54 protein-coding genes and 14 pseudogenes (1 of these 68 running past the window's edge) are annotated in these 57,671 nt (G+C 36.3%); 55 read left to right on the top strand and 13 right to left on the bottom strand.

What is annotated here, in order from left to right:
- Positions 1-110 carry the 5' portion of a hypothetical protein gene (locus JCM13188_RS09715; protein ID WP_054753761.1) on the bottom strand. The gene continues 88 nt to the left of window position 1, outside the view, so 110 of the gene's 198 nt are visible here — the first part of the coding sequence; its start codon is at positions 108-110; its stop codon lies off the left edge, out of view.
- Between the two features lie 454 nt (positions 111-564).
- On the opposite strand from JCM13188_RS09715, the gene JCM13188_RS18855 reads away from it, so the two are divergent.
- From JCM13188_RS18855 to JCM13188_RS18845, 13 genes and pseudogenes are all read left to right on the top strand, one after another.
- On the top strand, positions 565-855 hold the full coding sequence (locus JCM13188_RS18855; RefSeq protein ID WP_279401662.1) for a hypothetical protein: 291 nt from the start codon (positions 565-567) through the stop codon (positions 853-855).
- 328 nt (positions 856-1,183) lie between these two features.
- Positions 1,184-1,642, top strand: coding sequence for a DUF6114 domain-containing protein (locus JCM13188_RS09705; RefSeq protein ID WP_054753759.1), 459 nt, complete (start codon positions 1,184-1,186; stop codon positions 1,640-1,642).
- A 32-nt stretch (positions 1,643-1,674) separates the two neighbouring features.
- Positions 1,675-2,442: a hypothetical protein gene (locus JCM13188_RS09700; protein ID WP_054753758.1), complete on the top strand. Its 768-nt coding sequence runs from the start codon at positions 1,675-1,677 to the stop codon at positions 2,440-2,442.
- An 11-nt stretch (positions 2,443-2,453) separates the two neighbouring features.
- Positions 2,454-3,158 carry a hypothetical protein gene (locus tag JCM13188_RS09695; protein ID WP_054753756.1) on the top strand — a complete coding sequence of 235 codons (705 nt, stop codon included), beginning with the start codon at positions 2,454-2,456 and terminating at the stop codon, positions 3,156-3,158.
- A gap of 60 nt (positions 3,159-3,218) precedes the next feature.
- Complete coding sequence (locus tag JCM13188_RS09690; RefSeq protein ID WP_054753754.1) at positions 3,219-3,524, top strand: hypothetical protein; 306 nt, start codon at positions 3,219-3,221, stop codon at positions 3,522-3,524.
- Positions 3,525-3,865: 341 nt separating this feature from the next.
- Complete coding sequence (locus JCM13188_RS09685; RefSeq protein ID WP_054753753.1) at positions 3,866-5,518, top strand: long-chain-fatty-acid--CoA ligase; 1,653 nt, start codon at positions 3,866-3,868, stop codon at positions 5,516-5,518.
- 22 nt (positions 5,519-5,540) lie between these two features.
- Positions 5,541-6,520, top strand: a pseudogene (locus JCM13188_RS09680) (phosphotriesterase family protein).
- A gap of 18 nt (positions 6,521-6,538) precedes the next feature.
- Positions 6,539-8,194 carry an AMP-binding protein gene (locus tag JCM13188_RS09675; protein ID WP_054753752.1) on the top strand — a complete coding sequence of 552 codons (1,656 nt, stop codon included), beginning with the start codon at positions 6,539-6,541 and terminating at the stop codon, positions 8,192-8,194.
- Positions 8,195-8,229: 35 nt separating this feature from the next.
- Positions 8,230-9,764, top strand: a pseudogene (locus tag JCM13188_RS09670) (acyl-CoA carboxylase subunit beta).
- Between the two features lie 151 nt (positions 9,765-9,915).
- Entirely contained in the window at positions 9,916-10,764 is an 849-nt protein-coding gene (locus JCM13188_RS09665) for an NADPH:quinone oxidoreductase family protein (protein ID WP_279401679.1), read from the top strand.
- A 59-nt stretch (positions 10,765-10,823) separates the two neighbouring features.
- Entirely contained in the window at positions 10,824-11,567 is a 744-nt protein-coding gene (locus tag JCM13188_RS09660; protein ID WP_054753751.1) for an SDR family NAD(P)-dependent oxidoreductase, read from the top strand.
- A gap of 147 nt (positions 11,568-11,714) precedes the next feature.
- Positions 11,715-12,482, top strand: coding sequence for a cytochrome P450 family protein (locus JCM13188_RS18850; protein ID WP_279401661.1), 768 nt, complete (start codon positions 11,715-11,717; stop codon positions 12,480-12,482).
- Positions 12,483-12,505: 23 nt separating this feature from the next.
- On the top strand, positions 12,506-12,931 hold the full coding sequence (locus JCM13188_RS18845) for a cytochrome P450 (protein ID WP_279401660.1): 426 nt from the start codon (positions 12,506-12,508) through the stop codon (positions 12,929-12,931).
- A 33-nt stretch (positions 12,932-12,964) separates the two neighbouring features.
- Here the strand turns inward: JCM13188_RS18845 and JCM13188_RS09650 are convergent, their stop codons facing one another.
- Complete coding sequence (locus JCM13188_RS09650) at positions 12,965-13,543, bottom strand: Maf family protein (protein WP_054753750.1); 579 nt, start codon at positions 13,541-13,543, stop codon at positions 12,965-12,967.
- 76 nt (positions 13,544-13,619) lie between these two features.
- Here JCM13188_RS09650 and JCM13188_RS18840 point away from each other — a divergent pair, with 76 nt between their 5' ends.
- The 7 genes and pseudogenes from JCM13188_RS18840 to JCM13188_RS09630 all read left to right on the top strand — a co-directional run bounded on the left by JCM13188_RS18840 (position 13,620) and on the right by JCM13188_RS09630 (position 17,497).
- Positions 13,620-14,090: an alpha/beta fold hydrolase gene (locus JCM13188_RS18840; RefSeq protein ID WP_279401659.1), complete on the top strand. Its 471-nt coding sequence runs from the start codon at positions 13,620-13,622 to the stop codon at positions 14,088-14,090.
- A 53-nt stretch (positions 14,091-14,143) separates the two neighbouring features.
- Complete coding sequence (locus tag JCM13188_RS18835; RefSeq protein WP_279401658.1) at positions 14,144-14,428, top strand: alpha/beta fold hydrolase; 285 nt, start codon at positions 14,144-14,146, stop codon at positions 14,426-14,428.
- Positions 14,429-14,520: 92 nt separating this feature from the next.
- Complete coding sequence (gene wrbA / locus JCM13188_RS09640) at positions 14,521-15,132, top strand: NAD(P)H:quinone oxidoreductase (protein ID WP_054753749.1); 612 nt, start codon at positions 14,521-14,523, stop codon at positions 15,130-15,132.
- A gap of 181 nt (positions 15,133-15,313) precedes the next feature.
- Positions 15,314-15,640 carry a DUF3231 family protein gene (locus tag JCM13188_RS18830; RefSeq protein ID WP_279401657.1) on the top strand — a complete coding sequence of 109 codons (327 nt, stop codon included), beginning with the start codon at positions 15,314-15,316 and terminating at the stop codon, positions 15,638-15,640.
- A complete protein-coding gene (locus tag JCM13188_RS18825) occupies positions 15,588-15,908 on the top strand; it encodes a DUF3231 family protein (RefSeq protein ID WP_279401656.1) in 321 nt (106 codons plus the stop codon). The genes JCM13188_RS18830 and JCM13188_RS18825 overlap by 53 nt, the downstream gene beginning before the upstream one ends.
- Positions 15,909-15,919: 11 nt before the next feature.
- Positions 15,920-16,328, top strand: a pseudogene (locus JCM13188_RS18820) (DUF3231 family protein).
- Positions 16,329-16,540: 212 nt separating this feature from the next.
- On the top strand, positions 16,541-17,497 hold the full coding sequence (locus JCM13188_RS09630; RefSeq protein WP_279401654.1) for an alpha/beta hydrolase: 957 nt from the start codon (positions 16,541-16,543) through the stop codon (positions 17,495-17,497).
- 196 nt (positions 17,498-17,693) lie between these two features.
- On the opposite strand, the gene JCM13188_RS18815 is transcribed toward JCM13188_RS09630, so the two are convergent.
- Both JCM13188_RS18815 and JCM13188_RS09615 read right to left on the bottom strand, forming a co-directional pair.
- Positions 17,694-18,317, bottom strand: coding sequence for a peroxiredoxin (locus JCM13188_RS18815; protein WP_279401653.1), 624 nt, complete (start codon positions 18,315-18,317; stop codon positions 17,694-17,696).
- 54 nt (positions 18,318-18,371) lie between these two features.
- A complete protein-coding gene (locus tag JCM13188_RS09615; RefSeq protein ID WP_279401652.1) occupies positions 18,372-19,247 on the bottom strand; it encodes a DUF4349 domain-containing protein in 876 nt (291 codons plus the stop codon).
- 161 nt (positions 19,248-19,408) lie between these two features.
- Here JCM13188_RS09615 and JCM13188_RS09610 point away from each other — a divergent pair, with 161 nt between their 5' ends.
- From JCM13188_RS09610 to trmL, 5 genes and pseudogenes are all read left to right on the top strand, one after another.
- On the top strand, positions 19,409-20,080 hold the full coding sequence (locus tag JCM13188_RS09610; protein ID WP_054753745.1) for a TVP38/TMEM64 family protein: 672 nt from the start codon (positions 19,409-19,411) through the stop codon (positions 20,078-20,080).
- Positions 20,081-21,777 (top strand): annotated as a pseudogene (locus tag JCM13188_RS09605) (ABC-ATPase domain-containing protein). It begins immediately after the preceding gene.
- Between the two features lie 353 nt (positions 21,778-22,130).
- Positions 22,131-23,231, top strand: coding sequence for a tRNA epoxyqueuosine(34) reductase QueG (gene queG, locus JCM13188_RS09600; protein WP_054753744.1), 1,101 nt, complete (start codon positions 22,131-22,133; stop codon positions 23,229-23,231).
- A gap of 122 nt (positions 23,232-23,353) precedes the next feature.
- Positions 23,354-23,797, top strand: coding sequence for a methylated-DNA--[protein]-cysteine S-methyltransferase (locus JCM13188_RS09595; protein ID WP_054753743.1), 444 nt, complete (start codon positions 23,354-23,356; stop codon positions 23,795-23,797).
- 49 nt (positions 23,798-23,846) lie between these two features.
- Complete coding sequence (gene trmL, locus JCM13188_RS09590; RefSeq protein WP_054753742.1) at positions 23,847-24,320, top strand: tRNA (uridine(34)/cytosine(34)/5-carboxymethylaminomethyluridine(34)-2'-O)-methyltransferase TrmL; 474 nt, start codon at positions 23,847-23,849, stop codon at positions 24,318-24,320.
- 94 nt (positions 24,321-24,414) lie between these two features.
- On the opposite strand, the gene JCM13188_RS18810 is transcribed toward trmL, so the two are convergent.
- Positions 24,415-24,558 (bottom strand): hypothetical protein, encoded by a 144-nt coding sequence (locus JCM13188_RS18810; protein WP_279401683.1) that lies wholly within the window; start codon positions 24,556-24,558, stop codon positions 24,415-24,417.
- A 144-nt stretch (positions 24,559-24,702) separates the two neighbouring features.
- On the opposite strand from JCM13188_RS18810, the gene JCM13188_RS09585 reads away from it, so the two are divergent.
- The 8 genes and pseudogenes from JCM13188_RS09585 (at position 24,703) to JCM13188_RS09550 (ending at position 34,254) form a co-directional block, all read left to right on the top strand.
- Positions 24,703-25,254: a P-loop NTPase family protein gene (locus JCM13188_RS09585; RefSeq protein ID WP_054753740.1), complete on the top strand. Its 552-nt coding sequence runs from the start codon at positions 24,703-24,705 to the stop codon at positions 25,252-25,254.
- Entirely contained in the window at positions 25,208-25,621 is a 414-nt protein-coding gene (locus JCM13188_RS09580) for a hypothetical protein (RefSeq protein WP_054753738.1), read from the top strand. The genes JCM13188_RS09585 and JCM13188_RS09580 overlap by 47 nt, the downstream gene beginning before the upstream one ends.
- Before the next feature lie 189 nt (positions 25,622-25,810).
- Positions 25,811-26,326: a hypothetical protein gene (locus JCM13188_RS09575; protein WP_054753735.1), complete on the top strand. Its 516-nt coding sequence runs from the start codon at positions 25,811-25,813 to the stop codon at positions 26,324-26,326.
- A 276-nt stretch (positions 26,327-26,602) separates the two neighbouring features.
- Positions 26,603-29,415 (top strand): annotated as a pseudogene (locus tag JCM13188_RS09570) (2-oxoglutarate dehydrogenase E1 component).
- On the top strand, positions 29,393-30,664 hold the full coding sequence (gene odhB, locus JCM13188_RS09565; RefSeq protein ID WP_054753733.1) for a 2-oxoglutarate dehydrogenase complex dihydrolipoyllysine-residue succinyltransferase: 1,272 nt from the start codon (positions 29,393-29,395) through the stop codon (positions 30,662-30,664). The pseudogene JCM13188_RS09570 and the gene odhB overlap by 23 nt, the downstream one beginning before the upstream one ends.
- A gap of 94 nt (positions 30,665-30,758) precedes the next feature.
- Positions 30,759-30,977: a hypothetical protein gene (locus JCM13188_RS09560; protein ID WP_054753731.1), complete on the top strand. Its 219-nt coding sequence runs from the start codon at positions 30,759-30,761 to the stop codon at positions 30,975-30,977.
- A 560-nt stretch (positions 30,978-31,537) separates the two neighbouring features.
- Positions 31,538-32,731, top strand: coding sequence for a NupC/NupG family nucleoside CNT transporter (locus JCM13188_RS09555; protein WP_279401678.1), 1,194 nt, complete (start codon positions 31,538-31,540; stop codon positions 32,729-32,731).
- 101 nt (positions 32,732-32,832) lie between these two features.
- A complete protein-coding gene (locus tag JCM13188_RS09550; protein WP_054753729.1) occupies positions 32,833-34,254 on the top strand; it encodes an aldehyde dehydrogenase family protein in 1,422 nt (473 codons plus the stop codon).
- A gap of 297 nt (positions 34,255-34,551) precedes the next feature.
- Here JCM13188_RS09550 and JCM13188_RS09545 read toward each other — a convergent pair.
- A pseudogene (locus tag JCM13188_RS09545) lies at positions 34,552-35,893 on the bottom strand (MATE family efflux transporter).
- A 93-nt stretch (positions 35,894-35,986) separates the two neighbouring features.
- Here JCM13188_RS09545 and murG point away from each other — a divergent pair.
- Positions 35,987-37,050 (top strand): annotated as a pseudogene (gene murG, locus JCM13188_RS21795) (undecaprenyldiphospho-muramoylpentapeptide beta-N-acetylglucosaminyltransferase).
- 44 nt (positions 37,051-37,094) lie between these two features.
- Here the strand turns inward: murG and JCM13188_RS09530 are convergent.
- From JCM13188_RS09530 to JCM13188_RS18800, 5 genes and pseudogenes are all read right to left on the bottom strand, one after another.
- Positions 37,095-38,236: pseudogene (locus JCM13188_RS09530) on the bottom strand (Ger(x)C family spore germination protein).
- On the bottom strand, positions 38,220-38,534 hold the full coding sequence (locus JCM13188_RS09525) for a GerAB/ArcD/ProY family transporter (protein ID WP_054753723.1): 315 nt from the start codon (positions 38,532-38,534) through the stop codon (positions 38,220-38,222). The pseudogene JCM13188_RS09530 and the gene JCM13188_RS09525 overlap by 17 nt, the downstream one beginning before the upstream one ends.
- Positions 38,521-39,263, bottom strand: a pseudogene (locus JCM13188_RS09520) (GerAB/ArcD/ProY family transporter). Before JCM13188_RS09520 ends, JCM13188_RS09525 begins: the two are co-directional and overlap by 14 nt.
- A 46-nt stretch (positions 39,264-39,309) precedes the next feature.
- The gene (locus JCM13188_RS18805) at positions 39,310-40,098 is read right to left on the bottom strand and encodes a spore germination protein (RefSeq protein ID WP_279401651.1); all 789 of its coding nucleotides are present in this window, start codon (positions 40,096-40,098) and stop codon (positions 39,310-39,312) included.
- A gap of 4 nt (positions 40,099-40,102) precedes the next feature.
- A pseudogene (locus JCM13188_RS18800) lies at positions 40,103-40,854 on the bottom strand (spore germination protein).
- Between the two features lie 82 nt (positions 40,855-40,936).
- Here JCM13188_RS18800 and JCM13188_RS09510 point away from each other — a divergent pair.
- The 20 genes and pseudogenes from JCM13188_RS09510 to JCM13188_RS09430 all read left to right on the top strand — a co-directional run bounded on the left by JCM13188_RS09510 (position 40,937) and on the right by JCM13188_RS09430 (position 55,537).
- Positions 40,937-41,980: a TIGR00341 family protein gene (locus tag JCM13188_RS09510; RefSeq protein WP_279401650.1), complete on the top strand. Its 1,044-nt coding sequence runs from the start codon at positions 40,937-40,939 to the stop codon at positions 41,978-41,980.
- A gap of 790 nt (positions 41,981-42,770) precedes the next feature.
- Positions 42,771-44,512, top strand: a pseudogene (locus tag JCM13188_RS09505) (ABC transporter ATP-binding protein).
- A gap of 1 nt (position 44,513) precedes the next feature.
- Positions 44,514-45,638 (top strand): ABC transporter ATP-binding protein, encoded by a 1,125-nt coding sequence (locus tag JCM13188_RS20835; RefSeq protein WP_369404931.1) that lies wholly within the window; start codon positions 44,514-44,516, stop codon positions 45,636-45,638.
- On the top strand, positions 45,608-46,534 hold the full coding sequence (locus tag JCM13188_RS20830; RefSeq protein ID WP_369404930.1) for an ABC transporter ATP-binding protein: 927 nt from the start codon (positions 45,608-45,610) through the stop codon (positions 46,532-46,534). Before JCM13188_RS20835 ends, JCM13188_RS20830 begins: the two co-directional genes overlap by 31 nt.
- A 13-nt stretch (positions 46,535-46,547) precedes the next feature.
- On the top strand, positions 46,548-46,772 hold the full coding sequence (locus JCM13188_RS20825; protein ID WP_369404929.1) for a hypothetical protein: 225 nt from the start codon (positions 46,548-46,550) through the stop codon (positions 46,770-46,772).
- Positions 46,773-46,926: 154 nt separating this feature from the next.
- Positions 46,927-47,348: pseudogene (locus tag JCM13188_RS20820) on the top strand (trypsin-like peptidase domain-containing protein).
- A gap of 61 nt (positions 47,349-47,409) precedes the next feature.
- Positions 47,410-48,030 (top strand): RNA polymerase sigma-I factor, encoded by a 621-nt coding sequence (gene sigI / locus JCM13188_RS09490; RefSeq protein WP_369404928.1) that lies wholly within the window; start codon positions 47,410-47,412, stop codon positions 48,028-48,030.
- 112 nt (positions 48,031-48,142) lie between these two features.
- Positions 48,143-48,895, top strand: a complete 753-nt coding sequence (locus tag JCM13188_RS09485) for an anti-sigma factor domain-containing protein (protein ID WP_054753720.1) — start codon at positions 48,143-48,145, stop codon at positions 48,893-48,895.
- 124 nt (positions 48,896-49,019) lie between these two features.
- Entirely contained in the window at positions 49,020-49,325 is a 306-nt protein-coding gene (locus tag JCM13188_RS09480; RefSeq protein WP_054753717.1) for a hypothetical protein, read from the top strand.
- A 393-nt stretch (positions 49,326-49,718) separates the two neighbouring features.
- Complete coding sequence (locus tag JCM13188_RS09475; RefSeq protein WP_054753715.1) at positions 49,719-50,174, top strand: hypothetical protein; 456 nt, start codon at positions 49,719-49,721, stop codon at positions 50,172-50,174.
- Between the two features lie 29 nt (positions 50,175-50,203).
- Positions 50,204-50,818, top strand: coding sequence for a hypothetical protein (locus tag JCM13188_RS09470; RefSeq protein ID WP_054753713.1), 615 nt, complete (start codon positions 50,204-50,206; stop codon positions 50,816-50,818).
- 92 nt (positions 50,819-50,910) lie between these two features.
- Positions 50,911-51,117 carry a hypothetical protein gene (locus tag JCM13188_RS09465; protein WP_054753712.1) on the top strand — a complete coding sequence of 69 codons (207 nt, stop codon included), beginning with the start codon at positions 50,911-50,913 and terminating at the stop codon, positions 51,115-51,117.
- 89 nt (positions 51,118-51,206) lie between these two features.
- The gene (locus JCM13188_RS09460; protein ID WP_279401677.1) at positions 51,207-51,776 is read left to right on the top strand and encodes an ABC transporter permease; all 570 of its coding nucleotides are present in this window, start codon (positions 51,207-51,209) and stop codon (positions 51,774-51,776) included.
- 120 nt (positions 51,777-51,896) lie between these two features.
- Positions 51,897-52,313, top strand: a complete 417-nt coding sequence (locus JCM13188_RS09455) for a hypothetical protein (RefSeq protein ID WP_054753709.1) — start codon at positions 51,897-51,899, stop codon at positions 52,311-52,313.
- Positions 52,310-53,245, top strand: a complete 936-nt coding sequence (locus JCM13188_RS09450; RefSeq protein ID WP_054753706.1) for an ABC transporter permease — start codon at positions 52,310-52,312, stop codon at positions 53,243-53,245. Before JCM13188_RS09455 ends, JCM13188_RS09450 begins: the two co-directional genes overlap by 4 nt.
- Before the next feature lie 91 nt (positions 53,246-53,336).
- Positions 53,337-54,026, top strand: a complete 690-nt coding sequence (locus JCM13188_RS09445) for an ATP-binding cassette domain-containing protein (protein ID WP_054753704.1) — start codon at positions 53,337-53,339, stop codon at positions 54,024-54,026.
- A gap of 100 nt (positions 54,027-54,126) precedes the next feature.
- Positions 54,127-54,621, top strand: coding sequence for a YhcN/YlaJ family sporulation lipoprotein (locus JCM13188_RS09440; RefSeq protein WP_054753703.1), 495 nt, complete (start codon positions 54,127-54,129; stop codon positions 54,619-54,621).
- Between the two features lie 16 nt (positions 54,622-54,637).
- Positions 54,638-54,745 carry a YhcN/YlaJ family sporulation lipoprotein gene (locus tag JCM13188_RS18795; RefSeq protein ID WP_279401649.1) on the top strand — a complete coding sequence of 36 codons (108 nt, stop codon included), beginning with the start codon at positions 54,638-54,640 and terminating at the stop codon, positions 54,743-54,745.
- 91 nt (positions 54,746-54,836) lie between these two features.
- Positions 54,837-55,070 carry a hypothetical protein gene (locus JCM13188_RS09435; protein ID WP_054753702.1) on the top strand — a complete coding sequence of 78 codons (234 nt, stop codon included), beginning with the start codon at positions 54,837-54,839 and terminating at the stop codon, positions 55,068-55,070.
- Between the two features lie 20 nt (positions 55,071-55,090).
- Positions 55,091-55,537, top strand: coding sequence for a SpoVR family protein (locus JCM13188_RS09430; protein WP_054753700.1), 447 nt, complete (start codon positions 55,091-55,093; stop codon positions 55,535-55,537).
- Positions 55,538-55,861: 324 nt separating this feature from the next.
- Here the strand turns inward: JCM13188_RS09430 and JCM13188_RS09425 are convergent.
- A pseudogene (locus tag JCM13188_RS09425) lies at positions 55,862-56,621 on the bottom strand (MBL fold metallo-hydrolase).
- Between the two features lie 175 nt (positions 56,622-56,796).
- On the opposite strand from JCM13188_RS09425, the pseudogene JCM13188_RS09420 reads away from it, so the two are divergent.
- Positions 56,797-57,145: pseudogene (locus tag JCM13188_RS09420) on the top strand (Lrp/AsnC family transcriptional regulator).
- Positions 57,146-57,264: 119 nt separating this feature from the next.
- Here the strand turns inward: JCM13188_RS09420 and JCM13188_RS09415 are convergent.
- On the bottom strand, positions 57,265-57,567 hold the full coding sequence (locus JCM13188_RS09415; RefSeq protein ID WP_054753698.1) for an LAGLIDADG family homing endonuclease: 303 nt from the start codon (positions 57,565-57,567) through the stop codon (positions 57,265-57,267).
- Between the last annotated feature and the right edge of the window lie 104 nt (positions 57,568-57,671).

The following is a 57,671-nucleotide window of genomic DNA, read 5'->3' as shown; positions in this document are numbered from 1 at the left end:
TTTATGATGTTATTCCATTCATCTAAGATGGGTTTCTGATTAGCTTGTATCACATTTAACCCTTCTTTAAGTACAGGGTACATGATGTGGTCTAACGAAAGAGTTAACATAATTTGCTCCTTTCGTTTAACGTTAAGTCTTTTCTAAATTTTACATTAATTATAATTGGATTATTCAGATTATTCAATAAAAAACAGTTATAACCAAGCTTAACTTTTCGAAGTATATAATAATTCAAACATTAAACCTAAGTCTTTAGACCCCCCGATTATTTTAGGTGTTAGATAATGAACTAGGATAATTTATATCAAAAGTTCCTATTTTGTCGGGTATGATTCTGACCCATCTTTTCTTATAATTTAAATAAATAATTGAAAATTTAGATAAATAGCAAGTTTTAAGGATCAAAAAATTGTTATAACAATTTTTATTCAAATATTGAAAGCGTTAACACGATATGTACTTGAAAATACAAACATATTTGGAGGTGGATTATTAGCGTTTATTGTATAGGACCTTGTTGATCTATCATAATAATTTTTTTAAAAGGAAAGGTGATTAGGTGTGAGTAAAGAACAAAATGCAACGGTCGGAAGTGTGCTGAAAAAGAAATTAGTGGTGGCGCTATTATCTGGGTTTATAGCGCTAGGAGCTTTAATTGGTGTCTTTGGCTTTAGTGGTACAGCTTTTGCCTTACCATTAGGTGGAATTGGGGACTTCTATGTTAAGTTTGATGAACTAAACGGTAAAGGGTTTCAATTAATGCCACAAATTGGTGAAACAGGTGAATCGGATGCTGAGCCGATGATTCGAAATAAAATTGAAGAAGTAGAAATTACGAACTTCATATCTTAAAGATATTAAACTACCAAATGGAAATTGGATCAGAATTAATATTGTTGCAGATGGTAAAACGACCATTAGTGGACTCATTCAGGATGCTCGTCTAATTGATGCTGATTTAAAAATTTGATGAACTTGCGATTAAACAGAAGAACACCGATAACTATAAACAAAACTGGACTCAAGATGCGGCGAACATCAATATTAAAGATGCTACTTTAGTAACCGATTATCTATTTCAACAAGTGGTTAGTTTAGAAGGCACTAAAATTTATATCGATAAAATTGATGAGCCTTATATTTACGAAATGGATTAAATCATCTTGAAGGAGGCTTTTATATGTTTAAAAAGAAGGAATCAATCTCAAAAGAAGAGCGATTACAACAGAAGTATTCCAAAATAAACGAGTCAGGTAAATTTAAAAAATGGCGTAATCAAAGACCTTTCTGGGGAGCTACCTTAACGCTATTGGCAGGATTAATGATTTTATATATTCCAACGCATTTGTATGCCATTGCTTTTATACCAGGGTCATTAGTGTTTGTAGGTTATTTATTTGGAGGATTAACGCTAATACTTGGCTTGTTATCGTATATATTTCCACAGTTCTCAACTGTATTTGGTGTGATGACGATTTTTATATCTGTTTTATCCATTATGGGTGCGTTAGGCGGATTTGTCGTTGGTACGATTATTGGAATCATCGGTGGATCTCTCCTAGTTGCATGGGAGAAGGTTGAATTATCAGTTAAAGATGATGACCCCGATTTAGAGTCCGTTCAAACCGCTCAAGCTTAAATGCTAAATTTTGTATCTTAGGAGACATGTCTATGAAAGACCGTCACCAATTTCATCGATTGTATAAATTAAGTTTAATTATTGTATTAATTATTGGAGTGCTTGTACCTTATTTCTCTGAGCAACCTGCAATGGCTAGTGAAGAAAACAGTGGTGATTCTGGCTTTCTCATTCATTCGGAAAAAGTAGAAGGTGAAATGAACTTACTAGGGGCAGCACTTGGGAAAATTGATATTCGTTCAGGTACGATTGAAGGACTCACGATCGTCAGCAAACTGGGCACACCAAGTGGTCCTATGACGACGCAAATTACCTCTGAAGGCCCTGTTCCTGTTAAAAATTTAAAGGCAACCACAGCTGGTCATTCTTTTCCAGAAATAGGTGGCTTTTGCGGGGTTGATGTGTTATCTGTCTTTAATAATGGGAACTTAGAGCAAGTTTTAAAAAATACATCATTAAATCAAATCAAGTCAGCATCTGAAACCATGGGGTATGATTTAATTAAATTATTGAGTCAAGCAAATGGTCCAGATATTGATTATGAAGAGTTTTTTAACACGACTGGTGATTTACCACTTACAGAATCACTAGAGCTGTTGACAGAACTATTAAGAGAAAAAGGGTATGAACCTAATGTTGATTTGTCTAATCCATTTACCAAACAAGAAATAGCTGAACTAATGGACGTGTTAGGAGTCAATGTTGGTTTAAATCAAATCTTAAATGCCGTTCAGCCTGAACCTATTTTGCCTTATTGGATGGTATTAATCTGGGACCGCTATATGTCGATGTTTGTTTAGAAGACGTCACCATGAAAGTAGTCGAACAAAGTGTAGAGAATATTAGCCTTCCAGATACGGAGATTAAAACATGTTATAAGGAAGAGTGTGACATAAAAGTTAGCCAAAGTTCTTCAGAATCTAAACTAGATCAACTGAAAAACCTACCAGAAATTGATCAAAATGCTACTACCACGAAAAGTTTAATTGAGGAACAAAAGGAAATAAATGAAACGAAAAACGACTATGAGAAAGATCAAGAACGTCTAAATAATCTTCAAACATTATTAGATAAAGCCAATAACTTATACAGTCAAATTCAGAATCGCAATTACTTAAATGAGATTGATCAGTCACATAATAAAATTGATCAATTACTCAAGTCTAATGAGGGTAAATTAGGAACAAAATTAAAATCACTTTCTAATGATGTGCAGAATCAATATGATTCTTTATATCAAAACACGAGCACGTTGGTTAAGTTGATGAATCAAGTGTCATCTGAAATTGATTCGATAAAAGAACGGATGGATAAGTACGAATCCTTTATTCAGAAAGCAAAGGACCAAAAGAAAGGTGAAACGTATTATACGCTTATCCAATTAATTTATGAGAAATACGGAGATTCTCAAGCACGTATCATTAATCAAACAGAGTTGGTCAAAGAACTAGAAGCATTCATTGAAGAATTTAATAAAACAGAAACTAGACATCAAAATTATCCGATCAATCGATGACTTTATTAAAAGAAGTAGAATCCGTTACAAAAGATATTGCAACAGTAGAGAAGAAAATTAATGGTATTACTGAGGTTGAGGAAAAAAGACCGTCAAACTAATGAGGAATCGAAGAATGAAGAAACGAAAAACGATGAAACGACGAATAAAGCGAAAGATATAGTTGATGACACTAAAGATATTATAGATGATACTAAAGAAAAAATCACAAATCCGGTAAACTCAGACCAAAACAAAGAGTCAGATGAATCCCCTCAAGAAAAAACCAACCAGAGGATAACGAAGAATCTGATGAAGACAATCAAACTGATGATGGTCAAGAAAATGAGGAAGAGGAAGAAGATAAAGAGTGCTTTAAATTATTAGGTCTTCCGTTATTTTGTAATTAAATAGACTGAAATAGAATATATTAAAGAGGCCAGGACAAAACATGTCTTGACCTAGAAGAAGACGAATATTAGGGGTTAATTTACTCCCTAAAATTCGTCTTCATTTTTTAGCTGCGTCAAAATGCAAATCTAGTTGGGTAACTGATTTTTCATATTGATTCATACTTTGCTAGTTTGTTATAATATATTAAAAATTCTGAACATACTAACTGGTACGTATGCTAAAATATATAGTAGAGAACTTTTCAAGATCATTTTCACCTTTTCATACTTACTGGTTGGTATGTCGTTTAATATTCTATGAAAGGAGTTAGTTTTATGAACAATACGAAACACTTTGAATTTTGGCCAGCAAGGTTGCCGAAGTCATTAACAGTCCCTAAGACAACGCTTTTTGAAGATTTGGAGATGACAACGAGAAAGTATCCAGACAAAGTGGCTATGCAGTATTATGGGGCTTCGTATACTTACGAAGAGATTTATTCTGAAGCCCAGAAGCTGGCAGGGTACTTGGAGCATGAGTTAGGAATTCAAAAGCAGGACAAAGTCTTATTGTTTATACAAAATTCACCTCAATTTTTGATTAGTTTTTTTGCTATATTACGTCTTCGTGCTGTTGTTGTTCCCATTAATCCAATGAGTGTAACGGAGGATTTGGAATTTTACGTCAAAGACTGCGGTATTAATCATGGGATCGTTGGACAAGAATTAATTAATAAAGTATTGCCTCTTAAAGAATCTCACTTATTAAGCGAGTTAATCGTTGCTACTTACTCTGATTATATTAATCAGTCAAACACTTCACTTGAACTACCTTCACTTGTTACTGAACCACGTCAAACGAATATAGAAGTAATCTCTTGGCATGAAGCAATGCAAGCTGAGAAAAAGGCTACTGAATTTAACGGCAAAGAGAATGATGTTGCTGTCATTCCTTACACCTCTGGCACGACAGGCCTTCCAAAAGGTTGTATTCACACGAATCGAACGGTACAAGCAAATACAGTCGGAGCCGCTCACTGGATGAACATGACGGCAGATACGGTTACGTTAACGACACTGCCTCTTTTCCATGTGACGGGTTTAGTTCATAGTGCTTTAACACCTATTTATGCTGGTGGGACGCTAGTTATCCTAACTCGCTGGAATCGTGAAAATGCAGCAAAAGCCATTGAGGAATTTGGATGTAATCATTGGATTAATATTAGTACCATGTTAATCGATTTTCTCTCTAATCCAAATTTAGAAAACTACGATATTTCTTCTCTTACTCAAATTGGTGGAGGAGGAGCACCTTTACCTGAAGCTGTGGGTGAAGACCTATATAACCGAACTGGACTAAGGTTTGTGGAAGGTTATGGGTTATCAGAAACCATTTCTCATACTCACTTTAATCCCCCAGATCGTCCTAAATTACAGTGTTTAGGCATTCCTTCTTTTGATGTTGATGCTAGAGTGATAGACCTTGAGAGTGGAGAAGAGTTAGGGGCAAATGAAGAAGGTGAGCTAGTCGTTAATGGACCGCAAGTTTTCAAAGGGTATTTCCAGCGTGATGAAGAAAATGAAAAGTCATTTATTACGTTAGATGGTAAGTCATTTTTCAGAACAGGAGATATCGTCAAAATGGATGAAGATGGTTACTTCTTCATAGTCGACCGTCTTAAGCGAATGATTAATGCGTCTGGATATAAAGTGTGGCCGACTGAGGTAGAATCCATTTTATATAAGCATCCAGCTGTTCAGCAAGCGTGTGTGGTCAGTGCGCCTGATGAAAAACGAGGCGAAACAGTTAAAGCGTTTGTGATTCTAAAAGAAAATTATAAAGGGGAAGTAGACGAAGGAGATTTGATCAATTGGTCTAAAGACCAAATGGCAGCTTACAAATATCCTAGAATCGTAGAATTCAAAGAAGAGTTTCCTACAACAAGTAGTGGGAAAATTCTTTGGCGCGAGTTACAAAAGAACAGCTAAAAATTAGAAAGGATGAATGTAGATGGGTGAATGGATTGAAACGGTAACAGGTAAGATTCCAGTTGAGAAGATGGGGAAGACACTTATTCATGAGCATTTTGTTTTTGGATATCCAGGTTTTCAAGGGGATATCACGTTAGGTAGGTTTAATGAACTTGATGCCATTGATGCAGGAGTTCAAGCAGCTAAAGCAGTTCAGCAATTTGGAGTTCAAACAGTCGTTGATCCGACACCAAATGAGTGTGGTCGAAACCCGGAAGTTTTGAAAGCGATTTCAGAGGAAACTGGCTTACAAATTATCTGTTCTACGGGTTATTACTACGAAGGTGAGGGGGCCACCCCGTACTTTAAGTTCCGTCAGTCGTTAGGGACAGCTGAGAAAGATATTTATGAGATGTTCTATGAGGAAATTACAGGTGGAATTGGTGAGACCGGCATACGCCCTGGTTATATTAAACTTGCGACAAGTAAAGATACCATTACCCCTTATGAACGAATGTTTTTTGAAGCCGCCGCAAAAGTCCATAAAGAAACCGGAATTCGAATCATCACACATACACAAGAAGGGACTATGGGGCCAGAGCAGGCGAAGCTTTTAACGGAGTTAGGTGTTAATCCAGATAAAATTGTCATCGGACATATGTGTGGCAATACGAACCCTGACTATCATAAAGAAACAATGAAATACGGTGTGAAAATTGGCTTTGATCGATTCGGCCTACAAAAATGGTTGGTGCACCTACGGATGATGAGCGAGTGGAAACGATTGTCCAGTTGTTTGAGGATGGGTACGCTGGCCAAATTATGTTATCACATGATTCGATCACACATTGGATGGGACGTCCTCTAGAGATGGATGAACAAGTTGCTATGTTAGTTGCCAACTGGCACCCAACGCATATTTTCGAAAATATTGTACCTCAGCTTAAAGAGCGTGGAATATCAGATGAGGATATAGATCAATTGTTTTATTTAAATGAGGTTAGTAGTTTAGTGAAATAAAAAGTAGGAGGGAGCGGATTGAGAGATTTATTAAGAAAAAGCTGGCCAAAAGATGTGCCTGAGACGTTAACTTATCGTTTAGGAGAGAAACCTCTGCATGACTATTTATTAAAGAACGCAATGGAAAAACCTAACCAGTCTGGGTATGTTTTTTATGGACAGAATCTCACTTGGAAAGAGTTAGCAGATGATGCTTTGCGTTTAGCTGAGTTTTTAAGTCTAAAAGGAATTCGGAAAGGGGACCGAGTTGCTCTTTATTTGCAAAACTCACCGCAATATATCATTGGTCATTATGCTATTCAGATGATTGGAGCAGTTGTGGTTCCTTTAAATCCAATGTACAAAGAATCCGAACTTGATTATTTTCTTAATGAAGCGGAGATCAAAGTCGTGATTGCAGGTCAAGAATTGTATACACAAATTAAGAATGTGAGCAGTAAGGCGCCTTCACTTGAGTTCGTAATCACCACAAATTATGCGAATTATTTACCTGGAAATCCAACATTACCTGTACCTAAAGAGTTAAATACAGGTAATGTTAATACAAATTCTGCTTATGATTTTGTAACTAGTATTAAGTCAACTGAGCCTCTAATAGAAACAGCTGAAATAGATTTGTGGAATGACGTGGGTCTAATGGTATTTACTTCAGGAACAACTGGTAGACCTAAGGCAGCGATGCTTACTTTTGGCAATGCCTTATTTAAAACAGCTGCAACTGCACAAGCCTACATGGTTAATGAAGCAGATCAAACACTTGCAACGGCCCCACTATGTCATATTGCAGGTATGGTAATGGGTGTTAATATTCCTGTCTATCAATCTTTAGAATGCGTATTACTGACAAGATTTGAACCAGAGGCGGCTATTCAATCTATTGAGAAATATAAAATAAGTAAACTTTACACCGTAGCTCCAATGAATGCAGCTATTCTTAATCATCCAAACATTGAAACGCGCAATCTAACATCATTAAAGTTAAACTTCGCAACAAGTTTCGGAATGAACGTGGATGAAAAGCTTGCTTCTGTATGGTCACAATTAACTGACGGCTGTGTATTATTAGAGGCAGCTTACGGACTAAGTGAAACTCATACATGCGACACATTTATGCCAATCGATCACATTAAATTTGGGTCATGTGGTATTGCAACATACGATACTGAAATAAGAATTGTTGACCTTGAATCAGGGGAAGATCTTAAGCCAGGCCAACAAGGTGAAATTGTGATTAAAAGCCCAGGTGTCTTTAAAGGTTATTTAAACCGTCCGGAGGCTACTGAAGAGACCTTACGTGATGGTTGGGTCTTCACAGGAGATATCGGACAGTTAGATGAAGAGGGTTACTTATATTTTAATGGAAGAGTAAAAGAGATGATCAAATCATCCGGTTACAGCGTCTTCCCTGAAGATGTTGAGGCATTGATGAGCGAACACGATGCTATTTTGCAAGTCGCATGCATTGGGGTTCCAGATGCCACAAGAGGAGAAAGTGTTAAAGCTTTTATAGTCTTAAAGCCTGAATGGATTGGAAGAATTACAGAAGAAGAAGTGATCTCCTGGGCAAAGAATTATATGTCAGATTATAAGTATCCTCGCTCTGTTGAATTTATTGAAGAGCTTCCTGCAACAAGCTCTGGAAAAGTGCTAAGACGACTATTAAAAGAAGAATAATTAGACAGTAAGTAAATGTGGGTAAGGAGATTTCAATGAAAAAAGAATTAGAGGTTTTAACAGAAAAGAAGGAACAAGCTAAATTAGGCGGTGGATTAAATAAAATTGAAAAACAACATCAAATGGGTTTCCTAACCGCAAGAGAGCGTATTCATTTGCTTGTGGATCCCGGATCGTTTTTAGAGCTGGGATCCTTGGCTCACTCAGATCAACCTGGTGCTGATCTGAAAAGTGCAGGTGATGGGGTGGTTACTGGTCTAGCCAAAGTTAATGATCGACAGGTTGTGGTTCAAGCATCTGATAAAACCGTGTTTGCCGGAACAGAAGGTATGGTTTATTTCAGAAAACTAAAGCCTCATGAATTCGCCGTAAAAAGAGGAATGCCGCTAATTAATTTAATGGAAGGCGGCGGATTAAGAATGCCAGATGGAATGGGATCTGATGGGATTAGTCAAATGCTCTTCCCTCAAGAGCTACTACAACATAACCGGTCAGTACCGATGATTACGGCAATACTGGGGGATAGCTTTGGTGGACCGACTTGGACTGCCGTTTCATCTGATTTTGTAACTCAGGTAAAGGGTACTTCTATGGCAGTTGCAGGTCCTAGAATGTTAGAAGTGGCAACAGGAGAAAAAGTGACTAATGAAGAATTGGGCGGCTGGGAAGTTCATGCCGAATACACTGGACAGGTTGATCAATTTGCTGAAACAGAAGAAGAAGCAATTGAACAGATTAAACAATTTTTAAGTTATGTGCCCCAGCATTCAGGTATTGAACCTTACAAGCAACCTACTAACGATCATCCGCAGCGTGTCATAGATGAGGTAACAGAAATTGTACCTACCAGGAGAACGCGTGCATATGACATGAAAAAGTTATCGAATTAATTGCTGATGATGGTGACTATTTTGAATTAAAACCAACATTTGGAAAGGCGTTATTAACCTGTCTAACTAGAATAAACGGCAGAGTCGTTGGAATTATTGCAAATCAACCCATGCAATTCGCAGGTTCAGCAGGTCCTAAAGAATGCGATAAAGCAACTGACTTTATCTGTTTATGTGATTCTTACCACATTCCGCTCATATTTTTACATGATATTCCTGGCTTTAGAGTCTCTAGTGAGGCAGAAAAACATAAAATCCCTACTAAGATTATGATGTGGAACCAAGCTCTTGCTCAATCAACCGTTCCTAAAATATCCATTGTTATTAGGAAGAGCATCGGAGCTGCTTATGGAAATATGTGCGGACCAGGAATGGGAGCTGACTTTGTCGTCGCATGGCCGACAGCAGAAATTAATTTCACAGGTCCTGAGGTGGGGATTAACGTTGTGTATGGTCGTGAATTACAGAAAGCGGATGATGTAAAAAAGGAACGCCAAGAGCTTCTAAAGCTTTGGGGCTTTGATAGTTCACCTGAAAAAGCAGCTGGAAAATATTTAATAGATGACATTATTGACCCAAGAGAAACTCGTAAGTTCATCAGTCAAACACTTGAGTTTTCTTGCTCGAAAAAGGGCTCAATTAGTGAAAGAAAATTGGCAAACTGGCCAACAGGATTTTAGAGTGATAGAGGAGGAACGTATATGCGAAGCTGGAAAGTGACAAAACTAGGGAATCCAAAAGATGCTTTAGAACTTCAGGAGGTTGATCAACCAAGTGTGAAAAAGGAAAGGTTTTAATAGAGGTGGAAGCAGCCTCTCTTAACTTTTTGATATTTTATTATGCCAAGGGAAGTATCAGGAAAAGCCGCCACTTCCTTTTACCCCGGGGTCTGAGATATCCGGAATTGTTCGTGAAGTGGGAGAAGGATCTAAATTAGAAGTAGGGCAAAAGGTACTAGCAACACCTGGGTTACCAGAAGGTGGTTTATCAGAGTTTGTTGTAGCGCCTGAAGAATCTGTCTATGTTGTACCAGATTCAATGTCTGCAAGTGAAGCAGCGGGTATGTTTATCACTTACCAAACTGCCTATTATGCTTTGTTTTACCGTAGTCAACTTCAAAAGGAAGAAGTCCTATTAGTTCACGCAGGAGCGGGTGGTGTTGGCTCTGCAGCCATTCAATTAGGTAAAGCGAAAGGTGCTAAAGTCATTGCGACAGCAGGTGGCCCTGAGAAAGTAAAGGTTTGTGAAGATCTAGGAGCAGATGTGGTCGTTGACTATAATAAGGATGATTTTGTTTCGGTCGTTAAAGACGTAACGAATGGTGAGGGTGCAAATGTTATTTTTGACCCAGTTGGTGCGGATGTTTTTGATCGGTCGAAAAAATGCATCGCCTTTGATGGACGGTTATTAGTCATAGGTTTTGCTGGGGGTCGAATACCAGAAGTTGCTGTTAATCATGCCTTAGTTAAAAACTATTCTATAGTTGGGGTTCACTGGGGACTGTTTGCAAAAAGAAATCCTCAGGAAGTAAGAAGGATTCACGATCACTTAATGGATTTATATCACAAAGGAGATTTTCGTCCGTTGATTTATAACGAATACCCACTTGAGGATGTCCCAAATGCATTAGAAGTGTTAGGCGAACGGAAGTCGTATGGGAAGTTAATAGCAATTCCATAAAATATGGTGAGGCCCAAGTTCTTGGGTCTCAATTTTTAAACTTAAGGAGAGGTTACAGTATGCGTTTAATTAATAAAGTAGCTATTATAACAGGTGGTGGGGGCGGAATTGGTAGGGCCACGGCCATACGATTTGCGCAGGAAGGAGCAAAAGTGCTAGTTGCAGATGTTAATGAAGAAGAAGTAAAGGAAACAGCTAGGCTAGTAATTGAATACGGCGGGGAATCCGTATTTTCTAAATGTGATATGTCTAACTCATCTGATGTAGAGAGAATGGTTGATGATTGTTTAAAAGCCTATGGAAAGATTGATATTTTATTTAATAATGCTGGTGTAGGAAGTCAAGAGATGAAACTACCAGATGTATCAATAGATGATTGGCAACGTGTGTTCAATATAAATATTAATGGTGTTTTTTATGGAATGAAATATGTTATTCCTCATATGAGCGAAGGTGCTTCGATTGTGAACACAGCTAGTATTGCTGGAATCAAAGGTCAGAAACTGGTGTCAGCCTATTCAGCTTCAAAAGGAAGTGTAATCACATTAACTAAGACAGCTGCAACAGAGTTTGGCAGAAAGAATATTAGAATTAATGCAGTCGCTCCAGGTGTGATTGACACGCAAATGGTTGAGAACTGGAAGGAAACTGACAAATGGCCGGTTTTATCAACGGCTAATGCTTTAAGAAGAGTTGGGAAAGCCGAGGAGATTGCGAATGCCGTATTATTTTTAGCATCAGATGAAGCTTCGTTTATTACTGGAGAAACACTTGTTGTCGATGGCGGGACTTTGAATATGTAAGCTATCATAATCCATTTGTAGAGAAAGAGGAACAATTTAATCAAATGGTTGAGATGACATTCAGGTAATCTTTTGAACGGAACGTGATGTTTTACCTCCTACACATTGGGAATACTAAGGAAAAAGTCATTTACCGGAGGTCAAATCATGTCTCATCAGAGGAAAATCCCTAAGGAAACAGGCTGGGATCATTCTATAGAATTATTAAGAGAAGGATATTATTTTATACTTAATCGAACTGGGAAATTTGATTCCAGAGTGGTTCTGACAAGGATATTAGGGGCAAAGACCATTTGTATGGTTGGAAAAAAAGAAGCGGAACTGTTCTATGATACAGATAAATTTTATAGAGAAGAAGCGGCTCCTACTAGCGCTCAAAAGACAATTCTAGGACAGGGTGGAGTACAAGGACTTGATGGGGAAGAACACCGGCACCGAAAAGCTATGTTCATGTCCCTAATGACAAAAGAGGCACTTAATGAAATTCAACAATTAACTAAAGAGGAATGGCAGAGTTATATAAACAAAGAAACAGATGAAGTAGAAATTTATGAAGCGGCAAAGGTTGTCTTAACTCGTATTGCTTTAAGGTGGACAGGTGTTCCTTACAAAGAAGAGGAAGTCCAGTATTGGGCATCTAACTTAAGCCCACTATTTGAATATGCATCTAAAATTGGACCAAAAAATATTAAATCTAGATGGTCGAGACAAAAACTTGAAAGTAAGCTTGAAGACTTAATTCAAAAGGTTAGAAAAGAACGTATTAACGTGGATCGATCTCGTGCATTTTACCAATTTTCCATGCACAAAGATTTAAACGGTGAGTTGCTAGATCAACATATAGCGGCCGTTGAATTATTAAACTTAATTAGACCGTTAGTAGCCATCGCGGTATATATTAATTTTACGTTTTAGGTTGGTTTGAGCATCCTGAACAGGTGAAAGCTATTAAAAATGGTGAGCTCAACTCCGAGCAATTTATTCAAGAAGTTCGCCGTTATTATCCATTTTTCCCATTTGTTGTTGCGAGGGTCAGAAAAGATTTTACGTGGAATAATTATATTTTTAAAAAAGATACGGTAACATTTTTAGACCTTTATGGAACGAATCATGACCCTGAAATATGGGATGAACCAGATGAGTTTAAACCTACACGATTTAATGGATGGGAGGGAACCCCATTTGATTTCATTCCTCAAGGTGGAGGAGAGTTTGATATTGGACACCGTTGCGCAGGAGAATGGATTACGATTAAAATTCTAAAAACTACCTTGGAGTATTTCATAAATGAAGTGACGTTTGAGTTTCCTGATCAAGAACCAGAATATCAAATGAATGATATTCCCCCAAACCAAAGGTCATAATTAAAATGAAGGGCTAAATGATATGTTTAGCCCTTAATTATATTCTGATTTAATTCCGAATTTCGTTAGCTCTTTAACCACTCGAGAGATGGGGAGGCCTACAACATTGTAATAATCGCCCTTGATCTGTTTAACGAACATGGCGCCAATGCTTTGGATACCATAAGCACCAGCTTTATCGTAAGGATCATCTGTTGAGATATACCACTGGATGTCTTGTTTATCTAAAGGCCAAAACTCAACTTCAGTTCGTTCGACAAAAGTTTTTTCTTCTGTGTTCGTACGGATTGTAAACCCGGAGTACACGTCATGTATACTTCCACTCAATAGGGAAATCATGTGATAAGCTTCATCTTTACTTTTAGGTTTTTCAAATATTTTATTCTGAAAAGAGACGACTGTATCGGCTGACAGTATCACCTCATTAGAATCTAAAAGGTTGATGTGTCTGCTTTTAAACTGAGCTAAATGAGCCACTTTCTTTTCAGGGTTTTGTTCGGTGATTTGAGATTCATCGGCTTCTGGTTTTCTAATCGTAAAAGGAATATGAACTTGTTTGAGCAATTCCTGTCTTCTTGGTGATGATGAACCAAGGATTAATTTTGGTTCCATAAAATCCTCCTGTTTTTAATCAGTTTTTGAAATCGTTAAAATAATACATATAGGCAATAAGAGAAAGGATACGATTATGAGTTTAAATAAAGAAACCATCCGAGTTATGAATGTCAATATTTATTGCGAATATAACATTTCTGAGAAACCGCCGCTTATACTTATACACGGATATTTATCATCTACATATACATTTCATCGAATCATGTCCAAGCTATCTGAGAATTATTCAGTTATAGCTATTGACTTACCAGGCTTTGGTCGTAGTGAAAAATCTAAGTCATTTCGCTATTCGTTTGAGAACTATGCTCAATTGATTAAAGAAGTTATGGATTATTTTCATATAACGCGGGTTACATTAGTCGGTCATTCGATGGGTGGTCAAGTTAGTCTGAATGTGGCTAAATTTTACCCAGAAAAAGTCTCAAAATTAATTTTATTAAATAGTTCTGGGTACTTAAAGCGAGCGAACCAATTATTAATCTTAAGTTCATACTTACCATTTTCCATCGCTATGTCCATTATCATATTAACAAACATGATGTAAAAGAAGAGCTTAAAAAAGTTTTATTCAATCATTCATTAATTACGGATGAAATGATGGAAGAATATAAAAGACCTTTATTGGAAAAGGACTTTCCCCACTCATTGATTCGCTTACTTAGACATCGTGAAGGTGATTTGTCTTCACAAGATTTAAATCAAATTTATACACCAGCTTTATTAATTTGGGGAAAACAAGATGAGGTTGTCCCATTTAAGGTTGGGCAAAAGCTTGCATCAGAACTTCCTAATGCGAACCTCATTGCGTATGATCAAGCTGGTCATTTAATCACTGAGGAAAAACCTGTTGAAGTAGTGGAACAAATTCTTAAATTTGCTTAAAACCCATTATCTTGACTTCAAGATATTTTATCGTTACAATAGCAAATGTGCTTACAAAAAGTAAGTTTACAACTAGAAGGGAGTTTTTTAACATGGCAATTAATTTAGCAATTGTATATTACAGCTCAACAGGAACGAATTATCAAATGGCAAAATGGGCTGAAGAAGCAGCTCAAGAAGCGGGTGCCAACGCTAAAGTTCTCAAAGTGGAAGAACTTGCACCTAAAGCCGCAATTGAGTCAAATCCTGCTTGGAAAGATCACTATGAAGCAACTCAAGACGTACCTGTTGCGTCTTCAGATGATATTGAGTGGGCAGATGCGATTATCTTCAGCACACCTACTCGTTTCGGTAACTTACCATCTCAGATGAAGCAATTCTTAGACATGCAAGGTGGCCTTTGGGCTAATGGAAAAACGATTAATAAAGTCGTAAGTGCGATGTCATCAGCTTCAAATGCTCATGGTGGTCAAGAAGCAACTGTACAAGCACTTTATACGTCTATGATGCACTGGGGTGCCATCATTGCAGCGCCTGGTTATACTGATCCAGTTCAGTTTGCTTCTGGCGGCAACCCGTATGGCGTAAGTGTTACGGTTGATCAAGAAGGTAACATGGTTGAAGATGTTAAAGACGCTGTTAAGCACCAAGCTAAACGTACGATTGAAGTTGCATCATTAGTTAAAAAAAGGTCAAGAAGTTAACGCATAATGTTTGTCAAAGCACCAATCAATTTTGATTGGTGTTTTTATATTTTGTGATTGTCTAACCTAATAAGCTTGAGAAACTAAAATTTAGATTCAAATTGAATTTAAAAATTATTAATATCATAAACCATTTAGGGCAAATTAAACATAAATTTACTATATGTAAAGAGGGGTTAACATGAGCACAGGCGGTTTAAACAATTTAACAGCCTCAGAAATAACCAATTTGTGGAACACCTATATGAATGACTCTGGAGCTATTTGTCACTACAAATATCAATTAAATCATGTTGATGATCCAGATATTAAGCAAATTTTAGAATTAGCTTTGAGTATCTCAGAGTCACATGTTAAACAAATTGAAGGATTTTTTAATCAAGAAAATTATCCTGTTCCTCATGGGTTTAAACTTGATGAAGATGTGGATGTAACAGCTCCAAGGTTATTTACGGATGTGTATTTCCTTACCACCACTTCACAAATGGGGGAAAATAGGAGTCAATAATTATGGTAATGCCATTACAACAGCTGTTCGAGATGATGTCTTTGAGTTTTTTCATAACTGTTTAGAAGAATCTGTAAGTTTAATTCAAAAGTCAAAGTCAATTCTTTTAGATAAAGGACTTTATGAAAGATCGCCATATTTACCTACACCTGATAACTATGACTTTGTTAAAGACAATAACTTTCTGGCTGGATTCTTTAAAGAAAAAAGGCCGTTAACTGGTGCAGAAATTATGAATTTTATGCCAATTACGAACGGAATGCATTAGGTGCAGCAACCATGATGGGATTTAGCCAAGTAACCAAAAATCGTGACGTCGCAGATTACTTCTTAAGAGGTAAAGAAATTGCAAATAAACATTGCGAGATTTTGTTCGTATTTAAAGAAGTTCGATACTCCTCAACCAATGACATGGGATTCTGAAGTAACGGATTCAACGACTTATGTTTATTCAGACCGTAAGATGATGTTTTATACGTCAGCTTTGAATGGGTTAAGTATTGCTTATTATGGCGCAGCAATGGCCGCAAGCCCACGCCGTGATATAGGATTAACTTATTCAAGGTTAGTATCTGAATTGGTTAAATATGCAGATGCTGGCACTCGTCTTATGATTGAGAATGGTTGGATGGAAGAGCCTCCTAGATCTGTCGACCGAGATGAGCTGAGTAAAAAGAATAAGAAGTAAACAAAAGCTACCGACTTCGGTAGCTTTTTGTTTATATATGTAAAGGTTGGTGTTAACATATTAAAATTAGTAATAACTAGAGCTTTTCTAGTTTGTTGAAGAGTTATAGTTAAATTTAACCAATATTAAATTCCACCGATTCCCAATGACAATTATCCCGAATTTTCTGTATAATAGGACATAAGCACCAGAGAATCGAGAGGGGAAGGACTTTGTTAAAAAAGAAATGGGTTAAGGTCGGGATAGGATTATTAGTTTTACTAATGTTAATAGATATATTTGCGAGTTTTTATTTTTATGATTTAGCTATTAAACGTGAAAAGAAAGACTTTCTGCAAAATAATGATGATTTAGTCGTGTCTCGTGAAGCCATGGACGTGTTTGTAAGTGGTGGTTGGCGTGAGTGGGTCGATAATCAAAACTTCGAATACTGGGAACTTCAGTCGTTTGATGATTTAAGACTGCAAGGTTACTATTTAGAAGCTGAAGAACCTACTAATAAAACCGTAGTGTTTGCTCATGGTTATTTGGGTCGAGCTAGAGACATGGGGCTTTACGGTGAATATTATTATGAAGAACTAGGGTATAACATGCTTTCAGTAGATTTGCGAGGCCATGGCCAAAGTCAAGGGGATTATATAGGCTTTGGTTGGCATAGTCGGTTGGACTTAGTTGACTGGGTGAACAAGTTAGTTGAAAAACAAGGTGAAGATACGGAAATTATCCTTCATGGCTTATCAATGGGAGCTGCGTCCGTCTTAATGGCTAGTGGAGAGGACATGCCCTCAAATGTGAACGCGATTGTAGCTGACAGTCCTTATACGAGTGTGTATGATTTGTTTGACTATCAAATGGGACGTATGTTTAATTTACCATCATTTCCTATACTAGATTCGACTAGTCTAGTAACTAAAGCGAAAGCCGACTATTCATTAAAAGAAGCTTCTGCATTAAAGCAAGTTAAAAAGGCAGAGGTCCCAATATTATATATTCATGGTAACAGCGATGATTTTGTGCCAACGAGAATGACGAAAGAATTGTACAAACATACGAATAGTGAAGCGCAAATTAAGGTTTTTGAAAACTCAAGTCACGGTGAAGCCTTTGCGATTTATCGTGATGAATATATTGAGACATTAGAGCAATTCTTAAAAAAGTACATGGAGTAAATTAAAATTGCGTCAGAAAACTTTCAAATACAAATATTTTTTTGCACGTGAATTTATATTTGGATTCACGTGCTTTTTTGACTAAAAAATATATGAATTTTCTTTTCAAAACAAAGGGAAATATAAAATGTAATTGAATTAAATTAGGGACTTAGAAATTTCCTAAGCCCCTTACATAGTATTCAAATATAAATATTTAGTACCTTCCAATATCATTGAAATTCCTTTGAATTCCGTCCATTCCTGGTTCCCAGTTGGCAGGTACCCCTAAACCAGTTTCACGTCCAAATTGTATTCCTTTCATGAGTCTCAAGATCTCATCGGAACTACGACCTACTTCTCTAGGGTAAATCATTTTGGAAACAATGATTCCGTCTGGATCAACGATAATCGTTGCTCGAAAAGACGTCCCGGATTCTTCATCCAATACACGGTACCCACGGCTAATTCGCTGATTGCGGTCGCTCACTAACGGGAACTCGACTGTCATTGCAGATGGTGAAGTTTCCTTAAAAACTTTGTGAGCAAACACACTATCTGTACTTATTCCGAGAACTTCAGTATTCATAGATTGAAGTTCAGGATATATGGCAGCAACTGCTGCGAGTTCAGTAGGTCAGACAAAGGTGAAATCACTTGCATAGAAAAATAGAATAACCCAAGACCCACGATAGTCCTCTAAATCAATGGATTGAATTTGATTATTAAATAATGCGTCTGCTGTGAATAATGGGGCTGGGTCATCGCGAGTTGCACAAAATGGTAATGTACGCTCATCTAACTCATCAACCGTAATAGGTGGATTGTTAGGTCTTTGCATGTTAGCCCTCCTTATAAATTAATAATGTATTATATTCAAGGAGAGCTTGATTGATTAATTCGTCTTTTGTCGCTTCAATTTTATAAAAATGATAACCCCTATAATAAGTAATGGAATTAAAACCGGTGATAACCCAACAATTAAAACGAGTAAGCTAGATGCGACTGATAATAGAAAATTAACCGTATTCATAAATAATTGTTTCGCTTTTGCTAGCGTATTTAAATCTTCTTGTGATTGAACGTTTGGCACATTTACTTTGCGTTCAGTGATATTGATGTGAATGGTTGAAAAAGCAACGTGGTTTTCTAAGTAATTCATACGGCCTTTGATTTGTTCAATTTCTTCTTGAACTTTGGAAAGGTCATCTGAGATTCTAAGCAAATCTTCTGTTTTTTCAGCTCCCTCCATAAATTGAAGAAGACGGGTTTCAACAGCTTCTTTTGCCTTTAGCCTAGATACCAGATCTACATATTCTTCCGATACATCTTCGCTTTGCTGGCTGCGACTTAAGATCTTTGAACTGTCTGTTTCTAATCCAGACATAAATGAATCAAAGTGATCTTGAGGAACTCGAACGACCATGTAACCTTCTTTTTTCTTGTGTTCACCTTGCAAATACTGATTGGATTCAACGATATATCCACCAATCTGATCAAGCTCCTGCTTAATACGTGAAGCCATACTACCGAAATCTTTAACCTCAACTTCAATATTTCCTTTATAAATAATCATCTGCTGTGTGCTATCAAAGTCTGTTGCTGATTTTTCCTCGGATTCATCAGCAACCTCTTCGGTGGATTGTTCAGATTGATTATTTTGCGAGAACCCTTCTTTTGATTGGCTTGACTCTTCAGCCATATCATATTCAGCTTCTCCTTCTGAACTTTCATTCGCTGAGTCGTTACTACATGCGTACAATCCCATCATTAAACAAAGACTAAGAAACACCACCCATTTTTCATTAAATTGACCCCCTAAATTTGTTTAGATATACAGTCGATTTAATTTAAGCAAAGTTACAGTTTTGATTAAGTAAAGTAATCTCAGGGAATATATTGTGATATAAACGACTTAGAAGGTGAACGATCATGCAGCTAAAAACAGTTATTAAAGGAACCATTATATTTGCTTTTATCATCGTACTATATGCTTTTCATGAACGTCTTTGGCATGTTTCTCCAGAAGATATTCGAACATTTATTTATATGGCTGGTTGGTTTGCCCCAGCGTTCTATTTATTATTGTTTATGCTAAGACCTTTAGCGTTATTTCCAGCCTCAGTGTTCTCAATCGTTGGCGGATTAGCATTTGGCGCATGGTGGGGTTCAATACTTGCTTTTATTGGTGCAACTTTAGGGGCAGTCGTGGCTTTCTGGATTGCACGTTATATGGGTGAAGATTCTTTCAAGAAACTTAAAAATAAAAAAGTACTTGAGTTAAAAAGCAACTTTGAGGAGAAAGGTTTCTTTTATATATTAATGCTTAGGTTTTTACCGATTGTAAACTTTGATCTTATTAGTTACGGGTGCGGTTTGTCGAAAGTACGGTTTAAAGATTTTCTTAAAGCAACGATGATTGGTATTATTCCAGGCACCTTGATATACAATTTCATGGGTGCTAGTTTAGTGGTGGGGAATCGTTGGACCATGACAGCCGTAATTATCTTATATGTCATCTTAATTATCGCACCAATTATCTGGAGAAAGAATTTAATGGGCAAAATTGAAAAAATGGATGAAAAAGTGACGGAGGGTTCATAGATGAAATTTTTACAGCAGAAAATGAAGCAAATCGATGGCAAGAGCTATAAAGCCTATAAAAGTCTACAAGGCAGTTATTATTTTTCTAATTACCATTTACACATTGATTATGTTCAAGGAGACCCGTTTGCAGCTCCTTCAAAAATTCGTTTAACGATTCCACGAAAATATCAAGAAATTGACCAATCCTGGTTAGAGACAGAAAGACGTAACACTTATATTGAAGATTATATGGCACGCAGGGTGCAGCAAGCAGTTTTTAAAGAGAATACGCACGTTAAAGGAAGCGGCAAAAGTGGCATGGTCGCAATAGATGGTCCTGACCAGGCAATTTTAAAACGTTCTGCCGTTAAGCTTACTGAAGATGACGTGACAATCTGTTTATCAGTTGGGCTGCCGGCAAATGGTCGCAGAATTAATGGAAAAGAGGCGGAAAAGCTTTTCTTTAAAGCTATTCCTTCTATCCTGCAGCATTCTATTTTTGATCTAAAACCAGAGGATCTAACAAACTCGATGCAGTTGGCCGACCAACATGATGCCATTCGAGAAAAAATGAAGGAAGAGAATTGGATTGCGTTTATTGCAAATGGAGCTATTTTACCAAGAAAAAGTGGCGTTAGTACAAAGCCTTTAAATGATGCAGTACCTTTCCAAAGTCCAAAAGAGAATGAAGTGTCATTTGAAATTCCGTATCGTGATCAACCATTAGCGGGAATGGCCATTAAGAAAGGCATTACATTAATTGTTGGTGGCGGATTTCATGGTAAAAGTACATTGCTTGAAGCACTTGAACAAGGGGTATATGAGCATATTGCCGGTGATGGAAGAGAATATGTTTTAACAGATCCTAGTGCAGTTAAAGTTCGCGCTGAGGATGGCCGGAGCATTAGTAAAGTCAATATTTCACCATTTATTAATGATTTACCAAACAGTTCTGATACAAGTACATTTACAACAGAAAACGCAAGCGGAAGTACATCGCAAGCTGCGAACGTCATGGAGGCTCTCGAAGCTGGGGCATCGACTCTTCTAATCGATGAGGATACAAGTGCGACAAACTTCATGATACGTGATGAACGCATGCAACAACTGGTGGTGAAGGATAAAGAACCGATTACCCCGTTTGTTCAAAAGGTTAAACAATTGCGTGATGAATTAGATGTTTCAACGGTACTGGTTATGGGTGGTTCAGGTGATTATTTTGATATTGCTGACAATGTCATCATGATGGACCGTTATGTGCCAGTTAATGTAACCAATGAAGCACGTGAAATTGCCAAAAATCATCCAGTTGAGTGGCCGAATGCATTAAATGAATTCGGTTCTTGGACAAATCGAACGGTCGTGACTAATTCAATTAAAAACAAATTAGGTAAAAAAGCTAAAGTTCAAGCAAAGAGTCGTCACACCGTCATGATCGGACGCGATGCTATTGACCTATCATTAGTTGAACAAATTGTCGATGATTCCCAAACAAGAATGGTTGCAAATATGTTAAAATATATGGCGATGCATGCACCATTTAAAGAGGATCTAACTCTAACTGAATGGTTGGATCACTTTGAAAAAGAAATGCAGCAGAAAGGCCTAAGTTTTACACAAAAAATCAAGAACAGCACCCAGGCGATTTAGCAGAGCCGAGACGATTTGAAATCGCGGCTGCTATTAATCGCTTGAGGAAAATTAAAATAGACTAATTATCGGGTGAAGTGTCCGTATTCCGTGTAGAATTGTTCGTATCGGCGGACCTTGTGTCCGTATTTTGCTTAGAAGAGTCCTTATCTACGGATTATTTGTCCGCATATCGTATTAAAGTGTTCACATTTCCGGCTACACTGTCCGTATTTCGCTTAGTTGTGTTCGCATAGGCGATTTAATTGTGCGTATATTGTCCATAAATGTTCGTATCAGCGACTTAATTGTCCGCATTTCGAATAAAAAGATCGCATTAATGAATCATTTGTCCACATCAAGTTAGTCTTAAATTAATTTCGCTTCAAATTCGACGTAATTTTTTATAAAAAGGAGGGTCGTGCGTGGATATTAAGCAATTAAAAAAGATTTAATTAAATATAGTGAGGAAATCGGTGTTCAAAAGATCGGTTTTACAACTACAGATACGTTTGACACACTAAAGCAGCGTTTAATTGTACAACAGTCTTTGAGTTTCCAGTCCGGTTTTGAAAAGGGCAGCATTGAAGAACGCACGACTCCAACACAGCTAATGCCAAAGGCTCAATCAATTATTTCAATTGCTTTAGCCTATCCATCTCGTATGAAAAATGCTCCGAAAAGTCGAAAAGGTGAGCGCCGAGGGATTTTCGCACGAGCTTCTTGGGGAAAAGACTATCATGATGTTTTAAGAGAAAAGCTTAACCTGTTAGGTGAGTTTTTACAAGAAAAGCTAGATGGAGCCGCTTATAAAGCCATGGTTGATACAGGTGAGTTATCTGACCGGGCTGTGGCTGAGCGAGCAGGAATCGGTTTTGTTGGAAAAAACTGCAACCTCATTACAGAAGAATATGGCTCATGGGTCTATCTTGGTGAATTGATCACCAATATTCCGTTTGAACCAGACGAACCAATTGAAGAAGGGTGCGGGGATTGTAATATCTGTGTGGATTCTTGTCCGACAGGCGCTCTCATTGAAGGCGGTCAGCTTAATGCCCAGCGCTGCGTAGCTTACCAGACGTTAACGAAAAACTTTCTACCAGATGAGTTTCGCGAAAAGTTAGGTAATCGCATTTACGGATGTGACACGTGTCAGCTAGTTTGTCCAAAGAATAAAGGCATGGATTATCATCTACATCCTGAGATGGAACCAGACCCTGAGTTAGCTAAACCAAAACTCATTCCACTTCTTAAAATTTCAAACCGGGAATTTAAGGAGAATTTCGGGAACATGTCAGGTTCTTGGAGAGGCAAGAAACCGATTCAACGTAACGCTATCGTTGCCTTAGCACATTATAAAGATGAAACATCAATTGAGACATTAGAAGACCTCATGCATAATGACCCAAGACCTGTCATTCGGGGTACTGCGGCTTGGGCTATAGGGAAAATCGGACGATCAGACGCATGCGAAATGATTGAAGAAGCAATGTCTAAAGAAACTGATGATGATGTTTTATTTGAGATGGAAAAGGGTTAGATTTTTTCAAGGAAAAAGTATAAGGGGACGATGTTGATGAAACCTTTAAAAATGACGACGTTTGATTCACCAGTTGGCAATATTATTATTGGAGGCGACGGAGAGTCCATTTATTTGTGAAAATGGGTGAGTTAAATGCCCGAGATGAATGGATCGAGAAGTGGCGTCAAAAGCACGACATTGCAGAACCGGAATTTGTAGATGGTGCATACAGTCAGGCAATAGATGAATTTCTTCGTTATTTTAATGGGAACCTAAATCAATTTTCATTTGAGACAACTTTATTAGGAACTGAGTTTCAAAAACAAGTATGGAAGACGTTAGAAGAGATTCCCTATGGCGAGCAGTGGACATATAAGGATATCGCAAAATCTATTGGGAATATAAAAGCATTACGTGCTGTTGGTGGAGCGATCAATAAGAATCCAATTTCAATTGCGATTCCATGCCACAGAGTTATAGGCAGTGATGGATCGTTAACAGGTTATGCAAGTGGGCTTGATCATAAGCGCTTTCTACTACATCACGAAACAGCATCCGAACATTGGTTACACCAAACGAGTTAAAATATGCTATAATACATCTCGGTTATTAACGAATTAAAGAGGTGTCATCATGGGAATACATGTCGTTTTATATCAACCAGAGATTCCAGCTAATACAGGGAACATTGCAAGAACCGTGTTAGCAACTGGTTCAACATTACATCTAATTCGTCCTTTAGGCTTTTCAACAGAAGATAAAATGTTGCGCCGAGCAGGCTTAGATTACTGGCATGATGTGAATATTTTATATTACGATTCTTTAGATGAATTATATGAAAAGTACCCGAAGGCTAGCTTTTACTATATCGAAAACTTTGGAACTAAATACTACACAGACTATGACTATAGTAATCCAGAAGAAGATATATTCTTTGTATTTGGACGCGAAACAGACGGGATTCCAACGTCATTACTCGAAGGTTTAGAAGATCGATGCCTTAGAGTTCATATGACAGATCAAGTTAGATCATTAAATTTATCTAATACAGCAGCCATTATTGTATATGAGGCATTAAGACAGCAAGGTTTTCCGAAGTTAGATTAAAGGTTATTCCTATTGGAGTAGCCTTTTTTATTAATTATTGGTAAGGTGACCGAAAAATGTTGTTAGGAAGTTAGCAATTATCTTTAAATGTGTATTATAAAAGAAAAAGGAGCTTGGACTCGCCGCCAAGCTCCTTTTTAATATTATTTTTAGGTTGTCCTGGTTTTGCATCGTAACCAGCTGTGAAGATCGATACAATAAATGTAATACAAACTCCTAAAATAACTGCTAGTTTCATGAAGATCCACCTCTATTCAACATCATTAATTTTATTATAACCAAAAAATTTCTGATTGTGAACTATTGTCAAAATCTGTTCAAATTAAAATTAGCTCAAACTCGAATATTAATTGAATACATATAAGACAGGAGGTGTTCATTGATGGAATACAACTTGTCTTTAGAAGAGTATGTTCATCTTATTTTAAAAGGAACTTTTAGGCCTAAAAGAGCTCATGAGTTATTATACCATGCTGTTCAGTATGCCATTCAGAGCAATCACATTCCCAATGATGTTAACGAAGAGCTGATCAATCAAATTAATGAGCAGTACTTGCGCCCGGCAAGTTTAGGATATGATATTCAAAAACGTATGCTTATTTTAGTCGGACCACCCGGAAGCGGAAAATCAAGCATCGTTCGTTTTTTAAAAAGAGCATTAGAAACATATACGCAAACTGAAGAAGGCGCTATATATCAAATAAGCGGGTGTCCAATGCAAGAAGACCCTCTATTAGCCTTACCAGATGACGTGAGAGAACAGTTACCAATGACGGTTTGTGGAACGCTATCTCCTTATAACTTAATGCGTCTTAATGACGAATGGAAGGATTGGAAAGCAGTACCCGTTGAACGATTCTACATATCTAAATCAGGGCGGAAAGGAATTGGGACGTTTTTTCCCAGCAGACCCTTATACGCAAGATACCTCTGATTTAATTGGATCCATTGATTACGCGAATATAACTAAATATGGATCACCATCCGACCCTAGAGCATATAGATATGATGGTGAGTTTCAAGCTGCTAACAGAGGCCTATTAGAATTACAGGAAATATTCAAGGCAGAACCCAAATTACTATACCCTTTTTTATCACTAGCAGAAGAAAATCAGTATAAAATATCTAGACAATCGATGTTGTCAGCTGATGAGGTTGTGGTTGGACATACAAATGAACCCGATCTACTACGAGTCACAACAGATGAACCATCTCCTGTTTTAAATCGAATGGTGTTTATAAAAGTTGGCTACACGCTATCTATTAATCATGAGGTTAATATTTACAAACAAAAATATTAAAGCAAGACTGCAAACGTTTGGGGTATCAGGCCTTAGAAGCCTTGGCTGCTGCTCTTATATTCACCAGAATGAAAAAGCCCCTTAAAGGACTTACGAAGATTGAAACACTAGAACATTTTAATAAGCAGAAACAGTTTGAATCATCTATGATAGGACTTGATCCACGCTATGCGTTTCAGGTTTTGTCTATTGTTTGTGCAAAAAAACTTGAAACAAATCGGTGCTCATGATTTACTAGATGAATTGAAAAGGATTATTCAAGAGGATTATCGCTTACCCCATGAATTAAAAGATGGAGTGATGTATAACATTCAAATAGCTTATAAGTACTATGATTTTGAATGGCTGAAGCTACTTAGATCCATAATAGAAAGAACAGATTCAGAAGCCATCCATCACTTTATACAACATGACCAAAAGCAAATACATAATGCACTAGGAATGGATGATAGCAACCAAACCGAACTGAAATCTTCTTTAGAATATTTAAATGTGGATTTAACTAGAATCACGTTAGAGGAGCTCCCCTCAGATGCTAAAGAGGTGATTATTGATTCATATATTTTAAGTAAAAAAGCTCAACTGGAAGAGTGGTTTAAGGTAACTATTCTGCCTGCTTTGAAGCGTCAAGGGCACTATATTGACCAAACTCAGCAAGACCAGTTATTAAACCTCTTGTCTGAAGGAGTAAGAAGCTATTTTTAATTATATGCGTTAATCCGACAATTTTTGTTGTGTTTACCTTTTCTATTGGTAAATTTTCATATATACTAATTGTGATGATTATGATGTTTTTAAGTTATGATTTTATAATTGTTTGTGAATACTCTAGAAAGGGTAAACAATTCGATAGAGATAACTTAAAAAACTGCTAATAAAACAAGTAGAAATAATTACTTATTCGAAAACTGATGGGGGTAGTAAACAGTGGCAATCAAAGGGTCTAATGACAATGTTTGGGATGCTTTTCATGGTCCGAATATGGGCTATGTAGAAGAGCAGTATGATCTATACCTAGATGACCCTGATGCAGTTGATGAAACACTGCGTCATATGTTTGACGAACACGGAGCACCTACTTGGGTGTCTCAATCAACTGGTGAATCATCAACTAGTCAGTCAGCGACATCAACAGCTGATTTACAAAAGCTAACATCCGCGATGAAATTAGTTGAGGCAATCCGTAGACACGGACATCTAGAAGCGGATATTTTTCCAGTTGGAAAGCAGGATGATAGGTATTCAGCTTTAGTTGATCCTAAAAAATATGATTTAACTGAAGGTGACCTTAAACAACTTGATGCTAAACTATTAACACCAAAAGTACCAAGCAACGTTAGAAATGCTTGGGATTTTGTGCAGCATCTAAAAAGAAATATTCAGGAACGATTTCATACGAATTTAATCATATTCCTGACGATGATGAACGCGAGTGGCTCTACACGAAAGTAGAAACTGGCGCTTTTGATGTTTCTGTAGATAATGAACAAAAGAAACAGATTTTAAAGCGTTTAGGCGATGTTGAAGGCTTTGAACAGTTCTTAGCTAAGACGTTCGTGGCCCAGAAGCGTTTCTCTATAGAAGGTTTAGATGTCATGGTGCCGATGCTAGATCGTATGGTGATGAATGCTCATAAAGATGATGTAGATCATATTATGATGGGAATGGCTCACCGTGGTCGCTTAAATGTATTAGCTCATGTATTAGGTAAACCTTATGAAATGATTTTCTCTGAGTTTGCTCATGCACCGGATAAAACTTTAGTACCATCAGAAGGTTCAACAGGTATTAACTATGGTTGGACAGGTGATGTAAAATATCACTTTGGTGCAAACCGTGAGTATGTTGAAGGCGATGAAAGTAAAACAAGGATTACACTAGCACACAACCCATCTCACCTAGAGTTTGTTAATCCCGTTGTAGGTGGGTATACACGTGCGGTACAAGATCAGCGTGATGAGAGTGGCTATGCAAAGAATGATGTTAATAAAGCATTTAACATTCAAATTCACGGAGATGCAGCATTCATCGGTGAAGGTGTTGTTGCGGAGACGTTAAACCTATCCCAATTACGAGGATATGAAACGGGTGGATCCATCCATCTAATTGCGAATAACTTAGTAGGTTTCACAACTAACCACCAAGATGGACGCTCAACTAAGTATGCAAGTGATTTAGCAAAAGGATTTGAAATTCCTGTTATTCATGTCAATGCAGATGACCCAATTGCATGTTTAACTGCAGTTGAATTTTCATATCAGTACCGTAAACAATTCAAAAAAGATGTATTAATTGATTTAGTTGGTTATAGACGTTATGGGCACAATGAAATGGATGAACCAAGAGGTACGCAGCCTCAGCTTTATCAAGATATCGATAATCATCCAACTGCATATGAAGTTTATGCTAATCGTCTTGTTGAAGAAAAAGTATTATCTGAAGAAGAGTCTAAAACATATAAAGAAGACGTAAAGAAACAGCTTCGTGAAATTTACGACAACATGAAGGAAAGCGAATTTAAAGATCCTTCAGTTCCTGATTTACCTGATGAAGTTGTAAATGGATTGGATCAAATTGAAACAGCCGTTGAACTAGATGCATTGAAGAAGCTTAATCAAGATATGTTAAACGTCCAGAAGGATTTGAAGGGTTTAAGAAACTTGAAAAAATCCTTAAGCGCCGTGAAAAAGCATTCGATGATGGCGAGAAAATTGATTGGGCTTTAGGTGAAGCCTTAGCATTTGCTTCAATTTTAAAAGACGGAACGCCAATTCGTATGACAGGCCAGGATTCTGAACGTGGTACGTTTGCGCATCGTCATGCCGTATTAAATGATGTCAATACTCAAGAAAAATACAGCCCTTTCCATGGTCTGGAAGATGCTAATTCATCATTCAGCATTTACAACAGTCCGTTATCTGAAGCTGGTGTTCTTGGGTTTGAATATGGCTACAGTGTTCAGTCAGATGATACTTTAGTACTTTGGGAAGCACAGTATGGTGACTTTGCGAATGCGGCTCAAGTCATTTTTGATCAGTTCATTGCAGCTGGCCGTGCAAAATGGGGCCAAATTGCAAGTATGGTTATGCTATTGCCTCATGGTTATGAAGGTCAAGGCCCAGAGCACTCAAGTGCACGCCTAGAGCGTTTCTTACAGTTATCAGCTGAAAATAACTGGACAGTTGCTAATGTGACAACTTCAGCTCAGTACTTCCATTTATTACGTCGTCAAGCTGCGATTGTAGGAACAGAAGCTGCTCGTCCGCTTGTACTTATGACACCGAAGAGTCTAATTCGTAACCAACGAGTAGCCGTTGAAGCTGAAAAATTATCAAATGGCAAATTCTTAAGCATTCTTGAACAAGAAGGAATTGGAGAAAAGCCAGATAACGTCAAACGACTTGTTATAGGTAGCGGAAAAATCATGGTTGATATTGAAGAAGAGTTAGAGGATCGAGATCCTAATGAAGAGATTCACATTGTTCGTTTAGAACAAATTTATCCTTTCCCTGATAAAGAGCTACAAAAGATATTGAAAAAATATAAAAATGTAGAAGAGATTGTTTGGGTACAAGAAGAACCTAAGAATATGGGTAGTTGGGATTTTGTTAAAGAAAGAATTCAGTCCATCAAAAAGGTTAAACAGAAGCTTGAATATGTTGGACGCCCTTATCGTTCTTCACCAGCTGTTGGTAGTCCGAACATTCATAAGTCAGAACAAAATCGAATTATTAATGAAGCATTAACGCTCGATTAAAGGAGGAAATGAAAGTGAAGGAAATTGTAGTTCCTGAATTAGCCGAATCGATTACAGAAGGTACGGTTGCTGAATGGCTTGTCTCAAAAGGCGATAAAGTTGAAAAAGGTGACCCAGTTGTAGAATTAGAAACAGACAAAGTTAATGTTGAAGTAAACTCAGACTTCTCTGGTGTGATCGCAGAGGTTTTAGTTGAAGAAGGTGATGATGTAGAAGTAGGCGATGTCATTGCTAAAGTAGATGAAAACGGTGAAGCATCAGGATCAGATGACTCCGATGATTCTAGCGACAAAGAAGAGAAGAAAGAAGAGCCGAAGAAAGAAGAAAAATCTGAAGCTAAAGAAGAGTCGCCTCAAACTGATGAAGAAGGCGAAAGTGATAATCAAGCTGATCAACCAGTAGCATCGCCTGCGACACGTAAAAGGGCTCGTGAATTAGGTATTGATTTAAGCGAAATCAAACCTAAAGATCCAGTAGGACGCATCTCTAAAGAAGATGTTGAAGCTGCTGCGAGTGCTAAAGCTGACTCAGGTAAGAAATCTTCTAAGAAAGAAGAAAAATCTGCTGAGAAAACAGAGTTTGATAAGCCGGTTGTACGTGAGAAAATGTCACGTCGTCGTCAAACCATTGCGAAACGTCTAGTTGAAGCGCAGCATACAGCTGCTATGCTAACTACATTTAACGAAGTAGACATGACAAATATGATGAAAGTTCGTTCTGAGCGTAAAGAAGCATTCCAAGAAAAACATGGTGTTAAACTTGGTTTCATGTCATTCTTCACTAAAGCTGTAGTTGGAGCACTTAAAGAATTCCCATTAGTCAATGCGGAAATTCAAGGCGATGAAGTTGTTAAGAAGCAATTCTACGACATCGGAGTTGCGGTATCAACTGAAGAAGGTCTAGTTGTACCAGTTGTTCGTGATGCAGATCGTCTAAGCTTTGCAGGAATTGAAAGCGAAATTGGTGAACTTGCGAAGAAAGCTCGTGATGGTAAATTAGGATTAAAAGATTTACAAGGCGGATCATTCACCATTACTAACGGTGGTATTTTCGGTTCATTATTATCAACACCAATCCTAAACACTCCTCAAGTAGGTATTTTAGGAATGCACAAGATCGAAAAACGCCCTAAAGTAATGCCAGATGATTCAATCGAGGTTCGTCCTATGATGTACATCGCGATGTCTTACGACCACAGAATCATTGATGGCCGTGAAGCCGTACAATTCCTTGATCGAGTAAAACAAATGATTGAAGATCCTTATGATCTATTACTAGAAGGTTAAATAATTGAAGCCCGTTCTGTTTTAAGAGCGGGCTTTATTTATAATTAGCGGTTTCTAATCATATAAATTTTAAAAAAGTTAAGGAGCGTATATAATGCATTATGAACAACAGCCACCAACTTTTTTTCATAAGAGGCCGCCGATTATAACTCAAAAAGTTCAAAAACAAGCAAAGACGAAAAGCCGTATACCAATTAGCGATGAACAACTTAAAAGATTATTATTACAGCACAAACCATCAAATTATATTCATACACAAAAAATAAATATAAAAAGAACACTATTAACTCACTTAGCCTATCAAAAAATTTAGAAGAAAGTATTAACTTCAATAGGATTAAACTTACTAACCATCTTGCTGTAAAACTTTTACTAGTTGATACCTCCTATTCAATGAATCCCCATACAGAAACCATTCGCTATTATCTTAAAAACTGGAATTATGACATCATCTTATTCCATGATCAAAGCATTTTCGATTATAATAAAAGTGAAATTCCTCTTCCGAAATTTATAGGAGGAACGTCTTTTTTATACACCTTTAAAGCAAATAAAAGAAACTAAAATAAAGGCCGAAATCTTACATTTAACAGACGGAGATAATTCTCCTAATGACCAAACCAAAACAGAACAAATCGTTAAACTACTATCTCAAAAAGGATCTACATATAAACGAATAATTATAAAAGAAGATCATTAGGTTAAGATAAATATAGCTAAAACCCTTGAAATCGAACTATTCGCAATTATCGAACTTTTATTTACCAATATTTTTATAAGATTAAAGTGTTGTTAAGTTTAAGAAAAGTTGCTACAATCTAAAATTGTGATATGATTCTTTAGACTTAAAGGGAGGACAAGATCGTGGGTATAATATTAGATATTATCTTTGCAATAGCAGCGATAGCAATTGTGTTAGCGATTGCATGGTTCATGTCAAATGATAAAAAGAGCATACCATTTAAAGGAATCGCTTTCATGCTGATCGCTCAGCTATTAATTACTTGGTTTATGTTTAATACACCAATCGGTAAAATGATTATTACGACCATATCAGATGTTTTCAATAAACTGATTGAGTTTGGTAAGGTTGGTGTCGACTTCGTCTTAGGTGGAATTTCAATTGAGTCTGAGGCAAGTGTATTCTTCTTTGACGTACTATTAATTATTGTATTCTTTGCTACTATTTTATCCGTTTTAACTTATTTAAGAATTTTGCCTTGGTTAATTCAATTTTTAGGCGGGGTTATTTCGAAAATTACAGGTTTACCGAAAATTGAGTCATTCAATGCGGTTAACAGTATGTTCTTCGGACAATCTGAAGCACTACTTGCAATTAAATCTCAGTTCCATCGTGTAACTGAAAACAGATTATACATTGTAAGCGCTTCTGCTATGGGATCAGTATCAGCTTCAATCGTTGGTGCTTACCTACAAATGTTACCTGAGCAATACGTCTTAGTGGCAATTCCACTTAACATGTTCAGTGCATTAATCTTAGCTTCTATTATTGCACCTGTAAGTGTTGAGGATGAAGATGATGCAGTCGATATCAAAGATGTATCAGAATCTAAAAGTGTATTCGAGGCAATGGCTAATGGTGCCTTAGATGGTGGTAAAATCGCCCTAATCGTTGCTACTATGTTAATTGCGTTCTTAGCTTCATTAGAACTAGTTAACTTTGTATTAGGTGCAATCGCAGGTGGATTAACACTTCAAGAAATCTTAGGTTGGATTTTAGCACCAATTGCGTTCTTAATGGGTGTACCAGCTGGTGAAATCGCTCAAGCTGGTGGTATCATGGGTCTTAAAGTTATTACCAATGAATTCGTTGCTATGTTAGAATTACAAGCTGCAATGGATGGCATGTCTGAAAAATCTATTGGTGTCATCTCAGTATTCTTAACAAGCTTTGCTAACTTCTCATCAATTGGTATTATCGCAGGTACTGTTGCTGGTATTAGTAGTGAAAAAGGTAAAGTTGTTTCTCGTTTCGGGATGAAATTATTAATTGGTGCGACTTTAGCATCAATCTTGTCTGCTACAATTGCAGGACTATTTATCTAATGTAAGTAAAGCTTGGATCTTGATGGTCCAAGCTTTTTTATGTTTACACCCATATGTTTTGTGAAATATGAATATTAGACACAAATGAAAGGGTGTTAACGATGCAAACATTTGGTTTACTTACTGATGGAAAATGGCAAGAAAAAGATGAAAAGATTGATGTATTAGATAAAACAAATCAAGAAGTCTATGCAAAAGTATCAAAAGCTGAAGAAAAAGATGTGACTGCTGCCGTCGATTCAGCAGAACAGGCATTTCAAAATGATTTAACGACACCTTACGAACGTTATGAAATTTTAATGAAAGTCGCTCAATTACTTAAAGATCATAAAGAGGAAATTGCTAAAAACATTACTCATGAAGCAGGAAAGCCGATAAAACAGGCTCGTTCTGAAGTCGATCGTGCGGTTGAGACAACCCTTTTATCTGCTGAAGAAGCGAAACGATTAGCTGGTGAAGGTGTTCCAATAGAAGGTGCGCCAGGTAGTGAAAACCGAATGGCCTTTACCATTCGTGTACCAGTCGGAGTCGTTGCTGCAATTAGTCCATTTAATTTTCCTTTAAATCTAGTCATGCACAAAATTGGACCAGCACTCGCAGCAGGAAACACGGTCGTGCTTAAGCCTGCAAGCGCCACGCCTACTACAGCATTAATTTTAGCAAAATTGTTTGAGGAAGCTGGTCTTCCTGCTGGTGTATTAAATGTGGTTACGGGGAAAGGCTCGGAAATTGGTAAATGGTTAACACAAGATGAACGAATTCAGTTGTTCACGTTCACAGGAAGCGCTGAAGTTGGTCTTAATATTAAACAGAACACTGGAATGAAGAAACTGGTTATGGAACTCGGAAATAACTCACCCGTAATTGTAGATTATGATACAAACGTTAAAGAAGCTGCACAAGTCATTGCTGCGAAAAGCTATGCCTATGCAGGACAAGTATGTATATCAGTTCAGCGCGTCTATGTTGATGAAAAAGTCAAAGATGAATTCGAAAGCGAGTTATTAACTGCCATTAATAACCTCAATATAGGTGATCCGTTTAATGACGATACGGACTTAGGCCCGATGATTTCTGTAGAGGAAGCTGAACGTGCAGAAAAATGGGTTCAGGAGGCAAAAGAACAGGGTGCAACTGTTTTAGTTGGAGGTAATCGAAAAGATAATTTCTTAGAGCCAACTGTGTTAACGAATGTCACTCAAGAGATGAAAGTTGTGTGTGACGAAGTGTTTGCTCCAATTCTTTCACTTATCACATACAGTGATTTAGATGATTGTCTAAAAGAGGTAAACCAATCTAACTATGGCTTACAAGGCGGCATTTTCACTAACAATATTAATAAGGCGATGAAAGCCGCACGTAAGATGGAGGTTGGTGGCATTATGATTAACGATGCTACTCAGTTTCGTGTCGATCTCATGCCATATGGTGGTATGAAAGATAGTGGTTGGGGCAAAGAAGGACCTAAGTACAGTATTAAAGAGATGACCGAAGAACGATTGATCGTTATGAACTTGAAGTAAGGATAACAAGCTGTGAATGATTCACAGCTTGTTTTTTAATGAAATTTCGGTACCTACGTTCATAAAGAGTGAAGTACCGTTAATAGATGCGAGAGTTACGTTCATAGAAAGGCGATAACCGTTTATAGAGAGAAGAGTTACGTTCATAGAAAAGTGAAAACCGTTTATAGAAAAGAGAATTACGTTCATAGAAAAAGTTTAATCTATATACTAAATCACGACACGTGAAAGTATCATGAACAAGTACCTTTACATGTAGCCATGCAATTTTTTAGCCATCATAAACAGAGTTCGCACCTAGCGAACTCTGTTTTTACTAACGTATACAAGTCTGATCGTCAAAGCAATCGCTCCAAAACCTAATCCCGTAATTAAACCAATCCAATAACCATATGGTCCAAGTGGTGTGAAGTTTGCGACTAAGTAACCTGATGGAAGACCTAATATCCAAAAAGAAATAAGGGCTATGACCGAGGCTGTATTAACATCTTTATACCCACGTAGAGCCCCTTGAATGGGTGTGCCAATCCCGTCGGATAACTGGAAAAAGATCGCATAGATTAAGAACGTTTGCATGAGGCTCATGACAACTGGGTCATTACTATAAAGCATGGCAACATGTTCTCTGAAAACGAAAATTAACACACCGCTGATTGCTGAGAAGATAATCCCCGAACTGATACCGATTTTGGCATAAGTGACGGCTTCATGTAGTCTTCTCGCTCCAACTTCAAATCCCACTGCAATAGTAAGTGCCATAGCAATCGCTAAAGGTAACATATAAAAAAGAGTCGCAAAGTTAATTGCAGCTTGGTGAGCAGCAATGGTCTCAGTATTATAGGCGCTCATTAGAAGAGTAATCGCAGCAAAAATACTTGTTTCAAAGAAAATCGTAATCCCGATCGGTATGCCAATTTTAAGTTGTTCCTTCCAAGCGTTTAATGATGGCTTTTCAACGGCAGAAAAATTTGATAATCACTAAATGGAGTTTTTCTTTGAGTAATAAAGACAGCCACGCCCGCTGAAATAAAATAAGTGACAGTAGATGCAATCCCTGCACCGATTCCACCCAATGCAGGTATACCAAATTTACCAAAATAAATATGTAATTAAAAAGTATATTTAAAGGCAATGCCATTAATATAATAATCATGGATGTCTTCGTCTGACCAAGTGCATCTATGAACGACCTAAGTAAGTTGAAAATAAATAGCGGCGCCATTCCAATACCGAGACTTACTAAATATACTTAGAGATATGACGAACTTCGGGATCCAATGATAAATTATTTAATAGAGGTGTTAAAACTAACGCACCTAGTACAAAAATCAACCCAGAAATAGCAACCGAGAGGTAAACTCCTTGTCTTATAACATATGTAATTTGCTCGCTTTTTGTGCACCCAATAATTGAGATACGATTGGTGGAATGGCCATCAGTATACCTGTCACCCCAGTTAATATAGGTACCCAAATAGACGATCCAATGGCGACACCTGCAAGATCATTGGCACCAGCCTACCTGCCATAATGGTATCGAAAAAATTCATTAGGTAAAGTCCAACTTGCGTTACAAGGATAGGGATGAGTATTTTAATAAACAGTTTTAGTTTTTGTGAAATGGTTTGTGTTTCATACATAAATTGATCGCGCTCCTATTCAAAACGAACGACATTTGCTAATATGTCATTATACTTGATTTTTATAGATAAGAATAGAAGGGAAGACGGTGCATGGGTCAAAAATCAATCGTCTTTACTGGTGGAGGAACAGCAGGTCATGTCGTTGTGAACTTGGCCTTAATCCCTGAGTTTTTACAAGAAGGGTATGATGTTCATTACATCGGTTCATATAACGGAATTGAAAAAGACTTAATTAGTGATTTAGAAGGAGTCACTTATCACGGAATTGCTACTGGAAAATTAAGAAGGTATATTTCAATACAAAATATGAAAGATCCTTTTCTAGTGTTAAAAGGTATTTTTCAGGCAAGGTTGCTACTTAAACAAATTAATCCATCTATTGTTTTCTCTAAAGGTGGGTTTGTGTCAGTCCCAGTCGTTATGGCATCAAAGATGGTTGGAATTCCATCAATTATCCATGAGTCTGATTATACTCCTGGTTTAGCTAATAAAATAGCGACGAAGTTTAGCCCACATATATTAACGACTTTTCCAGAGACAGGCGATCACCTGCCAAAGGAAAAAGTAAAACATATGGGTGCGATTATACGAGAAGAACTGTTTGAAGGAGATCCGCAGAGAGCTTATAACTTCACGGGGTTAAACGATAAAAAACCAATTATTTTAATTATGGGAGGTAGTTCAGGGGCACAAAAATTAATGAATCTGTCAGACTTGCGCTTCCAGTACTTTTAAAAGAGTACCAAGTGATCCATCTTTGCGGAAAAGGTAAGATCGATGAATCGATAAACCAACCAGGTTACGTCCAGTATGAATATATCTCTGATGAGTTAAAAGATTTATTTTCTATTACGGATGTGATTGTTTCGCGGGCAGGGTCAAACTCTATTTTTGAATTTTTAGCACTCAATATTCCAATGCTCCTCATTCCGCTGTCAAGGCAGCAAAGCAGAGGAGACCAAATATTAAATGCTGAATCATTTAAGAAGCAAGGGTATGCCGAAGTTATTGAAGAGGAAGATTTAACAAGAGAGCACTTGATTCAAAAGATTAATACACTTTATGAGAAACGCGACCATTTCAAACAAACAATGAGCCGTTACCAAGCAAAAGAAGTGAAAAGCGATGTTGTTAATCTAATAAAAATACGATGAAATAATAAATAGCTCAGGGTGGGGGGCGAGCTCCCACTTGAGCTTTATTCAACGATTCCATAACTTCTAATTTTTGTAGTGACATTAACTGTAACATTAATATTAGGATATATGTCTCTCCACTCTTCTTTGGTCATTTGGTTGTTGCCATTCCTAGACACATACTCCTTTCCAAAACCAAAAAAGTCAGAATTTACTTCTTTCGATTTCTCAATTATTCTTTCAATATTTGTTTTGATTTCTTCGCTCATGTGCTCTTCTAATTTTTTATCGCTTCTTTATTCTGTAAATCAATTCGTTCAGTTAATTCTACGATTCTCCCTTGAATATCAACATCGACTTTAAAATCGTATCCTCCAGGGTTTGTAATCTCTACATTTGTCTTATTATTTAGCTGGTCAAGCACTACAATAACCTGATCTGAGTTTGGTTCTTCAAAATCCTCCATCATGTTTTTAAACGGTTCTATGGGTAATTTGAGGTCCACTTGTCCTTGTTTGAACTTATCAGAAATTAATCTAACATAAAAAACATCTTCAATAGACAATTCATCGACATAATGATCATCTTGAAATATAGCTAAACCTGTTAACTGAGCTTTGTTGTCATGATTTGCAATAATTGGCACTAATGGATCATACCCAACTGTGAAGAACTTTTTTGAAAATTCGTGTAAAGTACTACTCGTTATTCTCTCATCCCTGACGGAGGTTTCAATTAGTCTTTGAATATAAGTACCTATATTTGGAGATTGCTCATAGTTAGAAGCTGTTAGAACTTGTTCTGTTGGCTGATTAGAAACAGCAATAAACACCATATCAGAAATTGACGCATCCCGTTGCAGCGTATCAATGTGTGGAAAGATACCTGCTCTAGACAATTTGGGTCCGAACAGAATCGTTCTTAGCTGTCCAGACACGATTTTATAGCCAGATTTTTTATTCGCATTATTTCTGAGTTCCCTGAATGTACTTCCAGTACTATGAATAATTTGCGAAGCATCTGTTACATCAGGGTTAAATTGGAATAAGACCGTAGTTGATTTTAGCTTATCTTCACCTTCAGCTTGATCAAAACCATAGATGGTCACTATTCCAAGTTCTTCAAGAATGTGTGTTTCTAAACATCCCGTTAGAAATAGACATGATATTAAACTAATTATGATTAATTTACGTCCTCTTTGCATTCTGCTTTTTCTCCTTCATCCGACGTCTTATAGCAAATGGTAAGAGTAAAAACGGAAAACCAAACCCAAATACCAAACCAATTTTTCCAGTATAATCGGTAAATGTATTAACGAACTGGCGATCGTTAAAAAACATTACAAAGACTAATGAAAATATAACGAGTGCAACTAAGCAATGTTTTTGTTTAAAACCCATCGTACGTTTACATGCGAATGTGACCATCCAACCTAACAAAATTAAGTTCGGTAACACGACAATCATCCACAATGCAACAGCGATTAGGTCAAAAACGTTCAAATGCTGGAAATGAAATCACTTTAAACATTGTTAATAGTGGCCAAACCTTTTCTTCAAGTTGTCTGGGAGCGAAAAAACCTATAGCGACGACAGTTATTAGCAGATATAATGCCACGGTAAATACAATGGCTAACTGACTATATCGATTGACTTTTTCTTGTCATACACAAAGGGATAAATCATCCATAGTAATTCAAATCCTAAAAAGGTAAATGATGACATGAGTACTCCGTTAAACAGACCGTCCCATCCCGTAGTAAAAATAGGAAAGTAGTTTCTAGAGTCGACCATAGAAATGGGTTTAGATAATAGCCCAACCATCCATATGGCAGATAAAAAGAAAACTAAACTCGCTCCGACTGCTACTCTGATGCCGCCACTAACGGCATACCAAACTAATGTTAATAACAATAGACCAATAAACCACGAAGACATCTTTGGAAAAATAAATACTTGAACAAACTCAATATAATTCACAATGACACTTAAAAATAAGAGTAAGAAATAGATTACAAATATATGGCTAAATAATTTACCAAATAAGTTGCCAAAAGCTTGTGTTAATACACCCGGAAGATCTTCAGTCTTATAAGTGTTTAATATAAACACCATACAAGCTATGACGATATTTAATATCATTCCAGTTAATATTAAAGCTATCCAGCTATCTTGTCTGGCTTCCATAAACACTAGCCGTGGGTAACCAGCTATACCAACACCCACTTGCATAGTATGAATTGCTATGATTAAGTAAGAAGCTTTTATTTGGTTTTCTTTAGGAATTGATAGTCGCTTCATATTTTAGCTCCATTTTAAATGTCTTCAATATCTGAAGGTTTATCTTTTGGTGGCTCCTGAAAACGCTTTGATTTTTAGGCATATTTGATGATGCTCGATAATTACTTTTAAGAAAAGGAATTCTGATTACAGAATTGTCAAAATCTCTAGGTCTCATTGGATATAGTGGCGCTAAGTAAGGGCGTCCTAAAGATTTCTGTTTAATCACATGAATTAAAATAAAGCAATAGCTATAGAAAATGCCTATGAATCCCCACATACCAGCCATAATAATCAAAGGGAAACGCATGATTCGAATTGCGGAACCCATTAAGTAACTAGGAACTGTAAATGAGGCAAGGGCACTGAGTGCAACAATAATAATTAAAATATTACTTGTAAAACCTGCTTGTACTACAGCTTGCCCGATGACAATACCACCAACAATACCCATCGTCTGACCGACTTTTGTCGGCAGACGTGCTCCGGCCTCACGGATCAACTCGATTAAGAATTCCAAAATTAGCGCTTCTAACAGTGGTGGAAAGGGTACCCGGGAACGCGAATGCCCAAGTGATACGAGTAACGCTGTTGGTATAATTTCATAATGAAATGTTAATGCAGCTACGTAAAATGGAGTTAACGTAATCGATAAGAACATAGCGATTAACCGCATAATTCGAATGAAAGACCCCATATTCCACCGGGTATATAGGTCCTCAGTCGATTCAAAGAAACTAAAGAAATTTGTTGGTGCAATGACTGCGCTCGAACTTTTATCGACCAAACACCTATCTTACCTTCTTTAAGTTCATAACAAAACGGTCTGGTAATTCGGTAACATATAACTGCGGAAAAATAGAGTAAGAATTATCTTCGATATACTGCGTTAAAACGGAACTCTCTAACACATCATCTGTTTTAAGTTTATTAAGTCTTCTTCGCATTTCAGTAATATTCTCATCATCGGCAATATCCTTTAGATAGATTAAACGTACCTCTGTTGGGATTTCATTTCCGATAATAAATTTCTCGGAGACTAAAGATGGATTGTCAAGGCGCCAATGAACAATGTTCATGTTAGTTTGCATGGATTCAGTAAAAGAAATCTTTGGTCCAAAATAAGAGATTCTGTTTCTGCGCGGTCTGGGTCTCTTTCTTTTAGTTGCGGTACTGCATATGTAATACTTTGATCTAGTCCTTCAATGTAAATGACGAATGAACCTTTAATTAGGTCTTCTCCAACATCTTTTAGAGACGTTCTAAGTTCACCGTCTGAAATCGGAATCTCGTTCTTGAGCTTTTCAATTCCCCAAGGTTCGTTAGACTGTTGAATAACTTCTATTACATATCTATAGATTTGTTCTTTTTCTACCATGTAATTAATAAACGCTATAAACACTTTTTGTCCTTCATGCTCAAACTTTTTAGTTGTAAAGTCAGGTAGAGATTTAAAGAAGCCTTCTTTTAAATCTTTTTCTAACTTTTCAACCTCACAAGGAAAATAACTAGTAGATGTCTTTCGTTTATTTCTCCGTCTCATGATGAAACTCCTCAGAATTATTTATGAATAGTATGTGATGGTTAATTAAAAATATGTAATACGAGGAGTCATAAAATAAAGAATGACAGTTGGTGAGAATCACGTGGGATTACAGTTAGTGGAGGTTTATGTTCCAAAGAAAAACTATCATTTTGTTGTAGAGAAGCTTCGTAGTTACTCAAGAGAAGGTACATGGAAAGAGGAAGAAATCAGTCAGGAACGAGTTCTAATAAGGATGATTATATCAACTGATTATGTTGAAGAGGTCTTAAATTATCTTGAAACCGTATCAAGGTCATCAGAAGGTTTTGAAACGATTTTATTCCCGGTTCATACTTATTTTTCCCATAAGACGATTCAAAAAGAGAATGATAACAAAGAAGAGAACAAACAAGAAGAGGAGCAAGAACAAGAGAAGAATCGTTTTCTTAGAGCAAGCCGCCAAGAATTAAAACATACGATTGAGGATAAAAGTTCTTTTACGTTAAATTACTTTTTATTAGTCGTGTTCTCTGCCATTGTAGCAACTGCTGGTTTTATGAAGGATGACACTGCTGTAGTCATCGGAGCTATGGCAATTGCCCCTTTAATTGGGCCAGCTATTTCAATGGGTTTTGCATCGGTTTTAGGGAATTTATCACACTTGGGGAAAGCATTGATAACGTTATTTGGTGGAGTTTTGATCATTGTAGCCATTTCTGCATCATTTGCTTACTTTTTCGAAGAAGGTATCGAATCCTCACAATATGTTAACCGGACGTCTGTTACCTTAGCTGACTTCTTTTTAGCTCTAGCTGCTGGTGCGGCAGGTGCCATGTCAATATTAAATCGTTTGTCGAGCAACCTAGTTGGGGTTATGGTAGCCGTTGCGTTACTACCACCAGTCATTACGTTAGGAATGTCAATTGGGCAAGGGTTGTGGAATGATACGTACGGAGCTTTTTTGTTAGTTATGACTAACATTACGTGTATCGTATTAAGTGCTGTTATTATATTTTTCGTAAGCGGAGTACAACCCGTTAAATGGAAAGATGAATCCACGATTAGCGTTTCAAGAATGTTTTCGGTTGTTATTATTTCGTTAATAGCTTTAATCATTTTAAGCATTATTTTGGTAGGCTTTTAAGAAGCTATATTAAGTCATTTTACTCAAAATTAAATATTTTTCAAAATTGTGTTGCTTTTTTGAAATGTTCCGTATATAATCTATAAAGTAATTAGAAAAAACAGGTAAAGGAGGTCACGAAAATGACTAACGTACAAATGATGATTCATCCAGTTGGAACTTTAACAGCTAAATATAATATAATCGTGACCAAACCTATAGATACCTGTAGTAGCTCTAAATAGGCGTGTATTGTCGTCTTTATTTTTAATATTAAATCAGGTAGGTAACGTCGCGATTAATCTAGATCGCGGCGTTTTTTTAGTGTTATAAGCACATTTGGCCACGGTCAAGTGTGCTTTATTTATATGGTTATGTTAGGTCTAAGTGTTGATATTGTGATTCGCTTTCGGTGGACGCTTTCCGTGGGCACGGCTTCAGCAAGACAACTTCAATGAGAATACTTCTTTGCAGTCTTGCAACGAGGAAGCCTACTACGAAGCCAAACTAGAAGACGCAGGTGCAAACTAAGTGGATCTTCAGCTCGTGCTTTTCCCACAGGAGTCGCCACCTACGCTCATCTTATTTTAGCAATTCACTTTTAAACATCTTGAAAATTAACATTAAACATTAACATGACCAATAATAAAATTTTTTATTAGGGAGTTGAAAACATGTTCAAAATTTCATTTGAGTTTCACAAAAATGGAACTCGAAAACGTATTAACATTGAATTTTATTTATTCAGTAAACCGCATAGGCTCGATGACGGTTAGCCAATCTCAACTAAAGAGAAAAAGGGGGAATAACAGTGATTAGCGTATTTAAAAAATTATCTTGGTATTTCAAAGAACAATGGGTTCGGTATACATTAGCGATTTCAGCCTTAATCGTCGTAAACGTATTAGTCGTCATCCCACCGACCATCTTAGGTGAGGTGATCGATTCCATTCAAAGAAATCAGTTAACAAGTGAACGTTTTACACAATTAGTCGCATTTTTCATTGCGTTGATTATAACGAGCTATTTAATTTCATTCTTTTGGGATTACACACTATTTGGTAGAGCGATTTTATTAGAAAAAAGATGAGAACGTTACTTATGGGCCACTTTATGAAGATGACTCCTTCATTCTTTGGTAAGTATCGTACAGGCGACCTAATGGCCAGGGCGACAAATGACCTCAAAGCCATTATGATGACGGCTGGTTTTGGAATCTTAACTTTAGTTGATTCAACTGTATTTATGGCTTTTATCATCGCTATTATGTTTTTTACGATTGATATAAAGTTAACGCTAGCTGCTTTAATACCGCTGCCGATTATGGCCTTTATTATGCAAAAGTATGGGAAGGCCATTCACGAACGGTTTATGAAAGCACAGGCATCTTTTAGTGAGCTTAATAACGATACGTTAGAATCCATTCAAGGCGTTAGAGTGATTCGTGCTTTTGTTCAAGAGAAGCAGGATGAAAAACGTTTAATCAAAAAACAGAAGAAGTGTTTCAAAAAAAATATTGAAGTAGCTAAACTAGATGCATTATTTGAACCTACAATTAAGGTTCTAGTTGGGTTAGCTTACACAATCGGATTAGGTTATGGGTCGTATCTAGTTATAACAGGCGATATTACCATTGGAAAATTAGTCTCGTTTAATGTGTATTTAGGTATGTTAATCTGGCCAATGTTTGCGGTTGGTGAATTAATTAACGTTATGCAGCGTGGTAATGCATCGTTAGATCGGATAGATCAAATTTTGTCACATAAGCCAGATGTGTCTGATCCTGATGAACCCCAATTGCTTAAAAAACCAGAAACGATCCAATTTCAAAATTTATCATTTAGATACCCAAATTCGAATCAGGTTGATCTGAAAAATATTAATTTAAATATCAATCGTGGTGAAACAGTTGGCGTCGTAGGCATAACAGGTTCTGGAAAGACAACACTGTTTAGACAATTACTTAGAGAATATCCTATTGCTGAACACGGTGAACTAAAGATTAATGGTGTCAGAATACAAGATCTAAGTTTAGACCAAACAAGGGAATGGATTAGTCATGTTCCGCAAGATCATATTTTATTTTCGAAAACAGTTAGAGAAAATATTTTATTTGGAAACCATAACGCTTCGGATGAACTAATCTATGACATTTTAGAGACGGCATCACTCCGTGAAGATATTGATAACTTACCTGAAGGACTAGGTACATTAGTCGGAGAAAGCGGTGTGACCTTATCAGGTGGTCAGAAGCAGCGTGTGTCATTAGCTCGCGCCTTAATTAAACATCCAGAGATCTTAATTTTGGATGATTCCTTATCAGCAGTTGATGGGAAAACTGAAACCAAAATTATAGAACACTTGAAAAAGGTTCGCTCAAATAAAACGACTTTTATTTCTGCTCATAGATTATCTGCCGTGCAGCATGCTGATCAAATTATCGTGTTAGAAAACGGAGAAATAGTTGAGCACGGTACACATGATGAATTAATGAAACGACAAGGATGGTATTACACACAATTTGTCATCCAGAGAATGGAAGGGGGGAACTAACATGAATCAACTATCAACAGAAAAGCGACTTTTTCAATATGCATTGTTTTTTAAAAAGAGTATCATTATCGGTCTTGTATGCTTAATGATCTCAGTTGCATTAGAACTGTCTGGTCCATTTATAGCTAAACACCTCATAGACCAGCATATTGTAGGCGTTGCTAATCACTACGTCGTAAATGAAACTGAAAGTGGAATTAAATTTGAAGGAAATGTATATGAAAGAATTGACCGAACTCAGAGCGAATCAGATGAACAGGTTACACTATTTCAAGACGGACTAAGCTTTTATCTGTTTAATGAAAAAGTACCTCTTAACGCTTCACTTGATCATACAGGTTCTAACGAATTTACACTATCATTTGAAGATGAAACGTATGTAACTACTGGTCGAGAACTTTCTACACCAGAAGTGTACACGTTTTTTAAAGGTGAGATAAGTTCAATTATGTGGCTGTTGGCTCTATATATTGGGCTAATATTAATTGCATCATACTTCCTTTATTTTAAAACGTACCTACTTCAATTTGCATCGAACCGGATTATTCAAAAAATGCGCCGCGATGTATTTGAGCATATTCAAAGCTTGCCTATTAAGTATTTCGTCGATCAGCCGGCAGGTAAAATTGTAGCAAGGGTGACGAATGATACGGAAGCTATTAGAGAGCTCTATGTTAAGGTGCTTGAGGTTTTCGCATCTGGTGCGATTTACATTCTTGGTATATTTGTTGCCTTATTCATTTTAGATCCAAAGCTTGCAGGAATTTGTTTAGTCCTATTACCAATCATGTTTATTTGGATGAAAGCTTATAAAACAGTCGGTGGACGTTACAACAAAGTCATTCGAGAAACGAACAGTCAAATTAATGCTAATATAAACGAATCAATTCAAGGGATGTCTGTCATTCAATCCTACCAACAGACAGATCGAATGATGAATGAGTTTGAAGAGTTAAATGAAAAACAAAGGTTATTCCAAACAAAAATGAATACATTTACAGCTTGGACATCATTTAACCTAGTGGATGTCTTTCGAAATGTAGCATTAGTAGTTTTATCTTATACTTTGGAGGAGCCGCTCTTAACGGTACGACATTGGTATCAGCGGGACTATTATATGCTTTAGTCGATTTGTTGACACGATTATTTGAACCAGTCGATCAAATTGTTAGTCAGTTAGCTCAACTAGAGCAAGCTAGAGTTTCCGGAAGCCGTGTATTTGAATTAATGGATGAACCTGGTGAAGAAGTAAATCATGATTCGATTAAACGATACGAAGGACGAGTGACATTTGATCACGTATCATTTGCTTATGAAAAAGATGATTACGTGCTAAACGACATTAATTTTGAAATTAAACCTGGTCAGACAGCAGCTTTTGTCGGTCATACCGGTTCTGGAAAAAGTACTATTATGAATCTTTTATTTAGGTTTTATGATCCCATTAAAGGTAAAATTTTAATTGATGGAAAAGATACAATCGATTTTTCCAAACAGCAAGTGAGAAGTCATATTGGAATTGTGCTACAAGATCCGTTTATTTTTACAGGAACTATTATATCTAATATCACGATGAACGACCCTTCAATTACAAGAGAACAGGCAATTAGCGCACTCAAAGCAGTTGGAGCGGATCAGTTTATTGAAAAACTTCCAAACCAATACGATGAACCTGTCAAAGAAAAGGGAAATGAATTCTCAACAGGACAGAGACAATTATTGTCATTTGCAAGAGCACTTGCTTTTAATCCAGCAATTTTAATTTTAGATGAAGCAACAGCTAATATTGATACTGAAACAGAGGGATTGATTCAGGAAGCTTTAAAAGTGCTTAAAGAAGGTCGTACTACATTGGTCATTGCTCATCGATTATCTACGATTCAGCAAGCTGATCAAATTTTTGTCTTAAAACATGGTAAAATGATAGAAAGAGGCACTCACGAAAGTCTCTTGAAAGAACGCGGGGAATATTTTAATATGTATGAGATGCAGTTAGGACGTAAACGAATGAATGTCTCTTAAGTAGGTGATTGGCATGTCAGACGATAAGCACCGTGATATCATTGATCAAGATCTTGTTGAAGATATAGATGAAGAAGAAATGTATGAAATTATCCAAGAAAACAAACAAAAATCCGTGATAAGGAACAAACGGAAAAACAAAAGCCAAAACGCCCATTTCCCAAATGGGTATTTTGGCTTATTGCTGTTTTTATGCTCATTAATATCATTGCATATATACCGAATTTCTTCTCGCTAGCAGCCATCGATTTTGTAAAAACGTCTGCGCAGCTTCTAGTGAATGATGATGTAAAAGAGTATAAAAATCTATTGCATTAATCAATATTGGTGACAGTAAAGGAACGGGTTTTGTTTATACTGAAGATGGTCACATATTAACGAACCACCACGTAGTGGATAAAACTGGACAAATATTAGTTTATTTACCTGATGACGGTCCTTACTCTGCAACCGTAGAAGAGAGGTATCCAGAGATTGATTTAGCCGTACTTAAAATAGAGGGGGAAAATTCCCTAAGCTAGATTTAGCAAATCAAGCTAGTTTTGATCAAAATGAGCACATTTACTTTATTGGCAATCCACTTAGTTTCAGCGGAATTGCTAATGAAGGTGAAATTATTGGCTGGTCAGATGCTTCCTTAGAAACAGAAGTGATGATGCTTAAAGCACCCGTTTATAGAGGGAATAGCGGAAGTCCTGTGATCAATCAATCCGGAAAAGTGATAGGGGTCATTTATGCAACGCGTCAAAGTGACGAACATGGAAAAGTTGGACTTGCCATTCCGATAGATGCTTTTCATCAATATAAAGAATAAAGTAACACCCATAAAGTACTGTCAAATCTCGAATATTATATTACGTTGGGGGTGATGAGGGGTGTTAAAGCGTCAAAATAAAGAAGACGTATCCCTCGAGGAACACGTTTTGGCCGTACAATCAGGGGATGAGGAGACCCGTCATCATCTGTTAACGGACTATCAACCATTTGTGGCAACATGCGTCTCAAAAGTTTGTAAAAGATATGTCAATCCCAATCAAGATGATGAATTTAGCATTGGATTAATGGCATTTAATGAAGCGATCGATGCTTTTTCCCATGAGAAAGGCAGTTCCTTCTTATCGTTTGCCAAATTGGTGATTACAAGAAAAGTAATTGATTACATACGTGTCGAACAAAAGGACCTTGCAATGATCTCTTTGGACCAAAATAATGAAGATGAAGAAGGAAATCAGCAGGATAAACATATAGCCATCGCTTCAAAGAAGGCATTTCAAGAAGAAGAGTTAGCCTGGTTTCGGCAAATTGAGATCAAGGAATACAACCTTAAACTTAAAGAATATAAATTATCATTCTCAGAATTAGCCAGTGTTTCACCTAAGCACCAAGATGCCAAGGAAACCTCTCAAGAAATCGCAAAGATTATTTATGAGGATGAAGACATAAGAGAATATATTTTAAGGAAAAAAAGGTTACCCATTAAAAAATATTACCGTTAGTAGATGTTAGTAAGAAAACGATTGAACGAAACCGAAAGTATATTTTAGCTATTTTCATTTTATTAAATGAAGATTTTACATTTTTAAAAGATTATATAAAGGGGGTGTAAGGGTGAAAAAAGGACTAATTGTTGAACAGAAAAGAAATAAAACTTTATTGATGACTTCAGAGGGGTCATTCTATAAGTCTAAAAAAATTAACGGAGAAATTGGGGAAGAGACCACATTTGAGCCGGTTGAACAGAATATATTTCCAATGATAACACAGTGGTTTCATTCATTAGCTCACGCCAAGCCAGTATTTGCAGCAATTATCGCATTCTTATTTATTCTCCCATTTTATTCATGGTTAGGTGAAGAAGATGTTCATGCATATATGAATATTGATATTAACCCAAGCGTTGAGTTATCTCTAAATGAAGATTATGAAGTCATAGATCTACATGGATTAAATCAAGATGGAAATACAATTATTAAGCAATTGGATGATTGGAAAGGTGAACCTGTTAAAGAGGTTTCATTGAACATATTATCTTTAAGTGATGAATTAGGGTTTATTCAAGAAGGTCATCAAGTACTATTAGGTATTAGTTACGTCAATGAACATGTCAATCAAGATCTTCTTCAAAGTGTATCTCAAGAAATGAAAACTTCAAGTAAACCTATAGAAGTTGCAGCGTTTGAAGTTCCAAAAGAATTGCTTGAAAAGGCCCATGAACAGAAAGTTTCAATGAATTTTGTCTATGCAACGGAGTTAATTGAGAAGAAAGAACAATTAAAAGAAATAGAAAAAGATAGCGCTAAACAGTCCTCTAACAATAAAATTGAAGAACAGAACATGAAGGTTATAGAAAAAATTTGTTGAACAATCAAAACAGTTACCACCAGGGCTTAAGAAAAAACTAGAAAAAGCAAAAGAAGCTAAACAAAATGAAGAGGAATCAGAAGTTACTGAGGAAACACAACAAAAGAGAAAGAAAATCCAAAAGATGCCGATCACCCTTCACAAAAGAATAAAGATAATAAAGGTAAACAACAAGAAGATAAGGAAGATGAATGGACCCCTCCAGGTAAGAAGAAAAAAGACGATGATTGGACACCACCTGGACAGAAAAAACAAGAGAATGACTGGACTCCTCCAGGTAAAAAGGAACAAGATGACGAAGGGACCCCTCCAGGAAAAAAGAATGAAGAGGGTGACTGGACTCCTCCCGGTAAGGATCGAGACAAGTCTAATCAAGGCAGTAAAGGAAAAAAACATCAAGATGATAGATTTTCTAATCCGCCTGGTTTAGATAAGAAAGCTAAAGATCACCCAGGTAACGGTCAGGGTAACCCTCATTAATATGCCCCCTTTTAGAGTAGGATGCTAATGATTCTACTTTAAAAGGGGTTTTTGGAAAGATAAGATAGTATAAATTTTAATTTAAATATAATAAATCATGTTGTAAGCACTGTCTAGCGCGAGATGCCCAACCACTGGTGACTTCCCGTCTAAACCTACGATAAATCAACATCGATTCGCGATGCTCATCGTGTTTCCTTTATCTCAGTTTAGTCGGCTCACTGCGTGGTTAAACGGGCACCCCGCGCTTTTCTTATGTTTTAATCTTATTATCAAATTGGTCTTCTTAAAGGACAACCTGTATCATAGAATATATTAATATTTTGTAAAAGAGGGTCATTAAATGGGTGAGTTTTTAAGAAAATATAAAAAAACATTCATGACCATTGTCATTATGCTCTTTGTCATCATTAGTATTATTATTTATCGAGTGATGACAAATTCAATATTCAATTATGCAGAAATTGAGAAAAAGACGATTGAAACCATTTTAAGCCAGACTGCTGAATATACAGAGGATGAGCGTGATTTATCTAAGCGGTTGTCCAAGGAAACAAGCAATCAATCCTGGATCTTATCAGGTAATATGAAAATAAATGAGTTTAGTCAGACTTCTATGCTCTTAAGAGGATTACTAGCAAATTCCAGAGTTGTGATTGATTCTAAGCATGACCCGAAAAACAATGAAATGTCAGGCGAAGTTAAACTGCAGCTTCAAAGGACTAATTTATTAAAAGCTGATGTGTACCAAAACGCCTTATATTCTGCGGTTAAGTTACCATTGATTCTAGGCCAATAGGAATCAAAAATGATCGTTTTGGTGAGTGGATGGCCACACAGCATGACCGTGATGTCATGAGTGAATTACCAAGACAAGTGAATCAATCATTTGATTTGAATTTATTAGATTATGCAAAAATAATCAGGTTACTTCAAGATACAGATGTCACCAAGAAATCGAATGTGTCATATAAAGATGGAATTTATCAGAAAGTTACGATGAATGTTTCACCATCTCAAACACAAGACTTAATCCAATTATTAATTGGGGAATTAAAGAAGTATAACAATAGCTATAGTCAAAAGTTAATTCAGTATCTTAATGATTTGAGGTTCCCAGAAGGTTTTACATATGAGGCTTACTATACGGAAGAGACTGTTAAGTATAGGGAAGTTGAAGGTTACTATAACTATAAAGGTCAACAAACAGATTTTAATTTAGATTTTGAAACCAGAATTAAAGGTGATGAATTTCAAGTTGAAATGGACTTAGAGGTTGATCACGAGGAAAACCCACTAAATGTACACTATCAAGCAATTGGTCAGCCAAAATCTGAAAACTACAAAGTAAGTAGAATGTTTGTGATTGACGGTCAGAAAAACGTGGACGCCCAATGGGAAACTCGCTATAGTGATCAAGAAAAAAGATCAATTTTGATCTAGACATACCGTTCATTTTTCAAAGGATAGAAGGAAATGTTGATGTAAAAACGAATATAAATAATGATGAAGGAGTTCGTTCGTACAATGGACAATTGTTCTTTAATAATGTAAGAGCTACCTTCGAACTGTCAAGAGAGATTGAGTTTACTGAACAAATCACAATAAACTCAATGGATCCGCAAGACATTAGATTCGTTGACCAAATGACCGTACCAGAGTACCAAGAATGGTATGATATGTTTGAAAGAAAAGCTAAAAGCTATATCAATCAAATTATAAATCAATTCAATCCATTTTAATAACTGAAAGGGGGCTTGGCTGTGATTTTTCATCTTTGGAAGTATGAGTGGAAGCGTGTATTTAAACGGCCAGTCCTTTTTTATTTACCATCATATTTCCTATAATCGTTCTCGGTTTAACAGCTGCTTTTATATATAGTGTTTCAACCGAAGAATTGGAAACAGTAGAAATCTTGGTATTAGATGATGACCAGACTTTTGAAACTAAATCATTAATTAAACAACTACAAGATGATGAAACCATTGAAGGAGACGTCATACTGAGTGAAGGCCAAAAAGATTTATCCTTTTATTTAGAGCATCCAGAGTCATATGCAGCTATAGTTCAAATACCAAAAGGGTTTACCAAACAACTACGAAGTGGAGTTAATGAGTCCATACATGTTTATTTAAATGAAAAATTGCCGCTTGCATCTAACTTAGCTTATTTACTTCTTGAAAGTGGACAAGATTATATCTCTGCTGCACAAACGGGTGTGAATACAGTCAATCACTTTTATGTTCAAAATATGGAAGATGCAAAGGAACGACAACAATTTTTGCAGCAGTCGATCATTCATTTCACGACATTTTCATTAGGACGTAACTCTTTTTTGATGAGAAATCTGCTTCAGATGAAACACTTAGCTGGACTGAACAAATTTTGTCATCATCTGTAGCTTGCTTATTCTTTTTACATATTGGCTACAGGTTGTCCTTTTTCAGCCTAAGCAACAATCATTAATTCATGAACGACTTAAATTAGTTGGGGTAACGAGGGTGACTCAACTTCTCGCTAAATGGTTTTTCATATTACTCTTCTTGTTGTCTACACATTAGGACTCATTTATTTATTATATTATGTTCTTTTTCAAGGTTTGCAAGCTGAACTACAGTTAATTTTATACTGGGTTATGATCGCACTTACTTTAACAGTCATTTTGATTATGGTTCAATTATTTATTCCTTATTTTTGGTTAAGTGTAACCCTGTTCACCATCTTAAGTTTAGCGTTTCTTTTAATTGGTGGATTATTAATACCACCAGCTTACATACCTCAAAGTCTAAGTCAATTAACATTTATTTATGATGGATTAACGACCGCCTGGTTACGGCAAACGATTGCCACAAATCATGTCATTGTATTTACTTTAATTATGATTATACCTCAGTTGTTACTCCTTATCTTTCGAAAGATTGGAGTGATATTGAGATGATGATAAAGGTTTTTACTCAATATAAGTGGACCATTATCTCTATTCTAATCTTACCTATTTTGTTTAGTGTCATTAGCATTGTTTTGTCAGACAAATCAGCAGAGGAATTAAAAATTCCTGTTGTATTAGTGGATCCGTTTAATCAAGAAATAACCGGCAACTTATTAGAAGATATGTCCATTAATGATTCATTTATTGTCACTAAGGCAAAGCAAATCCCAAAGGATCATTTAATGCGAGGTGAGGTTGAAGCTGTTTTCGTATTACCTCAAAATTTAAAAGAAAAAATCTCTTCAGGTAAGTTGCAAAATGAAATAACTTGGTACCGCCATGAACGCAGTTTGTTTGATGGTTTATTTAAAGAGCAATTAGCCTCATCAATTGTTAAACGAGCGGTTCGAGCAGAAGCGGCTAACATTGTTAAGAATTATCAAGAAAATGCTAATTGGAATAAGGTTTATAAATTTGGCTTACAGTATTTAGAAACAGACCCTATTTTTCAAATTCAGTTCCAAACGATTGACGAGCAAGCACAAACGCAAAATGTATCAAGCGATAAATGGGTCTTTATGAGGTGGTTATATTGGTTAATCATCTGGGGCATGATCGCACGTCTTACTCAAATGTTGTTAAATTGGAGAGAACAGCTAATTTTTGAACGGTTAAGGACTTTAGGCCGTTCAAAAAGTTTGCATCATAATTGGTTATTGTTTGTTGCCTTATTGTTATTCTTTATAACGTTGGTGACATCAACAATCACACAGTATATTTGGCTAGAGACGTATCAAGAGTTAGCCATTGTAACTGATTTGTCTTTAGTCTTACTATCGATTGTGATTTATTTCTTGCTCTCAACCTTCATTAAAACAAAAGAAACCCTTTGGATGATTTCTTTTACTTATGGAGTGGTTTCGTCAATCGTTTTTTCTTAATTCAATTTGAATTTTTAACTAGACAAGAATGGTTAGCCATTTTTCTTCCTTCATGGATTTTATTATAAGAGGAGCGTTTACATGTTAAAACTTGAAAACATCACTTATAAAAAAAAGGCGTCAAGCACTTGTTTCCGAAATAAATGGCCAAATTAATAAAGGTGATTGTATTTCTCTTTTTGGGCCGAATGGTGCTGGTAAATCCACCTTAATTAAAATTATGGCAGGGTTATTAAAATCTTCTAAAGGTAAAAGGGTGGTAAACTTTACAGATAAAAACCCGATTGGTTATGTTCCTCAACAAATTGCTTTATTTAAAGGGTTAACAGTTCGCGATCAGCTTAAATATTATGAAAAGTTAACAAAACCCAAATCAAGCGAGTTTATAGATGAAATGATACTTTCATTGGGGTTAAGCTCTATTCTCAATAAAAAAATTAATCAGTTAAGTGGAGGTATGCAGCGAAAGGTTAATTTGGCAGTAGGTATGATTCATCAACCTGAGCTACTACTATTAGATGAAGCATTTGTCGGAGTTGACCTTGCTGCTAAACATGATATGTTGTCTTGGCTTAAAAGGTTAAATGAAAATGGAATCACTATAATATTTATTACCCATGATTGGTATGTGATTCAACATTTAAAGCCCCAAATGTGGATTATGGACAAAGGTAATATGATAGATCAAGTGGAGTGGGAATCTGTTCCATATATTAATTTGACCCGTCAATCTCAAGCACTTCAAAAAATGTTTGATGTGAATTTAACACATGTAAATTAGGCTACTTACATTAGTTAATTTTTCCATTATTAATAAAGCATATTTGGCGCTTCCTTTTTTCATACTAAGGTTAAATACATGAAGAAAGGAGGCGTCAGTAGTGCGTATTTTATTATGGATGACTTTAGCAGGTATGCTTACTATTTTAGGTGCTTGTCAAGGTCTAGATGAAGGTTTAAATGATGGAATGGACAATAACGGCGACAATGTCGATATGATTGATGTAAATGATGACGGAGAAGGTAATCAGCAACAATACCGCGAGTTGTATCGCAATAACAATAATGATAATATGCAAGAACGCACAAATCGTTTAGACATGATTGACTTAGAGGAAGACCGAGATCAAAGTCCAAATAACCAAAATGGACAAAACAACTATGAAGTGGCTAATAAAGCGGCTGACAATATCACAAAAAGTATTGATGACATTGATGATGCATATGTATTAGCAGGTGACAATAATGCATATGTTGCAGTTACTCTAAAAGGTAACAACACTGAAAACGAGGTTAGCGACAGAATTAAAGAAGAAGTTGCGAATAAGGTAAAAGAATCTAATAACGATATTGAGAACGTTTTATGTTTCTGCTAACCCTAAATTCTTTGACATGGTTAATAATTACGTCGATGATGTACGTAATGGTGATCCAGTTGAAGGTTTCTTTGAAGAATTTAACTCTATGATTGATCGAATGTTCCCTAACTTGGAAAGATAAGGTTTATAACACTCAGGTAAGTTAATTGCTTACCTGGGTGTTTTTTTGTTTCCTCATTTGCATACACATTTATTAAAGTGAGGTGGTTACCATGAACTATGATATTCAAACAGTTTCTAATGAAGAAATATTATACATTCATGAAGCTGGATATCGCAGACGGTACATCTCTACTAATGCAACTCATAACCGAGTCCTTGAGGTTTTTGAAATTGACCAAATCCCTACGATTTATTTAAATCAACGAAATAATAAATTAGAAAATATATATTGTTTAACGCACTGTTTAGGACATGTGGAATTCAATAAAATAATACATGGCTAAAAGCATTAAGAATTCCTAAAATGACACAGGAAAATTTAATACCTTATATGGAGCATGAAGGCTTTGGCTTATTTATAAATGTATTTAGGCAGCTTGCAACTACATGTAGTGATCTAAATTCCAACTTTGTTGCCCCAATCAATTATTTTTTAATGCAAGACCAAAATTTATGTGACTGGCAAACAAAATTATTACGAATGATTTATGATGAGGCCTTTTACTTTAACTCAATTAAAAAAACTACATTACTGAATGAAGGATATGCCGTTTTACGTCAAACAGAATACATAAATTTATTGAATTTATCAGTTTCCGAAAAACTTGAGATCGCACAAATTGATGCGAGGCTACATTATAAACCAGAACAAGGATTAAATTATTATTCTTTAGGCAGATCTATGTGGGAAGAAGTTTTAAAACAAGATGTTTCAAAAGTGTTAGAAGAATACACGGATGTACAATTTTAGATCATTATTATAATGAAACTGTTCATGAAAAAGAGAATGTTTCTGTTGTTTTTAAGGGAGAAGTAATAAGAGATTTTTATAATGTAAAACATTTATTACGCAAGCAACTAAGCGATTCATTTTCAGGTATATATGTTAATCTTGATGTGACGAATAATACTAACAAGCTGACGTTAAATTATATAAGCAAATATTATACTGATGTTCAGACGTTAATGAATTTAAAGTTGGGTTTAGAAAAGCTACTCTGTCGTAGAGTCTATATAAAACCTCTTAGGTGTAACCCGAACTAATGCATCATAGTTCGAGTTACATGTAAGAGTATTAAAAGGAATACGATTCTCCATCTTCAGGCACTAGAACCTTTGAAGCAAACCCTTGTTCCTCAACAAAGTTTTTTAATTCATCTCTTGATAAAGTCCAATGGTTAACTGCTTCCATATGGCTAGCTATAATGGTTGCATTTGGAGCAGCATGATGAACTTTGTAAACATCGTCTTTGCTCATCACTAGTGAGCCACCTTCTAAGAACTGATTGTCTCCAGCATTGACAATAATAATTTCAGGTAAATGAGTTCTAAGTTCCTTTTGAACTCCTTCGTACCAAACTGTGTCCCCTGCTATATATAATGTTTTCTCCGACGGGTGTTTAAATACAACACCACAAACTTCCCCTGCAATTTTTAAAATTTCTCCTCTACCATGTTCGCCTTTTGTTTTGATTAAGTCGACACCTTGAAACTTTGTGTTATTAGTAAGTACTTCTACGTTACTAAAACCAGCTTTTTGAATTTCGGCTTGATCATCTTCATTTTGAGTATAAATTTTAATGTTTTGGGTAATATTTTCTTTGCTTCATCATCCCAGTGATCTAAGTGAAGATGAGTTACTATGACAGCATCTATATCCGCTACTACTTCTTCAACTGAAATAGGAAGATCAACTAAAGGGTTTTTTGGTCTTGTCTTTTTGAATTTGGAAACGGAGGATATGTCCCTTTTTAGCTAAAAACGGATCAATTAAAAAACTGCTTATCTGCATATTTTATTACTAAGGTGGCATTTCTTATTTGTTGGATGTTCATAATCTCAACTCCTTTTCATTTGTATATGTATAGTTTATACTATGAGAAGCTTTAACTTACATAGATAGAATCAAGGATATAGACGGCTTTACTTGAATAATGAAAGGTTTGATTAAAGTTGGATCGAACTGACTTAAAAATTATAAATGAGTTAAGGAAGAACAGTCGTATCACAATGAAAGAACTAGGGGAAAGGGTTCATTTAACTGGTCAGGCTACCTCTGAAAGAGTGACTAAACTTGAGGAGCAAGGTGTAGTTAAAAGTTATACGATAGAAACAGATGATGTAAAGCTGGGATATGACATTCATGCTTTTATTACGGTAATAACTCAAGACCTAAATCACAAGCCATATTTGACTTTTTATAAAAGCAAGAGAAGAGCATATTATTAGTCATTACAAAATTAGCGGTGATGGCTGTTATTTATTAGAGAGTAAGTTCAATTCTTATGATGAGTTGGATCAGTTTTTAGTGGCTTTGAATGAATTTGCTAATTACAAATTGCAACTAGTGATTAATTAATTACGAACCTAGTACCTAACTAGGTTCGTATTTTATTAAGCCTGTTCTAATACATATAAGTGATTAGGCTTACGGCTAGGTTGAAATAATCTGCTTGATCTAAGTTTTCAAGACTTGAGTTATTTGTTGTTTTTATATGTTACTCTTAAAAATGGTTGAATTTGTTGTAATGCATGGTAGACATTTTCTCTTTGTTTTATTTCTATTGTATATCTATAAATCTCTTTACCGTTTATTGTCTGTTTGTTGCTGTATAAACTACCAGGTAGTATCGATTGAATAAATACGAGCATGTTTAAGTCGAGAGAAGAAATGGTAATGACAGGAGCACTTCCATTGTCAGCCTTAGTATTCTTTAATGAGATGGTCCCTTCACTATCAATCATGCCTGCGATATATGCAGCTTCCCAAGATTTTAACATTAAAATCGTCTCCCTTTTTTTTACGTTCTAATAGAAGTATACACAATTTCTATCAACAGAACAAGTGTTCGGTGATACTTTTTTAATAAATTTTAAGGGACAAA

Source organism: Piscibacillus salipiscarius JCM 13188 (assembly GCF_001311865.1).
Lineage (GTDB): Bacteria > Bacillota > Bacilli > Bacillales > Alkalibacillaceae > Piscibacillus > Piscibacillus salipiscarius.
This window is presented reverse-complemented; position numbering and strand designations above follow the sequence as displayed.

Coding starts and splice junctions, on each gene's coding strand:
- JCM13188_RS09480 (WP_054753717.1), top strand. CDS start 49,020: ATGCCGATCACCCTTCACAAAAGAATAAAGATAATAAAGGTAAACAAC.
- JCM13188_RS09510 (WP_279401650.1), top strand. CDS start 40,937: ATGACAGTTGGTGAGAATCACGTGGGATTACAGTTAGTGGAGGTTTAT.
- JCM13188_RS09690 (WP_054753754.1), top strand. CDS start 3,219: ATGGTATTACTGAGGTTGAGGAAAAAAGACCGTCAAACTAATGAGGAA.
- JCM13188_RS09430 (WP_054753700.1), top strand. CDS start 55,091: ATGACACAGGAAAATTTAATACCTTATATGGAGCATGAAGGCTTTGGC.
- JCM13188_RS09685 (WP_054753753.1), top strand. CDS start 3,866: ATGAACAATACGAAACACTTTGAATTTTGGCCAGCAAGGTTGCCGAAG.
- JCM13188_RS18835 (WP_279401658.1), top strand. CDS start 14,144: ATGGAAGAATATAAAAGACCTTTATTGGAAAAGGACTTTCCCCACTCA.
- JCM13188_RS18825 (WP_279401656.1), top strand. CDS start 15,588: ATGTGTATTTCCTTACCACCACTTCACAAATGGGGGAAAATAGGAGTC.
- JCM13188_RS09560 (WP_054753731.1), top strand. CDS start 30,759: ATGCATTATGAACAACAGCCACCAACTTTTTTTCATAAGAGGCCGCCG.
- JCM13188_RS09700 (WP_054753758.1), top strand. CDS start 1,675: ATGAAAGACCGTCACCAATTTCATCGATTGTATAAATTAAGTTTAATT.
- JCM13188_RS09475 (WP_054753715.1), top strand. CDS start 49,719: ATGGGTGAGTTTTTAAGAAAATATAAAAAAACATTCATGACCATTGTC.
- JCM13188_RS18795 (WP_279401649.1), top strand. CDS start 54,638: ATGGTTAATAATTACGTCGATGATGTACGTAATGGTGATCCAGTTGAA.
- JCM13188_RS09435 (WP_054753702.1), top strand. CDS start 54,837: ATGAACTATGATATTCAAACAGTTTCTAATGAAGAAATATTATACATT.
- JCM13188_RS09650 (WP_054753750.1), bottom strand. CDS start 13,543: ATGGAACCAAAATTAATCCTTGGTTCATCATCACCAAGAAGACAGGAA.
- trmL (WP_054753742.1), top strand. CDS start 23,847: ATGGGAATACATGTCGTTTTATATCAACCAGAGATTCCAGCTAATACA.
- JCM13188_RS09610 (WP_054753745.1), top strand. CDS start 19,409: ATGCAGCTAAAAACAGTTATTAAAGGAACCATTATATTTGCTTTTATC.
- JCM13188_RS09595 (WP_054753743.1), top strand. CDS start 23,354: ATGGGTGAGTTAAATGCCCGAGATGAATGGATCGAGAAGTGGCGTCAA.
- JCM13188_RS09585 (WP_054753740.1), top strand. CDS start 24,703: ATGGAATACAACTTGTCTTTAGAAGAGTATGTTCATCTTATTTTAAAA.
- JCM13188_RS09450 (WP_054753706.1), top strand. CDS start 52,310: ATGATGATAAAGGTTTTTACTCAATATAAGTGGACCATTATCTCTATT.
- JCM13188_RS18850 (WP_279401661.1), top strand. CDS start 11,715: ATGTCTCATCAGAGGAAAATCCCTAAGGAAACAGGCTGGGATCATTCT.
- JCM13188_RS09695 (WP_054753756.1), top strand. CDS start 2,454: ATGAAAGTAGTCGAACAAAGTGTAGAGAATATTAGCCTTCCAGATACG.
- JCM13188_RS09415 (WP_054753698.1), bottom strand. CDS start 57,567: ATGTTAAAATCTTGGGAAGCTGCATATATCGCAGGCATGATTGATAGT.
- JCM13188_RS09705 (WP_054753759.1), top strand. CDS start 1,184: ATGTTTAAAAAGAAGGAATCAATCTCAAAAGAAGAGCGATTACAACAG.
- JCM13188_RS18840 (WP_279401659.1), top strand. CDS start 13,620: ATGAGTTTAAATAAAGAAACCATCCGAGTTATGAATGTCAATATTTAT.
- JCM13188_RS09660 (WP_054753751.1), top strand. CDS start 10,824: ATGCGTTTAATTAATAAAGTAGCTATTATAACAGGTGGTGGGGGCGGA.
- JCM13188_RS09470 (WP_054753713.1), top strand. CDS start 50,204: ATGGCCACACAGCATGACCGTGATGTCATGAGTGAATTACCAAGACAA.
- JCM13188_RS09455 (WP_054753709.1), top strand. CDS start 51,897: ATGGTTTTTCATATTACTCTTCTTGTTGTCTACACATTAGGACTCATT.
- JCM13188_RS20835 (WP_369404931.1), top strand. CDS start 44,514: ATGAATCAACTATCAACAGAAAAGCGACTTTTTCAATATGCATTGTTT.
- JCM13188_RS09615 (WP_279401652.1), bottom strand. CDS start 19,247: ATGATGGGATTGTACGCATGTAGTAACGACTCAGCGAATGAAAGTTCA.
- wrbA (WP_054753749.1), top strand. CDS start 14,521: ATGGCAATTAATTTAGCAATTGTATATTACAGCTCAACAGGAACGAAT.
- JCM13188_RS20825 (WP_369404929.1), top strand. CDS start 46,548: ATGTCAGACGATAAGCACCGTGATATCATTGATCAAGATCTTGTTGAA.
- JCM13188_RS09550 (WP_054753729.1), top strand. CDS start 32,833: ATGCAAACATTTGGTTTACTTACTGATGGAAAATGGCAAGAAAAAGAT.
- JCM13188_RS18810 (WP_279401683.1), bottom strand. CDS start 24,558: ATGAAACTAGCAGTTATTTTAGGAGTTTGTATTACATTTATTGTATCG.
- JCM13188_RS18830 (WP_279401657.1), top strand. CDS start 15,314: ATGAGCACAGGCGGTTTAAACAATTTAACAGCCTCAGAAATAACCAAT.